This is a genomic window from Mesorhizobium sp. M0037 (assembly GCF_040323635.1).
Classification (GTDB): Bacteria; Pseudomonadota; Alphaproteobacteria; order Rhizobiales; family Rhizobiaceae; genus Mesorhizobium.
The window spans coordinates 168,045-222,399 of record NZ_JAMYVB010000010.1; the positions used below are offsets into that span (position 1 = coordinate 168,045).

General features: G+C 61.0%; 59 protein-coding genes and 3 pseudogenes (1 of these 62 running past the window's edge). 41 read left to right on the plus strand and 21 right to left on the minus strand.

Translation table 11 applies throughout. The features are described 5' to 3' along the window. The first annotated feature begins 327 nt into the window (after positions 1-327). The 3 genes from NKJ78_RS17155 to NKJ78_RS17165 all read left to right on the plus strand — a co-directional run bounded on the left by NKJ78_RS17155 (position 328) and on the right by NKJ78_RS17165 (position 1,969). Positions 328-585, plus strand: coding sequence for a PepSY domain-containing protein (locus NKJ78_RS17155; RefSeq protein WP_023668990.1), 258 nt, complete (start codon positions 328-330; stop codon positions 583-585). A gap of 207 nt (positions 586-792) precedes the next feature. Further along, complete coding sequence (locus tag NKJ78_RS17160) at positions 793-1,407, plus strand: lysozyme inhibitor LprI family protein (protein WP_352459001.1); 615 nt, start codon at positions 793-795, stop codon at positions 1,405-1,407. 91 nt (positions 1,408-1,498) lie between these two features. Beyond that, complete coding sequence (locus NKJ78_RS17165) at positions 1,499-1,969, plus strand: hypothetical protein (protein WP_023668992.1); 471 nt, start codon at positions 1,499-1,501, stop codon at positions 1,967-1,969. Positions 1,970-2,066: 97 nt separating this feature from the next. Here NKJ78_RS17165 and NKJ78_RS17170 read toward each other — a convergent pair whose 3' ends face one another. Then, positions 2,067-3,947 (minus strand): L,D-transpeptidase family protein, encoded by a 1,881-nt coding sequence (locus NKJ78_RS17170; RefSeq protein ID WP_352459000.1) that lies wholly within the window; start codon positions 3,945-3,947, stop codon positions 2,067-2,069. Positions 3,948-4,159: 212 nt separating this feature from the next. After that, complete coding sequence (locus NKJ78_RS17175) at positions 4,160-4,906, minus strand: 3-oxoacyl-ACP reductase family protein (RefSeq protein ID WP_352458999.1); 747 nt, start codon at positions 4,904-4,906, stop codon at positions 4,160-4,162. Between the two features lie 100 nt (positions 4,907-5,006). Here NKJ78_RS17175 and NKJ78_RS17180 point away from each other — a divergent pair, with 100 nt between their 5' ends. Together NKJ78_RS17180 and NKJ78_RS17185 are read left to right on the plus strand one after the other, a co-directional pair. Continuing rightward, positions 5,007-5,615, plus strand: coding sequence for a TetR/AcrR family transcriptional regulator (locus NKJ78_RS17180; protein WP_023738828.1), 609 nt, complete (start codon positions 5,007-5,009; stop codon positions 5,613-5,615). A gap of 62 nt (positions 5,616-5,677) precedes the next feature. Continuing rightward, positions 5,678-6,076 (plus strand): rhodanese-like domain-containing protein, encoded by a 399-nt coding sequence (locus NKJ78_RS17185; RefSeq protein ID WP_023682502.1) that lies wholly within the window; start codon positions 5,678-5,680, stop codon positions 6,074-6,076. A gap of 45 nt (positions 6,077-6,121) precedes the next feature. On the opposite strand, the gene NKJ78_RS17190 is transcribed toward NKJ78_RS17185, so the two are convergent. Next, entirely contained in the window at positions 6,122-7,030 is a 909-nt protein-coding gene (locus NKJ78_RS17190; protein WP_023738827.1) for an alpha/beta hydrolase, read from the minus strand. A gap of 48 nt (positions 7,031-7,078) precedes the next feature. On the opposite strand from NKJ78_RS17190, the gene NKJ78_RS17195 reads away from it, so the two are divergent. Continuing rightward, positions 7,079-7,531: a MarR family winged helix-turn-helix transcriptional regulator gene (locus tag NKJ78_RS17195; protein WP_023668997.1), complete on the plus strand. Its 453-nt coding sequence runs from the start codon at positions 7,079-7,081 to the stop codon at positions 7,529-7,531. Between the two features lie 26 nt (positions 7,532-7,557). On the opposite strand, the gene NKJ78_RS17200 is transcribed toward NKJ78_RS17195, so the two are convergent. Both NKJ78_RS17200 and NKJ78_RS17205 read right to left on the minus strand, forming a co-directional pair. Next, entirely contained in the window at positions 7,558-8,169 is a 612-nt protein-coding gene (locus tag NKJ78_RS17200; RefSeq protein WP_023738826.1) for a pyridoxamine 5'-phosphate oxidase family protein, read from the minus strand. Positions 8,170-8,234: 65 nt separating this feature from the next. Then, positions 8,235-8,588: a gamma-butyrobetaine hydroxylase family protein gene (locus NKJ78_RS17205; protein WP_023668999.1), complete on the minus strand. Its 354-nt coding sequence runs from the start codon at positions 8,586-8,588 to the stop codon at positions 8,235-8,237. 200 nt (positions 8,589-8,788) lie between these two features. Here NKJ78_RS17205 and moaA point away from each other — a divergent pair, with 200 nt between their 5' ends. The 3 genes from moaA (at position 8,789) to NKJ78_RS17220 (ending at position 10,882) form a co-directional block, all read left to right on the plus strand. Beyond that, a complete protein-coding gene (gene moaA / locus NKJ78_RS17210; RefSeq protein ID WP_031193366.1) occupies positions 8,789-9,784 on the plus strand; it encodes a GTP 3',8-cyclase MoaA in 996 nt (331 codons plus the stop codon). A 74-nt stretch (positions 9,785-9,858) separates the two neighbouring features. Next, positions 9,859-10,404, plus strand: a complete 546-nt coding sequence (locus NKJ78_RS17215; RefSeq protein WP_245260426.1) for a hypothetical protein — start codon at positions 9,859-9,861, stop codon at positions 10,402-10,404. 121 nt (positions 10,405-10,525) lie between these two features. Beyond that, the gene (locus NKJ78_RS17220; RefSeq protein WP_023682496.1) at positions 10,526-10,882 is read left to right on the plus strand and encodes a hypothetical protein; all 357 of its coding nucleotides are present in this window, start codon (positions 10,526-10,528) and stop codon (positions 10,880-10,882) included. A 145-nt stretch (positions 10,883-11,027) separates the two neighbouring features. On the opposite strand, the gene NKJ78_RS17225 is transcribed toward NKJ78_RS17220, so the two are convergent. Then, positions 11,028-11,159, minus strand: coding sequence for a hypothetical protein (locus NKJ78_RS17225; protein WP_280790909.1), 132 nt, complete (start codon positions 11,157-11,159; stop codon positions 11,028-11,030). On the opposite strand from NKJ78_RS17225, the gene NKJ78_RS17230 reads away from it, so the two are divergent. The 10 genes from NKJ78_RS17230 (at position 11,110) to NKJ78_RS17275 (ending at position 18,821) form a co-directional block, all read left to right on the plus strand. After that, positions 11,110-12,030 carry a DMT family transporter gene (locus NKJ78_RS17230; RefSeq protein WP_023738824.1) on the plus strand — a complete coding sequence of 307 codons (921 nt, stop codon included), beginning with the start codon at positions 11,110-11,112 and terminating at the stop codon, positions 12,028-12,030. The genes NKJ78_RS17225 and NKJ78_RS17230 overlap by 50 nt on opposite strands. Positions 12,031-12,037: 7 nt before the next feature. Next, positions 12,038-12,670 carry a molybdenum cofactor guanylyltransferase MobA gene (mobA, locus tag NKJ78_RS17235; protein WP_352458998.1) on the plus strand — a complete coding sequence of 211 codons (633 nt, stop codon included), beginning with the start codon at positions 12,038-12,040 and terminating at the stop codon, positions 12,668-12,670. Next, entirely contained in the window at positions 12,667-13,170 is a 504-nt protein-coding gene (gene mobB / locus NKJ78_RS17240; RefSeq protein ID WP_352458997.1) for a molybdopterin-guanine dinucleotide biosynthesis protein B, read from the plus strand. The genes mobA and mobB overlap by 4 nt, the downstream gene beginning before the upstream one ends. Before the next feature lie 318 nt (positions 13,171-13,488). Further along, complete coding sequence (locus NKJ78_RS17245) at positions 13,489-14,274, plus strand: ABC transporter substrate-binding protein (protein ID WP_023688509.1); 786 nt, start codon at positions 13,489-13,491, stop codon at positions 14,272-14,274. 75 nt (positions 14,275-14,349) lie between these two features. After that, positions 14,350-15,066: an ABC transporter permease gene (locus NKJ78_RS17250; protein WP_023669007.1), complete on the plus strand. Its 717-nt coding sequence runs from the start codon at positions 14,350-14,352 to the stop codon at positions 15,064-15,066. Then, positions 15,063-15,977: an ABC transporter permease gene (locus tag NKJ78_RS17255; RefSeq protein WP_352458996.1), complete on the plus strand. Its 915-nt coding sequence runs from the start codon at positions 15,063-15,065 to the stop codon at positions 15,975-15,977. Before NKJ78_RS17250 ends, NKJ78_RS17255 begins: the two co-directional genes overlap by 4 nt. Before the next feature lie 103 nt (positions 15,978-16,080). Then, a complete protein-coding gene (locus NKJ78_RS17260) occupies positions 16,081-16,950 on the plus strand; it encodes an NAD(P)-dependent oxidoreductase (protein WP_352458995.1) in 870 nt (289 codons plus the stop codon). A gap of 7 nt (positions 16,951-16,957) precedes the next feature. Beyond that, positions 16,958-17,662, plus strand: coding sequence for a DNA alkylation repair protein (locus NKJ78_RS17265; protein ID WP_023710489.1), 705 nt, complete (start codon positions 16,958-16,960; stop codon positions 17,660-17,662). Beyond that, the gene (locus NKJ78_RS17270) at positions 17,622-18,188 is read left to right on the plus strand and encodes a GNAT family N-acetyltransferase (protein ID WP_352562512.1); all 567 of its coding nucleotides are present in this window, start codon (positions 17,622-17,624) and stop codon (positions 18,186-18,188) included. Before NKJ78_RS17265 ends, NKJ78_RS17270 begins: the two co-directional genes overlap by 41 nt. A 63-nt stretch (positions 18,189-18,251) precedes the next feature. Continuing rightward, positions 18,252-18,821 (plus strand): DUF3299 domain-containing protein, encoded by a 570-nt coding sequence (locus NKJ78_RS17275; RefSeq protein ID WP_352458993.1) that lies wholly within the window; start codon positions 18,252-18,254, stop codon positions 18,819-18,821. A 48-nt stretch (positions 18,822-18,869) separates the two neighbouring features. Here NKJ78_RS17275 and NKJ78_RS17280 read toward each other — a convergent pair whose 3' ends face one another. The 4 genes from NKJ78_RS17280 to NKJ78_RS17295 all read right to left on the minus strand — a co-directional run bounded on the left by NKJ78_RS17280 (position 18,870) and on the right by NKJ78_RS17295 (position 21,396). Next, positions 18,870-19,361, minus strand: a complete 492-nt coding sequence (locus tag NKJ78_RS17280) for an Lrp/AsnC family transcriptional regulator (RefSeq protein ID WP_023669013.1) — start codon at positions 19,359-19,361, stop codon at positions 18,870-18,872. Positions 19,362-19,504: 143 nt separating this feature from the next. Further along, a complete protein-coding gene (locus NKJ78_RS17285; protein ID WP_023688514.1) occupies positions 19,505-20,122 on the minus strand; it encodes a uracil-DNA glycosylase family protein in 618 nt (205 codons plus the stop codon). Then, positions 20,122-20,733, minus strand: coding sequence for a glutathione S-transferase (locus tag NKJ78_RS17290; protein ID WP_023688515.1), 612 nt, complete (start codon positions 20,731-20,733; stop codon positions 20,122-20,124). Before NKJ78_RS17290 ends, NKJ78_RS17285 begins: the two co-directional genes overlap by 1 nt. A gap of 39 nt (positions 20,734-20,772) precedes the next feature. Next, a complete protein-coding gene (locus tag NKJ78_RS17295) occupies positions 20,773-21,396 on the minus strand; it encodes a thermonuclease family protein (RefSeq protein WP_023688516.1) in 624 nt (207 codons plus the stop codon). Between the two features lie 75 nt (positions 21,397-21,471). On the opposite strand from NKJ78_RS17295, the gene NKJ78_RS17300 reads away from it, so the two are divergent. After that, positions 21,472-22,995: a sensor histidine kinase gene (locus NKJ78_RS17300; protein ID WP_023706851.1), complete on the plus strand. Its 1,524-nt coding sequence runs from the start codon at positions 21,472-21,474 to the stop codon at positions 22,993-22,995. 9 nt (positions 22,996-23,004) lie between these two features. Here NKJ78_RS17300 and NKJ78_RS17305 read toward each other — a convergent pair. Further along, positions 23,005-24,003, minus strand: a pseudogene (locus NKJ78_RS17305) (nicotinate-nucleotide--dimethylbenzimidazole phosphoribosyltransferase). A 187-nt stretch (positions 24,004-24,190) separates the two neighbouring features. On the opposite strand from NKJ78_RS17305, the gene NKJ78_RS17310 reads away from it, so the two are divergent. After that, a complete protein-coding gene (locus NKJ78_RS17310) occupies positions 24,191-24,424 on the plus strand; it encodes a DUF1289 domain-containing protein (protein ID WP_023824914.1) in 234 nt (77 codons plus the stop codon). A 13-nt stretch (positions 24,425-24,437) separates the two neighbouring features. Next, positions 24,438-25,142, plus strand: a complete 705-nt coding sequence (locus NKJ78_RS17315) for a TIGR02281 family clan AA aspartic protease (protein WP_023738817.1) — start codon at positions 24,438-24,440, stop codon at positions 25,140-25,142. 5 nt (positions 25,143-25,147) lie between these two features. On the opposite strand, the gene dusA is transcribed toward NKJ78_RS17315, so the two are convergent. After that, the gene (dusA, locus tag NKJ78_RS17320; protein WP_352458991.1) at positions 25,148-26,140 is read right to left on the minus strand and encodes a tRNA dihydrouridine(20/20a) synthase DusA; all 993 of its coding nucleotides are present in this window, start codon (positions 26,138-26,140) and stop codon (positions 25,148-25,150) included. Positions 26,141-26,268: 128 nt separating this feature from the next. On the opposite strand from dusA, the gene NKJ78_RS17325 reads away from it, so the two are divergent. Then, on the plus strand, positions 26,269-27,420 hold the full coding sequence (locus NKJ78_RS17325) for a site-specific integrase (protein ID WP_352458990.1): 1,152 nt from the start codon (positions 26,269-26,271) through the stop codon (positions 27,418-27,420). 96 nt (positions 27,421-27,516) lie between these two features. On the opposite strand, the gene NKJ78_RS17330 is transcribed toward NKJ78_RS17325, so the two are convergent. Then, positions 27,517-28,464, minus strand: a complete 948-nt coding sequence (locus NKJ78_RS17330) for a LysR family transcriptional regulator (RefSeq protein ID WP_352458989.1) — start codon at positions 28,462-28,464, stop codon at positions 27,517-27,519. Between the two features lie 270 nt (positions 28,465-28,734). On the opposite strand from NKJ78_RS17330, the gene NKJ78_RS17335 reads away from it, so the two are divergent. From NKJ78_RS17335 to NKJ78_RS17350, 4 genes are all read left to right on the plus strand, one after another. Next, positions 28,735-29,394 (plus strand): ABC transporter permease, encoded by a 660-nt coding sequence (locus NKJ78_RS17335; protein WP_352458988.1) that lies wholly within the window; start codon positions 28,735-28,737, stop codon positions 29,392-29,394. A 13-nt stretch (positions 29,395-29,407) separates the two neighbouring features. Beyond that, on the plus strand, positions 29,408-30,157 hold the full coding sequence (locus NKJ78_RS17340) for an ABC transporter permease (protein ID WP_352458987.1): 750 nt from the start codon (positions 29,408-29,410) through the stop codon (positions 30,155-30,157). A 51-nt stretch (positions 30,158-30,208) separates the two neighbouring features. Beyond that, positions 30,209-31,057, plus strand: coding sequence for a transporter substrate-binding domain-containing protein (locus NKJ78_RS17345; protein WP_352458986.1), 849 nt, complete (start codon positions 30,209-30,211; stop codon positions 31,055-31,057). Positions 31,058-31,129: 72 nt separating this feature from the next. Continuing rightward, complete coding sequence (locus NKJ78_RS17350; RefSeq protein WP_352458985.1) at positions 31,130-32,383, plus strand: CapA family protein; 1,254 nt, start codon at positions 31,130-31,132, stop codon at positions 32,381-32,383. Between the two features lie 16 nt (positions 32,384-32,399). Here NKJ78_RS17350 and NKJ78_RS17355 read toward each other — a convergent pair whose 3' ends face one another. Beyond that, positions 32,400-32,912, minus strand: a complete 513-nt coding sequence (locus NKJ78_RS17355) for a helix-turn-helix domain-containing protein (protein WP_352458984.1) — start codon at positions 32,910-32,912, stop codon at positions 32,400-32,402. Between the two features lie 142 nt (positions 32,913-33,054). On the opposite strand from NKJ78_RS17355, the gene NKJ78_RS17360 reads away from it, so the two are divergent. From NKJ78_RS17360 to NKJ78_RS17385, 6 genes and pseudogenes are all read left to right on the plus strand, one after another. Further along, positions 33,055-33,291: a helix-turn-helix domain-containing protein gene (locus NKJ78_RS17360; protein WP_023694075.1), complete on the plus strand. Its 237-nt coding sequence runs from the start codon at positions 33,055-33,057 to the stop codon at positions 33,289-33,291. A 1,151-nt stretch (positions 33,292-34,442) separates the two neighbouring features. Beyond that, positions 34,443-35,117, plus strand: coding sequence for a hypothetical protein (locus NKJ78_RS17365; RefSeq protein ID WP_352458983.1), 675 nt, complete (start codon positions 34,443-34,445; stop codon positions 35,115-35,117). A gap of 7 nt (positions 35,118-35,124) precedes the next feature. Then, a complete protein-coding gene (locus NKJ78_RS17370) occupies positions 35,125-35,787 on the plus strand; it encodes a tetratricopeptide repeat protein (RefSeq protein ID WP_352458982.1) in 663 nt (220 codons plus the stop codon). Positions 35,788-35,974: 187 nt separating this feature from the next. Then, positions 35,975-36,808: a thermonuclease family protein gene (locus NKJ78_RS17375; protein WP_352458981.1), complete on the plus strand. Its 834-nt coding sequence runs from the start codon at positions 35,975-35,977 to the stop codon at positions 36,806-36,808. A gap of 240 nt (positions 36,809-37,048) precedes the next feature. Beyond that, a pseudogene (locus tag NKJ78_RS17380) lies at positions 37,049-37,534 on the plus strand (SOS response-associated peptidase). Positions 37,535-37,577: 43 nt separating this feature from the next. Continuing rightward, positions 37,578-37,739, plus strand: a complete 162-nt coding sequence (locus NKJ78_RS17385; RefSeq protein ID WP_352562515.1) for an SOS response-associated peptidase family protein — start codon at positions 37,578-37,580, stop codon at positions 37,737-37,739. 201 nt (positions 37,740-37,940) lie between these two features. Here the strand turns inward: NKJ78_RS17385 and NKJ78_RS17390 are convergent, their stop codons facing one another. Next, positions 37,941-38,783: a plasmid partitioning protein RepB C-terminal domain-containing protein gene (locus tag NKJ78_RS17390; RefSeq protein ID WP_352458980.1), complete on the minus strand. Its 843-nt coding sequence runs from the start codon at positions 38,781-38,783 to the stop codon at positions 37,941-37,943. Continuing rightward, complete coding sequence (locus tag NKJ78_RS17395; RefSeq protein ID WP_502901611.1) at positions 38,777-40,381, minus strand: recombinase family protein; 1,605 nt, start codon at positions 40,379-40,381, stop codon at positions 38,777-38,779. The genes NKJ78_RS17390 and NKJ78_RS17395 overlap by 7 nt, the downstream gene beginning before the upstream one ends. A 114-nt stretch (positions 40,382-40,495) precedes the next feature. On the opposite strand from NKJ78_RS17395, the gene NKJ78_RS17400 reads away from it, so the two are divergent. The 3 genes from NKJ78_RS17400 to NKJ78_RS17410 all read left to right on the plus strand — a co-directional run bounded on the left by NKJ78_RS17400 (position 40,496) and on the right by NKJ78_RS17410 (position 42,111). Next, on the plus strand, positions 40,496-40,897 hold the full coding sequence (locus NKJ78_RS17400) for a type II toxin-antitoxin system HicB family antitoxin (RefSeq protein ID WP_352458979.1): 402 nt from the start codon (positions 40,496-40,498) through the stop codon (positions 40,895-40,897). 198 nt (positions 40,898-41,095) lie between these two features. Further along, positions 41,096-41,413: a YMGG-like glycine zipper-containing protein gene (locus NKJ78_RS17405; RefSeq protein WP_023690487.1), complete on the plus strand. Its 318-nt coding sequence runs from the start codon at positions 41,096-41,098 to the stop codon at positions 41,411-41,413. 530 nt (positions 41,414-41,943) lie between these two features. Continuing rightward, the gene (locus NKJ78_RS17410) at positions 41,944-42,111 is read left to right on the plus strand and encodes a hypothetical protein (RefSeq protein WP_352458978.1); all 168 of its coding nucleotides are present in this window, start codon (positions 41,944-41,946) and stop codon (positions 42,109-42,111) included. 222 nt (positions 42,112-42,333) lie between these two features. Here NKJ78_RS17410 and NKJ78_RS17415 read toward each other — a convergent pair whose 3' ends face one another. Continuing rightward, positions 42,334-42,852: a YihY/virulence factor BrkB family protein gene (locus NKJ78_RS17415; protein WP_352458977.1), complete on the minus strand. Its 519-nt coding sequence runs from the start codon at positions 42,850-42,852 to the stop codon at positions 42,334-42,336. Positions 42,853-42,874: 22 nt separating this feature from the next. Between NKJ78_RS17415 and NKJ78_RS17420 the strand changes: the two are divergent. Then, positions 42,875-43,013: pseudogene (locus tag NKJ78_RS17420) on the plus strand (cation diffusion facilitator family transporter); the annotation flags it as partial. A gap of 35 nt (positions 43,014-43,048) precedes the next feature. On the opposite strand, the gene NKJ78_RS17425 reads toward NKJ78_RS17420, so the two are convergent. Continuing rightward, positions 43,049-43,276, minus strand: a complete 228-nt coding sequence (locus tag NKJ78_RS17425; RefSeq protein ID WP_352562513.1) for a DUF1127 domain-containing protein — start codon at positions 43,274-43,276, stop codon at positions 43,049-43,051. A gap of 119 nt (positions 43,277-43,395) precedes the next feature. On the opposite strand from NKJ78_RS17425, the gene NKJ78_RS17430 reads away from it, so the two are divergent. The 3 genes from NKJ78_RS17430 (at position 43,396) to galE (ending at position 47,540) form a co-directional block, all read left to right on the plus strand. Beyond that, positions 43,396-44,301 carry a transcriptional regulator GcvA gene (locus tag NKJ78_RS17430; RefSeq protein ID WP_352458976.1) on the plus strand — a complete coding sequence of 302 codons (906 nt, stop codon included), beginning with the start codon at positions 43,396-43,398 and terminating at the stop codon, positions 44,299-44,301. A 1,122-nt stretch (positions 44,302-45,423) separates the two neighbouring features. Then, positions 45,424-46,461 (plus strand): UDP-glucuronic acid decarboxylase family protein, encoded by a 1,038-nt coding sequence (locus NKJ78_RS17435; protein ID WP_027049395.1) that lies wholly within the window; start codon positions 45,424-45,426, stop codon positions 46,459-46,461. Continuing rightward, positions 46,461-47,540 (plus strand): UDP-glucose 4-epimerase GalE, encoded by a 1,080-nt coding sequence (galE, locus tag NKJ78_RS17440; protein ID WP_352458975.1) that lies wholly within the window; start codon positions 46,461-46,463, stop codon positions 47,538-47,540. Before NKJ78_RS17435 ends, galE begins: the two co-directional genes overlap by 1 nt. 66 nt (positions 47,541-47,606) lie before the next feature. Here the strand turns inward: galE and NKJ78_RS17445 are convergent, their stop codons facing one another. The 3 genes from NKJ78_RS17445 to NKJ78_RS17455 all read right to left on the minus strand — a co-directional run bounded on the left by NKJ78_RS17445 (position 47,607) and on the right by NKJ78_RS17455 (position 51,683). Then, a complete protein-coding gene (locus tag NKJ78_RS17445; RefSeq protein ID WP_352458974.1) occupies positions 47,607-48,176 on the minus strand; it encodes a DUF995 domain-containing protein in 570 nt (189 codons plus the stop codon). Positions 48,177-48,405: 229 nt separating this feature from the next. Continuing rightward, on the minus strand, positions 48,406-50,892 hold the full coding sequence (locus NKJ78_RS17450) for a sulfatase-like hydrolase/transferase (protein ID WP_352458973.1): 2,487 nt from the start codon (positions 50,890-50,892) through the stop codon (positions 48,406-48,408). A 272-nt stretch (positions 50,893-51,164) separates the two neighbouring features. Beyond that, positions 51,165-51,683: a hypothetical protein gene (locus NKJ78_RS17455; RefSeq protein ID WP_352562514.1), complete on the minus strand. Its 519-nt coding sequence runs from the start codon at positions 51,681-51,683 to the stop codon at positions 51,165-51,167. Positions 51,684-52,020: 337 nt separating this feature from the next. Between NKJ78_RS17455 and NKJ78_RS17460 the strand changes: the two genes are divergently transcribed. Next, on the plus strand, positions 52,021-54,355 hold the 5' portion of the coding sequence (locus NKJ78_RS17460) for a DUF6212 domain-containing protein (protein ID WP_352458971.1). 236 nt of this gene lie beyond the right edge of the window; 2,335 of the gene's 2,571 nt are visible here — the first part of the coding sequence; its start codon is at positions 52,021-52,023; its stop codon lies off the right edge, out of view.

Below are 54,355 nucleotides of genomic sequence, written 5' to 3' on the forward strand. Positions count from 1 at the left end.
GTCCAGCACAGGCGACGACCCGTTCCTGAAACACTTCGCCGCGCGCTGAGAGATGAAGATTCCGGCGGGGTTGGCGCACCATGCCACCCCGCCAGGACCAGAAGTCTAGCAGGGTCTTGGGCAAAGCTCTACCACCATCGGGTTGTCCAGCGCGGGCCGTGGCAGCACTCATGGTTGGCCGGCGGTTGGCGCAAATATTGGCGTGCCGTCGCTCTGAGCGCGGAGATCTAGGGCTTCACGGAAGCTGCGCGATGTCAGCTCTCGGAACAAACTGTGCTGCCTGCGAGTTTCCGGTGCGGTTCATACCAACGTGAAATGAGGGTAATCATGCGAAATCTTGTTCTGGCGACCGGTGTCGTCGTTCTTCTGGCCGGCTCGACGGCCTTTGCCGCGGATGACAGCCCACTGCCGCCGACGAATGCCCAGAAACTGTCGGCAATCATCGCCAAGGTCGAGCAGCGCGATGGCTTTCGCTATGTGAAGGAGGTCGACTGGGACAAGGACGGCTACACCGTCACCTATTACACCGCCGACAAGGCGAAAGTCGAAATCACCTTCGATCCCGTGACCGCCGAACCGAAATAGCGCCGATACCGCACCGCTTCGGCAATTCCGTCCGCCGCGTTTTCGCCTAGAATGGTGGCAGTTGTCGGACAACGGGGCGACCATGCTTTCTTCCAATCGAATTGCCAACGCGCTTGCGCTTGTCGTCGCACTGGCTGGCGGGGCGTCTACCTTGGTCCAGCGCGTGCCGACGGACCATCCTTCGACTGCCGCAAAGCCCGCCTGCCGGTGGAAAAGGCGATCTGTGCCGACCCGCAACTGTCGGCAATTGATGCCTTGGTGGCCGAGGCCTTTACGGGTTTCGAGCCAGCCTTTGGCGGCGACAAGCGCAAGATCGCCCGTGCGCTCATCGCCGACAGGAACGCCTGTGGGCAGGATGCCGCCTGCATCGTCAGCGCCCAGAACAATGCGCTGCAGACCTACGGCAATGCGCCGTCCTGGGTGCAGGACTACAACATCGCCCTGATCGGCAAGAAGGCGCTCGACACCGCGGCCCGCCATCCGGGCAGCCTCGACCAGCCCCTGCCCTCGTCGATCGGCCAATGCGCCTTGACCCACATCACCGCGCTGACGACGCGGCTCGGCGACGACCCGCTGGAAACCGCCGGCCCTGAAGCCGGCAGCCTGGCGCGGTTCAGCAATGGCGGCGCCGGGGTTTCCTACGAGCGGGAGCCTGGCCTTGCCAGTTCGAAAGCCGGCGATCCTGTCGTCATGTGCCTGATATCGATCCCGAGGGATTGTCCGCAGGGCGACGAGCGCGGGCGGGTCTATTACGCCGTCGACCTCACGATAAAAGGCACATGGGTTTTGCCGGATTCACAACATCTATGCGGCGGCGCCTGAAGATTTGCCGCAAAGCACTGCTGGATGCACTCTTGCGCCGATCCGCCTTTGATGGCTGAGTGCGCGTAACAGTTGCAGGGCACGGGGGTGCATGGCCATGGTTAAGCATGTTTTGAAGCGCATCCTGATGATGCTTGCCGGCTATTTCGTTTCGGTGCTGATCGGATTGTTCGCGGTCGTGGCGATATATTGCGCACTCGCCGTATTGCCCAACGCGCCGGACTATTTCGGCGCCATGCAATTTTCGCCCATTGTCGTGCTGCTGTGGCCGCCGCTCGGCATGGTCGTCTATTTCCTGACGATCGTGCTGACCGGCCTGCAGACGCTGATCTTCGCGCTGCTCGCCGAATTCTTTGCCCTGCGCAATTTCCTGGTGCACATGCTGTTTGGCGCCGCTGCCGCTGCAGCCGGCTTCTTCCTGGTCTGGCCGGCCGCGGAAGAGGATGCCGGACGCTGGGCCGATATCGGCATCATCGCCGCCGCCGGCCTCGTAGCCGGCCTGGTCTATTGGCTGATCGCGGGCCGCGACGCCGGCTTCCGGCGTCCGCTCATCCAGCGCTGATCGCAGGAAACGGGCGACCGTCTATCGGCCAAAAATCTAATAAAACCAGAGAGTCAAAGTGAGTTCCTCGTTTCGTTGAACGAGGAACTCCGCTGGTTCAGCTCGTCGGCGAACGCACCGCTTCGGTCGCGTCCAGCGCCTGCATCAGCCGCGTGTCGCGGTCGTAGACGTCGTTGAAATATTCGACTTTGCCGGACAGGTCCGGCCAGGCAGTGAAGTAGGAGACATAGACGGGAATCGTGCGTGTCACGTCTTCGCTGGCATGGCCGTGCTTGAGCTTTTCGGCGATGTCGTCGACCGAGACGCCGAGCACCGCCGCCGCCATCCCACGTGGATCCTGAAGGCGAATACAGCCATGGCTGAGCGCCCGCATATCGCGCTGGAAGAAGGATTTTTGCGGCGTGTCGTGCATGTAGATGGCGTGCTTGTTGGGGAACAGGATCTTCAGTTCGCCCAGCGCATTGGCTTCGCTCGGCTGCTGGCGCACGCTGTAGGGAATGTTGGCGCCGTAGGCGCCCCAATTGACCGAGGAAGAGGGAACCCGCCTGCCGCGCGAATCGGTCACCTCGTAGCCGGCACGGTCGAGATAGCCCGGATCGCTACGCAGCCTTGGCAGCATCTCGTTGACGATGATCGACTGCGGCACGCCCCAATAGGGATGGAAATCGACCTGCTTGATCTCCTTGAAGAAGAAGGCGGTCTGGTTGGTGGTCCGGCCTATGACGACGCGGGTCTTCAGCTTCTCCTCGCCATTGTCGATATAGCTGGCGGTGAAGGCGGGCTGGTTGATGAACACCCGCGGGCTGCCGAGATCGGACGGCAGCCAGCGCAATTCTTCCAGCGCGACCTGCACCTTCTGCAGCCTGTCTGCCTTGGATGCGCCGGCGAGCGAGGCGACGGTGCGCGGGCCGATGACCCCATCGCCCTTCATGCCGGCCTTCACCTGCACGGCCTTGATGATCGGAACCAGTTCGGGAACATAGACATCGCTGGTGCCGAGACGAGACAGGATCTCGCCATAGGCGCCGCCCATCTCGTCGTCGAGATTGCGCGCGATCAGCGTCAGCAGCTTCGGCAGTTCGGCGCTGGTCTCGCCGGGCTTCAGCAACAGCTTGGGATCGACGACGATTTCGTTTTCGGCGCTCGCCTGCAGCGATTCAAGTTCGACGCGCAGCGCCTGATATTCCGCGTTCTGCGGGTGCCGCGATTCGAGGTAGGTGCGCACTTCCTGGGTGTGGGCCAGCGTCTTGAGCGCGCCTTCCATGTCGACCGGCTTCGGCGGAAATTCATAGTAGCCGGTGATGCGATTGGGATCGACGCGCCCGCTCTGGGCGTCACGGGCATAGCGCAGCACGCGCGCCGACAGCGCCATCTCGAAGCGCACGAGTTCCTTCAGATGGGCATCGGCATTGACCGCCGATGCGTTGGCTGCCGGCACCTCGACCGTGTAGTCGGCCGATGCGAGGCCATAGCTCGCGGCCTCGCCAAGCACCCTCACCGCGTCCTGGGCGCGGGCATTGGGATTGCCATCATTCACCCAGATGAAATCAGGATTGGCAGAGTAATAGGCAATCAGTGCCTTGGCGATATCGGGCTCGGCATAGAGTTCATAGTCGCTGAGGCCTGCAACGGCTTCACGGAAGGCAGTGCTGGTTGCCGACGGCACAAAGGCGGCGTCTTCAGCTGTTGCCACCTGGGGAGGTGCTGCCACCAATGCGGCAAAGTCGACGCGCACCAGCCGGTCGGCCTTGTAGGTGTAGTAGGACGGGCTGCTGATTCTGGTGCCGCCACCGCCCGATACGGCGGGCTTCGGCTTGCGCTTTGGCGGCGGCGGGAATTCGCCTTGCGGACTGTGCTTGACGCCACCGCCGAACAGCATGTCGAACAGGCCTTGCGCGCTTGCCTGCGGCACACCGAAGGCCAGTGCTGCCGCCACTGCAAGCGGCATCACGGTGGCTTTATTTCCGAGGAATTTCATTAATCACCCGCTCCGGCTGCAAGCCGGCTCCCGTTCCGCGCCGCTAGACGATCTTGCCAACCGCATGGCGGATGTAAGGCGCTACCATACCGATTCATACCGATTTCGTTAAGCTTCCATAAATTTCCGCAGGCCTGTTGCAGAACGGTTTCACAACATCGTGACGTCTGGAGCGGCGTTGCCGCTCCAGACCGGTCAAAGCGGCTGCTGCTTCAGGCGTTGGCGCCACCGTCGATGGTGAGCGCGGCGCCGGTGACGAAGCGCCCTTCCGGACCGGCGAGCCAGGCAACCATGCCGGCGATCTCGTCAGCCTTGCCGAAGCGGGGCGTCGCCATCTTCCGCCGCTGGTGTTCGGCATGCGGGCCTTCGGCCGGGTTCATGTCGGTGTCGGTCGAACCGGGATGAACGACGTTGGCGGTGATGCCGCGCGGACCGAGGTCTCGCGCCAGCGCCTTGGTCAGGCCGACCAGCGCAGCCTTGCTGGTCGAATAGGCGCTGAGGCTGGTGTCGGTGACGCGCTCGGCCAGATTGCTGCCGATCGAAATGATGCGGCCGCCCTCGCCCATGTGAGCCGCTGCCGCCTTCGAGGCCACGAACGGCGCTCTCAGATTGACCTCAATGGTCTCGTCAAAGTCGGCCAGCGACATCTGTTCGATGGGCGCCGCGCGCCAGATGCCGGCGCTGTTGACCAGGATGTCGAGCCGGCCGAAGGCATTCACCGCCTCGGTGACCGAGCCTTCGATGGCGGCGGCGTCGCGATTGTCGGCTTGGATGGCGATCGCGCGACCACCTGCCGCTATAATCTCGGCGACGACAGCTTGGGCCGGCGCCGCACTGTTGACATAGGTGATGGCAACGTCGGCGCCATCGGCCGCAAGCCGTTTTGCTATCGCAGCACCTATGCCGCGGCTGCCGCCGGTGACCAGTGCTGCCTTGCCGTTCAATCCGTTCGCTGACATGTCATTTCTCCGTTATGTAACGATCGATACATAAATATCTGGCAACCTTGCCTGGCGACGTCAAGTGAATTATGTATCGATCAACACAGAAAAGATCGTCATGCCGGAAAGAGGCCGTCCCCGCACCTTCGATCGAACCGCCGCCTTGCGGCAGGCGATGGAGCTGTTCTGGGCCAAAGGCTATGAGGGCACCTCGATCGCCGACCTGACCGCGGCGATGGGGATCAGCTCGCCCAGCCTCTATGCCGCCTTCGGCAGCAAGGAGGCGCTGTTTCTGGAAGCGACCGAGTATTACACCCGCAACGAAGGCACCGAGATCTGGAGCGCGCTGGACGAAGCGCCGACGGCATGCCAGGCGATCGAGAATTTCCTGCGCCAGACGGCAAAAGCGTACTCTCAGGACGACCGCCCGCAGGGCTGTCTCATCGCGCTGGGCGCACTGCACCAGGATTCAAGCAGCGGCGCGATCTGCGATGATTTGCGCCGCCGCCGCACCGAAAACCACACCCTCTTGCTGAGACGGCTGGAACGCGGTGTGGCGGAAGGCGAATTGCCGGCGGGCTTCGACAGCAACGCGGCGGCGACCTTCTATGCGACGGTCCAGCACGGCATGTCGATCCAGGCCCGCGACGGCGCCTCGTGCGACGCGCTGATGGCCACAGTGGCCGGAGCGATGGCGGCGTGGCAGGGCCTGGTCGGAACAGCGTGACAAAGCGCGGAGCTTGTGCTGGAAATCCAGTCGGCGGCGAAATGCGCCGGGAGGGATCATCCGTGAAAAAAGGGTATCGCGAGTTGCTCGACGAGGCCAATGCCGAGATCGAGGTGGTCTCGCCCGAGGAAGCGGCCGGGCTGCTCGACGACGAGGACACCATCTTCGTCGACCTGCGCGATCCACGCGAGATCGAGCGGGACGGCCAGATCCCCGGCGCCAAACATGTCACTCGCGGCATGCTGGAATTCTGGATCGATCCCGAAAGCCCTTACCACAAGCCGTTCTTTGCCTCGGGCAAGAGCTTCGTCTTCTTTTGCGCCGGCGGCTGGCGCTCGGCGCTGGCCACCAAGACGGCGCAGGATATGGGGCTGTCGCCGGTCAAGCACATCCTTGGCGGCTATACCGCCTGGAAGGCGGCCGGATTGCCGGTCGAGCCGGGCGGCAAGAAGAAGGGCTAGCTCACCGCTCCGGCGTTGTCGGAGTCGACAATACACCCATTGGAATCAATGCAGTATCGGCTCGCGCTCGTTTTTGACAAAAGTCACAGCGCGTTCGACAACACCTTTGTCGGCGAGAATGCGACGGTGGCCGAGCCCATCGGCCCAGTGCAGCCGCACATGGCTGCCGGCGCCGGCATAACGTGTGGCATGATCGGCGGGGACTTCGCGGTCGTCCGGCGCGTGGATGACCAGCGTCGGCACCGGCGCCTCAGCCAACTGGCGGTCGCCGGTGAATTCATGCAGCGGCCGGCCCGACAGCCTTTTCACCTGATCGGCCATGGAAACCTGCGAACGCGGACCGACATTGAGCATGCGGCTGAAGTCGGCGAAGATCGCCGGCAGGGAACTTGGCGCGGCGACCAGCACCAGCCGCTCGGCCGCGACGGGCTGGATACCCTTGATCGAACCGGCAATGGCATTGGCGGCGACGGCGCCACCGAAGGAATGGCCGACGATCGCCTTGAACGGACCGAACCATTCGCCGGCGACCCTGACCGCCTCGACCGCATTGACCATATTGAGATGACGGCCCAGCGACTGGCCATGGCCCGGCAGGTCGAGCGAGGCGACCCGGTAGCCCGCATCGCGAAAGCCTTCGATCAGCGCCCGCATATATTCCGTGCGCGAACGCCAGCCATGGACCACCAGCACCGTGCCGGCGGACGCCCTGCGCGGCTCGGGCCGGAATTCGTGCACCATGACGCAGCCGGCCTTGGTCGTCAGCCGATGATGGCGCGCCTCGGCCATGAAGCCGGCGGCGCGGTCGACCGCACGCCGCTCGCCGTCGCTGAGCGCCTTCACGCTCGGCGTGCGGCAGAACAGTTCGAAGGCCGCGCGCCCGCTCAGACGCGGCGCCACAAGCTCGGCCGCGCCGAACACGCCCCGGATGACCTTCAGTCCAAATGATGCCATAGTGGCGATCCATCCATTCCGTTCACGCATGAACATAATAGTTCAAACATGAACATTAAACAAGAGCTGCCCTGGGACAACCCGCGCTTTCGCAACTGGGTCGCGGTGGCGCGCGCCTGCCATGTGCTGGAGCGTGCGCTGGCGGTAAAGCTGGCGCCGCTGGATCTCAAGCCGGCGCAGCTCGACGTGCTGATGAACCTCTATCGCCATCCCGGCATGTCGCAGCACGATCTCGCCCGCAAACTGCTGGTCGGCCGCTCCAACATCACCATGCTGTTGCCGCAGCTCGAGGCGCGCGGCCTGCTGCGCCGCGAAGGCGATGAGAAGGACAAGCGCGTGCTGCGGCTGACGCTTACCGAGGCCGGCACGGAGCTCCTGATGAAAGCGCTGAAGGTGCATATGGCGCTGATCGAAAAGGCGATGAGCCAGTCGACAGCGGAACAGTGCGACATGATCGGCGAACAGATGCGCAAGATCTATGACGTGCTGAAGGATACCTGAGCCGTTCGATCCACGCGCCTCCCACCTCACCACATCGTCTTCTTCGCCCGCTCCGGCCATTCCTTGTCGTAAGTACCGGCATCGATATTCTTGCGGCTGGTGACTTCCAGGATTGTTCCGGGTGTCGGCAGCGATTTCGGGTCGACGTGCTTTGCCGGGTTCCACAGCTCCGAGCGAACGATGGCGCGGGCGCACTGGAAATAGACCGAATCGACATCGACCACGGTGACCGAGCGCGCCGGCTTGCCTTCGACGGCGAAGGAGGCGCAAAGCGCGGCGTCGGTGGTGATGCGGGCGCGGCCGTTGACGCGCAGCGTCGTGCCCGAACCCGGCACAAGAAACAGCAGCCCGACGCGAGGATCGCGGATGATGTTCTTAAGCGAATCGGCGCGGTTGTTGCCGCGCCTGTCCGGCATCATCAGCGTTTTCGGGTCATGCATGCGCACAAAGCCGGCGAGATCGCCGCGCGGCGAACAGTCCAGCCCTTCCGGCCCGCTCGTCGCCAGGGCGACAAAAGGCGAGGCTTCGATGAAGGCGGCATATTCGGGAATGACGTGGTCGAGTTCCTTGACCGTCGACGCTTCGCCGGGCAGGCCGTAGAGGGCTTCGAGCTGTTCGACCGTGGCGATGTCAGACATTTTCCCGTCTCCGAACTGTTGCCAGCGTTACCCCCAATCAATGACGTTTTGCCGACAGTGCCGAACTAGCGGTCGCGGCTCAGTCCCTTCTCCTGGAGCTCGGCGAGATAGGCATTCCAGCGCGCGTCCTTTTCGTGGCCAAGCGTGTGAAGATAGTTCCAGGTGAAGATGCCGGTGTCGTGGAAATCGTCGAAGGTGATGCGCACTGCGTAGTTGCCGACCGGCTCGATCTTCAGGATGGCAACGTTGCGCTTGCCGGGAACCGTCACCCGCTGGTCCGGCGAATGGCCCTGCACCTCGGCCGAGGGTGAAGCGACGCGCAGCAGTTCGGCCGGCAGTTCGAACGGCCGATGATCGGGAAAGGTGACGGACAGCAGTTTTCTGTCCTTCGAGACCCTGAGTTCCTTCGGCGCCGTCATTGTTCTGCATCCCGCATCAATCCGCCCTTCCCTACGCTGCTTCGCGCGAGCGGAAAAGGCCATTTGGACCCGGCCGACATCGGATGTCGGCCAGGGAATGTCACCAAAGATCGAGAGCGGCTATCTTGAATGGCGGGTTGGATCGTATCACATAGCCGTATATAACGGCGCCACTCGCAGCATTGGAAACGCTTGAACGCATGGACATGATCGATCCCTTCGGTCGCACGATCAGCTACTTGCGCGTGTCGGTCACCGACCGCTGCGATTTCCGCTGCACCTATTGCATGGCCGAGGACATGGCGTTCCTGCCCAAGAAGGACCTGCTGTCGCTCGAGGAACTCGACCGGCTCTGCACCGTCTTCATCGAAAAGGGCGTGCGCAAACTGCGCCTCACCGGCGGCGAGCCGCTGGTGCGCAAGAACATCATGCATCTGGTGCGCCAGCTGTCGCGGCACCTGAAGAGCGGCGCGCTGGAAGAGTTGACGCTGACCACCAATGGCTCGCAGCTGTCGCGCTTTGCCGCCGAGCTTGCCGATTGCGGTGTCGAGCGCATCAATGTCTCGCTGGATACGCTCGATGCCGACAAGTTCCACGCCATCACCCGCTGGGGCCATCTCGGCAAGGTCATGCAAGGCATCGATGCCGCGCAGGCGGCGGGGCTGAAGGTGAAGCTCAACGCCGTTGCGCTGAAGGACTTCAACGACGTCGAGCTGCCGGAGATGATGCGCTGGGCGCATGGCCGCGGCATGGACTTGACCGTCATCGAAACCATGCCGATGGGCGAGATCGACGCCGACCGGACCGACCAGTATCTGCCGCTATCGCTGCTGCGCGCTTCGCTCGAGCGCCAGTTCACGCTGAGCGACATCCCCTACAAGACCGGCGGTCCGGCCCGCTACGTCCATGTCGCAGAGACCGGCGGCAGGCTGGGCTTCATCACGCCGATGACGCATAATTTCTGCGAAAGCTGCAACCGCGTGCGGCTGACCTGCACCGGCACGCTCTATATGTGCCTGGGTCAGGAGGATGCCGCCGACCTGCGCGCGCCGTTGCGTGCCTCAGAAGGCAACGAGCTGGTCGCTGCTGCCATCGACGAAGCGATCGGCCGCAAGCCGAAAGGCCATGATTTCATCATCGACCGCCGCACCAGCCGCCCCTCGGTATCCAGGCATATGAGCGTCACCGGCGGCTGATTTTTTCCGAGATTTGGTGCAAGGAGTGTCTCCATAGAGCAGTTCACCGTTTCACGGCGAACCGCTCTATGTCTTTGTTTTTTGCGCAATTCCGGACGGAAAACCGATCACACTTTTCCTGGAATTGCTCTAGTTCACTGGAGACATCGAATGAAGCGTCTTTCCATTGGATTGGCAGTTGCACTGATAGCGGCAGGCAGCGCCAATGCAGCGCCGTTCACCTACACCAATGCGCGCTTCGGCACGGTCTGCACCTTTCCCGACGACTCTTCACCGATCGCCAGCCCGAGCCGTACAATGGCGACGGACAGCAATGGCTCAGCGCCGACGGCGCCAGCCTGATCTGCTCCGGTATTTTCAACGTCAGTGACGACACCCCAAAGAGCTTCGTCGCCGAGGAGAAGGCAATCAAGGAAGCGGGCTACCAGATCAGCTACAGCAAGACCGGCAAGAACTGGGCGGTGCTGCCGGGACTGAAGGATGGCAAGATCTTTTACGAACGGCGCCTGTTCGGCAAGGACGGCGTCATCCGCACCGTGCGGATCGACTATCCGCCGGCCGTTAAAGCGAAATACGATCCGCTGGTCGGCGCCATTGCCGGCAGCCTCAAAGGACCGTGAGCTTTTCGGACACACACCAGAAAAAGTCTCATGCGCATATAGCTGGCGGATTTACCGCAAGCGCGTTCGAGCCTAGATTCCTGGACATAGCGGCTCGTCGCTCGGTTTGGGGGAATACGACATGCGCACATTCTTACTTTCTCTTGCACTGCTTGGGTTTGCCGCCGCGCCGGCAGCAGCACAGTCCATCGGTGGCAGCTACACCGTCGCGGGCACCAATTTCGACGGCTCGAAATATGGCGGCGAAGCCACCATCACACTGACCAGCGAGACCACCTGCACCATCCATTGGGAGACGGGCGGATCATCGTCGGACGGCATCTGCATGCGCAACGACGATGCCTTTTCCGCCGGCTATGTCATGGGCAAGGAAATCGGTCTCGTCGTCTACAAGGTAGAAGATGACGGCTCGCTGCACGGCCTGTGGACCATCGCCGGCAAGAACGGCAGCGGCACCGAGGTGCTGACGCCGAAATAAGGCTGCCGGTCATCCGGCCAGCCCTCTCAGGGATTTCTAGGGGCCACGGGAGAAAATCCGTGGCCTATTTCTTTGACGTTGCTGTCTTGCCGCCGGCTGCTACAGGCTTGAGCGGTTCACCGTTTCGCCGAAACGTCGAACCGCTTTATTCTTTGTTTTCACGCAATTCCGGACGGAAAACCGTTTCACACTTTTCCTGGAATTGCTCTTGCAAACCGGTAACGCCCTTGCCTCTTTCCCCAAACATTCGCGGCGCGCTGTGCATGATGGTGGCCATGATCGGCTTCACCCTCAACGACGCCATCACCAAGTTCTCGTCGGAATCGATGAACATGGCGCAAGTCATGCTGGTGCGCGGCGCCTTTGCGACGCTGCTCGTCGGCCTGCTCGCCTGGCAGCAAGGCGCGCTCGCGCGACCGAGGTCGATGCTGCAGCCGCTGGTGGCGCTTCGCGTGGTCGCCGAGGCCGGCGCCACCGTCGCCTTCCTTGTGGCATTAGCGCATCTGCCGATCGCCAATGTCTCGGCGGTGCTGCAGGCGCTGCCGCTGGCGGTGACGATGGGGGCCGCACTCGTATTCAACGAAGCGGTCGGCTGGCGGCGCTGGCTGGCGATCGCGGTCGGCTTCGGCGGCGTGCTGATCATCGTGCGGCCAGGCTTCGAAGGCTTCAGCGTCTATTCGCTGTACGCACTCGTCAGCGTCGCCTGTTGCGCAGTACGTGACCTCGCCACCAAGCGCATCCCAAGGGCTATCCCGACCTTGCTGGTGTCGACGGCAACGGCAATCGCCATGACCATCGTTGGCGCCGTGCTCCTGTCCCCGATGGGTGGCTGGACGCCGATGTCCGGCAAAGGCACGGCACTTTTGGCATTGGCGGCGGTGCTGGTGCTGATCGGCTACCAGTTCATCATCATGGCAATGCGGGCCGGCGACATCTCCTTCATTGCGCCATTCCGCTACACCGCCCTCTTTTGGTCGATGCTGCTTGGCCTCATCATCTTCGGCGATGTCCCCGACCTGCCGATGATCGTTGGCTCCGCCATCATCATCGGCTCCGGCCTCTACGCGCTCTATCGCGAACGGGTCGTCGGCCGGCAGAAGCCGGCGGCCGAAAGCGCTGGACCCGACATGGCGCCGGACGGCATATAGCTTGGCCATGAGCCAAGACATTGCAGGAATTATCCTGGCCGGAGGCCTGTCACGGCGCATGGGCGGCGGCGACAAGACTTTGCTGGCGCTTGGCGAGCGTCCGCTTCTCGACCATGTCGTTGCCCGCCTGGCGCCGCAGGTCGGATCGCTGGCGGTCAGCGCCAATAGTGACCCGGCGCGCTTCGCCGCGGCCGGTCTTCCGGTTCTCGCCGATGCGGTGGAAGGCTATGCCGGACCGCTGGCCGGAATTCTCACCGGCCTCGAATGGGCGGCAGCGAATACCGCTTTCAAGGCATTGGCGACGGCCGCCGGCGACACGCCGTTCCTGCCGGTGGACCTGGTCGAGAGGCTGGCTGCGGCTGTTGACGAGCGACCAGGCTCCATCGCTGTTGCCAGTTCCGGCGGCAGGCGGCATCCGACCTTCGCGCTGTGGCCGCTTGGGCTAGGCCAGGCACTCCGCCACTTTCTGAGCCACGAGGACAACAGGCGCGTCTCCGCCTTCATCGAGCGGCACGACTGTGTCGAAGTGGAATTTCCGTTGCTGACCCACGGCAGTGACGAGATCGACCCGTTCTTCAACATCAACACACCGCACGACCTTGCGGTGGCCGAGCGTCTGTTGCAGAGCATCGGCCCATGAACATCTTCGGCATCACCGGCTGGAAGAATTCCGGCAAGACCACACTGACCGAGAAGCTGGTCACAGAGTTCGTCCGGCGCGGCTGGACAGTGTCGACGGTCAAACATGCCCATCATGAGTTCGACATCGACAAGCCTGGCGCCGACAGCTTTCGCCACCGCCAGGCGGGCGCCACCGAAGTCGCGGTGGTGTCAGGCAAACGCTGGGCGCTGATGCATGAGTTGCGCGGTGAGGACGAGCCGACGCTGGAGACGGTCCTGTCGCGGCTGGCACCGTGCGATATCGTGCTGGTCGAAGGCTACAAGCGCGAGGTGCACAAAAAGATCGAAACCCGGCGGCAGGAGGCCAAGGACCGCTCGCCGCTGTCAGCGAACGACGGACATATCGTGGCGATTGCCGCCGACTTCGCGGTTACCGGCGAAAGCCTGCCTGTGTTCGATCTCGACGACACGGGAGGGATAGCCGACTTCATCGAGCGCATGACCGGCCTCAAACGTTGAGGCCCCTGCCCTGGCCCGGTTCAGCCGCCCTCTTCAGCCGTTGCATTGTCTAAGCGCGTCGCGCCTGAACGCCCTCATGCGACGCGCTTCAGGTTGTTTTATTTATGCATGTCGTTGTCCCAAAACCGCTGCACACTTCGGGCGACATGCATTAACCCGGCGTCAGCATTGGCTGGATCCGCAAATCCCGCAAGCAACGGTTTTACAGTTGCTTTTCTCCCGAAAACAGTGGGAGTATCGCGCCAGCGGGCGGTCAAAAGCACCGCCCCACAGAGCCGTTCCGGAACGACGGCCGGGAGCCATAAAGAGAGGACTATCATGCGTATTGCACTGCGTATCGCGCTCGCCGCATCGGCTGCGCTGCTGACGCTCGGCGTCGCCCAGGCTCAGGAAACGACCCTGAGAATCGGCACCGAAGGCGCCTACCCCCCATTCAACAACCTGACCTCGGACGGCCAGCTCGTGGGCTTCGACATCGACATCGCCAAGGCGCTCTGCGACGAGATGAAGGTCAAGTGCACCTTCGTCGCCCAGGATTGGGACGGCATCATTCCGGCCCTGCAGGCCGGCAAGTTCGACGCCATCGTCGCCTCGATGTCGATCACACCGGAGCGCGCCGAGAAGGTCGACTTCACCCACAAATACTACAACACGCCGTCGGCGATCGCGGTACCCAAGGATTCGACCCTCAAGGGCGTGACCAAGGAAGACCTGGCCGGCAAGACCATCGGCGTCGCAACCACCACGACGCATTTCAATTATGCCTCGAAAACCTATACGGACAGCACGGTCAAGGGCTATCCGAGCAGCCCCGAAGAGCAGGCCGATCTCGCCAATGGCCGTCTCGACGCGATCGAGGACGATATCGTCGTGTTGCAACAGTTCCTGGATTCGCCTGATGGCGCCTGCTGCAAGATTCTCGGCCAGCCTTCGCCGCAGCCGGTCGATATCTTTGGACCGGGCGCCGGCATCGCCGTGCGCAAGGGCGAGACGGATCTGGTCAACAAGTTGAACAGCGCCATCGACGCAATCCGCGCCAACGGAAAGTACAAGGAAATCAATGACAAGTACTTCAAGTTCGACGTCTTCGGCGCCGAGTCCTGATCGTCTGAAACAAGGCGGCAGGGGAAGTTTCCTGCTGCCGCCTTGGCCTGACAGAAGTGGAGACAAGACCCGTCAATGCCAAGCCAGAACATATGGATACTTCTCACTTGGGGACCCGATGGCTGGATTGACGATATTGCCTATGGCGCACTGGTCACCATTGCGCTTGCGCTGGCGACACTGCCGATCGGCCTGACGATCGGCTTTTTCGTCGCCTGGGCAAAACAATCCGAAGAGCCGTCGCTTCGCGTGGCCGCCAACATCTACACCACGGTGTTTCGCGGCCTGCCGGAACTGGTGACGCTTTTCCTGTTCTTCTTCGGCATGCCGATCCTCTTGCAGTATGTCATCCGTCTGTTCAGGCCGGAAGCGACGGTCGATGTCGACAGCTTCCTCGCCGGCATGATCGTGCTGTCGCTGATCTTTTCGTCCTATTCCAGCGAAGTCTTCCTGTCGGCCTTTCGCGCCATTCCGAAGGGCCAGTATGAGGGCGGCTATGCGATCGGTCTGTCGAAATGGCAGACGATGCGCAAGGTGATCCTGCCGCAGCTGCTGCGCATCGCCTTCCCCGGCCTTGAGAATTGCTGGCTGAGCCTGCTCAAGGACACGGCCCTGGTGTCGGTCGTCAACCTGGCTGAAACCCTGCGCAACGCCGGCGTGGCGGCCCGTGTCACCAAACATTCCTTCCTGTTCTACAGCGTCGCGGCGATGGTGTTCCTTATCCTTGCCATCCTGTCGTCGATCGCCACCGGCTTCATCCTGCGTTCGCTCGGGAGGAGGGAGGCACGATGAGCGTCGTGACGCGCGCCGCCGTCGACATCGAGAAGCCACCACCACGGGCGCGAGGCTGGCCGCGGGCCCGTATCGTCGGCTACGCGCTGGTCGGCTTCTGGATCCTGTTCGGCATCGGCATCGCCGTCTATCTGGTTTACGCTTGGAATGGCGAATTCTTCGCCAGATACGCGCCGGCCTATCTGCAGGGCTTGGGAACCACGCTTGCGCTGGTGGCCATCTCTATGGTGCTCGGCGCGCTTTTTTCGCTGCCCGTCACCTATGCCCGCATGTCGAAGAACCGCTATCTGTCCGTCCTGGCCTATTGCTACGTCTACTTCTTCCGCGGCACGCCGCTGCTGGTCCAGGTTTATCTCGTCTATTACGGCCTGGGCTCGTTCAGACCGGAACTTAGCGCTTTTGGACTTTACCTACCGGTCGTCAGCGATTGGTTCCAAATTCTGCCTTACGTGAGCATCCCATCGGGACTAGCGATCGAAAGATTCACGCTTTGGGATTTTTTTAAGGACGCCTTCAACTGCGGCGTGTTCGCCTTCGCGCTCAACACCGCCGCCTACCAGGCCGAAATCCTGCGCGGCGCCATAGAGAGTGTTCCGAGGGGTCAATGGGAGGGCGCTGCTTCGCTCGGCCTGCACAAATTGCAGACGCTGCGCAAGGTCATCCTGCCGCAGGCGTTTATCGTCGCGCTCCGGCCCTATGGCAACGAACTCGTCCTGATGATCAAGGCCTCTGCGATCGTTGCCATCATCACCGTCTATGATTTGATGGGCAACGCGAAGCTGGCCTACGCCAAGTCCTTCGACTTCCAGGCCTATGTCTGGGTCGCCATCGTCTATCTGGTGATGGTCGAGATCCTGCGCCACGGCGTCGAATGGATCGAGCGGCGGATCACCATTCATCTGATCCGCTGAGCGTTCGGCTGTACCAGTCGATCGGCTCATGCGCGTCTTGACGAATGGCGCGTAGAGCCTAGAGCTATCCAAGACAATTCCGTTCCGTCTGAAGGGCAAACCCATGGCATCTGTGGCATTTCTCGGTCTTGGCGTGATGGGCTATCCCATGGCCGGGCACCTCAGGAACAAAGGCGGCCACGACGTCACCGTCTACAACCGCACCGCGGCGAAGGCGGAACAATGGGTGGCCCAGCATGGCGGCAAGTCTGCCGCGACGCCGGCGGGCGCCGCAGAGGGCCAGGATTTCGTCTTCTCCTGCGTCGGCAATGACGACGATCTGCGCTCGGTGACGACCGGGGCCGATGGCGCCTTCGCCGCGATGAAAAAAGGCTCCGTCTTCATCGACAACACCACCGCTTCGGCCGAAGTCGCGCGCGAACTGGCTGACGCCGCTGAAAAAGCCGGCTTTTCCTTTCTCGATGCCCCGGTCTCCGGCGGCCAGGCGGGCGCTGAAAACGGCGTGCTGACGGTGATGGTCGGCGGCGAGCAGGCTGCCTTCGACAAGGCCAGGCCGGTCATCGACGCCTTTGCCCGCATGGTCGGGCTGATGGGTCCGTCGGGCGCCGGCCAGCTCACGAAGATGATCAATCAGATCACCATTGCCGGGCTGGTTCAGGGACTGGCCGAAGGCATCCACTTCGGCAAGAAGGCCGGGCTCGACATCGAGAAGGTCATCGAGGTGATTTCCAAGGGCGCTGCCGGGTCCTGGCAGATGGAGAACCGACACAAGACGATGAATGCCGGCAAATATGATTTCGGCTTTGCCGTCGACTGGATGCGCAAGGATCTCGGCATCTGCCTTGATGAAGCCGACCGCAATGGCGCGCGACTGCCGGTGACCGCCCTTGTCGACCAGTTCTACAAGGATGTGCAAGCGATGGGCGGCAAGCGCTGGGATACGTCGTCCTTGCTTGCGCGCCTGGAGAAGTAGCCTGGAGATGGCCGAGCTTTCGCCCCAATCGAGCGCCGATGAGATCGTCGCCCATTTGCGCTCGATCGGCTCGGAGGACAATCGCCGCGGCATGTTGCGCTACGGTATCAAGACCGAGCGCGCGCTCGGCATCTCGCATGGCATGCAGCGGCAGATCGCCAAAAAGATCAAGCGCAACCACGAGCGAGCTTTCGAACTTTGGCAGACCGGCATCATGGAGGCGCAGTTCATCGCTTCCGTCACGGCCGACCCGAAGCGCTTCTCAGCCGCGGATGCACGACAATGGGCCGCGTCCTTCGATTCCTGGGATATCGTCGACGGCGTCTCCGATCTCTTCGTCGACACGGACGCCTGGAAGGAGCTGATTGAAGAGTTCGCGGCGGACGAGCGCGAGTTCGTTCGACGCACGGCCTTTGCCATGATGGCGTGGTCCGTCGTGCACCGGAAGCAGGAGCCGGTGGCGACTTTCCTCGGCTTCCTGCCGATCATCGAAGCGCATGCCGCCGACAGCCGCAATTTCGTGAAGAAGGCGGCAAACTGGGCGCTTCGTTCGATCGGCAAGCGATCGTTGGAGATGCACGGCGCTGCCCTTGCCGTGGCCGAACGACTGGCCCAGTCGGCCGACAAGACGGCGCGCTGGATTGGCAAGGACGCCGTACGGGAACTCACCAATGCCAAGATCGTCGAGCGGATCGCCGCCAGAAAAGGCTGACCTAGCCAACGTCCGGTTCACCGAGGTGACGCGGCAGACGCGCGCCGATTTCGAAGGCCTCTTCGAAGCGCAAGGCGGTCCGAAGTATTGCTGGTGCATGGCCTGGCGGCCCCTGCCCGGCCGCCGCGAGCATGTCCAGCACGCCGAGTTGAAACGGGCCATGATGGCGCTTGTCGAGGCCGGTACGCCGGTGGGAATCTTGGCCCAGATTGACGGCAAGACCGTCGGCTGGTGCTCGGTCGCGCCGCGCCAGACCTATCGGAAGCTGACGTCGCAACAGGACGATGACGAGACCGGCATCTGGTCGATCGTCTGCTTCTATGTGCCAAGGGCGCTGCGCGGCGGCGGGCTGGCGGCAGCGCTGCTTGACGCTGCCATAGATCACGCCTTTGCCAAGGGCGCCGGCGTGATCGAGGCCTACCCGGCGACGAGGCATCGCCGAGCTACCGTTTCATGGGGTTTCGCGGCGTGTTCATCGCTCGCGGGTTCCATGAGGTCGGCATGGCCGGCTCTCGCAGACATGTGATGCGGCTCGAGCGTTGACGCGATCGGCCGCGGCGTCTTTACTCCTGCACAAAGGAAGCGGCCGATGAGCAGTCCTCTCAAATCGACCTTGGCGCTTGCAGCCGCGTTGTTGGTGTTCACCGCTACCAACGCCTCAGGCCAAACCGCGCACATCTTCTGGAAAGATCTGCGTCCTGCGACGCAGGCGGTGGCCGAAGATGCCGGCCTGCCGATGATTGCGGCAAAACTGCCCGATCGTGGCGAGACATTGTCGCTCAACCTGCAGGACAAGACGGTACAATTAGCCGGCTATGCATTGCCGGTCGACCGTGATGGCGATCTCGTCTACCAGTTCCTGCTGGTGCCGTGGACAGGCGCTTGCAGCCACATGCCGACGCCGCCGCCCAACCAGATCGTGCTGGTGACGCCGGCCCGTCCCTACAAGATGTCGCACGCCTATGAGTCGGTTGCCGTGACCGGCGCCTTGCGGCCCGGCTTGGAGAAGAGCCAGTTGTTCATTCTCGACGGCGTCAGCATCATCCAGTCCGGCTACACCGTACGCAAAGCCGATGTGGTGGCAGTCGACACGGTGCCGGACACGATCACGCTGCCGGTCAACTCGCCCTGGAGTTTCCTCAACAAAAAGAAAAACTAAGCGCCGCCTGCTTGTGCAGCGTCACCGCCCAGTCACGGACAACCGCGCTCAGGCCGCGTTGGCGCCGGATTCCTTGTCCAGCAGCATGTAGTCGAGCGGCATTTCGGTCGTGTACTTGATCTGCTCCATGGCGAAGGACGACGATACGTCGCGGATCTCGATCTTGGCGATCAGCCGCTTGTAGAAGGCGTCATAGGCGGCGATGTCGGGCACCACGACGCGCAGGAGATAGTCGACGTCGCCGCTCATGCGGTAGAATTCGACAACTTCGGGAAATTCCTGGATGACTTCCGAGAAACGCCGCAGCCATTCATGGCTGTGCGAATTGGTGCGGATCGACACGAAGACGGTGACGCGCACATTGACCTTTTCGTGGTCGAGGATGGCGACCCGCCGCTTGATGACTCCCTCTTCCTCCAGCTTCTGGATGCGGCGCCAGCACGGCGTCGTCGACAGGCCGACTTTCTTGGCGACATCGGCAACCGCGAGCGTCGCGTCCTCCTGCAGGAGGCGGAGAATTTTTCTGTCGAGGCGATCCATTAAGGTGCTCCTGGTGCAGGCCGCGTTCCCTCGGGCGCGACGCGCTTTGGGAATAGATTGGCTATACTCCCTCTTATTTCGACCTTTCACAAGAAAGAAATTCTGTCGGATGGCACAAAAGCGAGTGATATCTTGCTTAAAGTCTAATCTATGCGATAGCGGATTTCCGATCTCAGAAACGGCAGCAAATCCATTTCAAACCATGGATTCTGCTTCAGCCATCCTGAGTTGCGCCATGACGGGTGTGGCAGCGGCAGCACTTTCAGGCTGGCCGGCGCATCCCAGATGGTGCGCCAGTCCTTCACGGTTTCGGTCAGCGACGGCCGGCGCGTGGCGCCCATATGCCAGGATTGCGCGTAGGAGCCGATTGTCAAAACGAGGTCGATCTGCGGCATCAGCGCCATCAGCGGCGCGCGCCAGGCCAGCGCGCATTCTCGGCGCGGCGGCAGGTCGCCGCCCTTTGCGTCCTGGCCGGGGAAGCAGAACCCCATCGGCACGATGGCGAATTTATCCGTGTCGTAGAATTCCTCGCTGGTTACGCCCAGCCAGCTTCGCAGCCGGTCGCCGGACGGGTCGGTGAACGGCATGCCGGACGAATGCACCTTTGTGCCTGGCGCCTGGCCGGCGAGCAGGATGCGGGCGCTGGATGATGGCAGCAGCACCGGGCGCGGCTCGTGCGGCAGTGGCCTGCCGACCGGAGTGTCGACGCAGATGCGGCAGGCGCGGACCTTTGCCGTCAAGCGTTCGAGTTCCGCCTCCATCAGGCGGAAGCGCTCGGACGGCTGGAGACGGCGCTGTACCAGCGCAGCACGTTTGTGCACTCGTCCGGCACTTTGATGCGCGCCGGTTTCATGAAATCCATGGCGATCATGCCGGTGATATCGGCGATCGAATAGGCGTCACCGGCGGCGAATTCGCGGTTTGCCAGTTCGGGGTCGAGCAGTTTCAGGAATTCGACCGCTTTCGCCTTGTTGGCCTCGCCCCATTCGGGGATCTGCGGAATTTCCCATTCCTTCATCGCCGGATGGATGTGGCGAAAAGCCTGGGCGACGCAGCTGAGCAGATTGAACTCCATGCGCCTTTGCCACATCTCGACCTTGGCCTTGCCGAGCGCGCCTTGCCCGAACAGCGCCGGTTCGGGATGCAGTTCCTCGAAATAGCGGCAGATGGCGACGGATTCGGTGAGGATGGTACCGCCGTCGAGCTCGAGCACGGGCAGCCGCTGCAGCGGGTTGCGCGACCTGACCGGCTCCTGCTTGTGCCCCATCGCACCCATGTCGACCGGCACCAGCGGCACTGCGATGCCCTTTTCGGCGAGGAAAACCCGCACGCGCCGCGGATTGGGGGCGCGGCCGCCGTCGAACAGTTTCATGCTTATCCTCCCGATCTGGTCCTTCAACTATAGTGCTCGTCACCAGAAGCGAAACATCTCTCGCAAGGCGTCACCGACCGAAGCCAGGGTGCCGTGCTTTCTTTCGAGCGGGCCGCCGTGGTGGCTTTCGCGCCAGTCTTGCGGCCGATCGAACGTGCCGGCCCAGATGCCAACCTTGCCGGCGCGGGCAATGGCCTGCTCGGTGTCGAAATCGCCATAGGCAATTGCCCAGCCGGCCTCAACCTGGGCCCGGTTGAGATCCTTTCCACCGGCCTTGCAATCGCCGAGCAGGCGGCCGTAGCGGTCGCGCTGCCAGCCGCTGCAGGTCACCGGATTGCCTGATATCAGCCGCACCAGCGCCTGGCGTGCCAGCCTGCCGCAAGCGTAGTCTGCGCCATGCCTACGGCAGATCTGCTGGTATTCCGGAGCGTCGATGCCGCGCATGCGGATACGTTCGGTGCCAAGGGTGAGTGAATCGCCATCGTTGACGATCGCCGCCCCTTGCGCCTTGCGCGTCTCGAAACGGTCGAGGCGTGCGGCGAGCAGGATCAGCAGGCCGAGCAGAATGACCGTCAGCGCGTAATCCAGCAGCTTGCGCCACAGGCTTCGCGGCGGCGGCGGATAGTATCGCCGGCGCGGCCTTGGCGACCACGAACGGCTCATATGGCAAACAGTCTCTTAATCATTCGAACGTAGCTTAACGAATTGAGATCGCTGCGCGCATAAATCGAAGTTTCCATGCCTCTGCTACGCTCGAACACAGCGGATAAATTCATTGTGGACCGCCGGAAACCGCACCGCAACAGCGATGTGGCGCGCGCGGTGCGCAAGACGCGCGACCGTCTTTCGCAGCAGGTCGGCAATCTCGACTTCGACCGCGAGCTGCTGAAGCTGCACGCCGGGACCATGGTGGGCGGCGCAGCCGTCATCCCACTGCTGGTGTTGGCGGTCGCGGCGGCCGGGCTGCTGGCCGGTGTGGACAAACAGATCAGCGTCTGGGCGCTGTTCACCCTGATCTGCTATTCGATCGTCGCCTTCATGGCGCGGCGCGTCGGCCGCACCGAAGCTGCCGAGCTCAACCCTGTTCGCACCCGCAGGGATTTTCTGATCGGCCACTCGCTGTGCGGCCTCGGCTGGGCGTGGTTCGCCTGGCTCGGCTGCGCTACCTGCCAGATCGACCAGTTCCAGGTGGCCAAGGCGGTGGTGCTGCTGCTGGCCATGGCGACGACCGCTATCATGGCGTCGTCCTTGCGCGGCTCGCTGCTTGCCACCTTCGTCGTTCCGGTGGCGGTCTATGCCTATGCTGAAACGAAATTTTGGGTGCCGGTCGGGACGATCATGGTCGCCCTGCTGGTCGCGGCATTGCCGTTCTTTGCCTATATCGCGCGCCATCTCAACCGCTCGTCGCTGATACTTCTGTCCTTCCGCTCCGAAAAGGATGCGCTGCTCGCCGAGGTGGAGACCGCGAAATCGATGTCGGACGAAGCTCGTCGGCGGGCCGAAGACGCCAATCTGGCGAAGTCGCGCTTCCTTGCTTCTATGAGCCATGAGCTCAGGACGCCCCTCAACGCCATTCTCGGTTTTTCCGAGGTGATGGCCAATGAGGTGCTCGGGCCGATGAGCAACCCGACCTATCGCGACTACGCCCGCGACGTGCACGATTCCGGCCAGCATCTGCTCGACCTGATCAACGAAATCCTTGATCTGTCGCGCATCGAGGCCGGCCGCTATCAGCTCAACGAAGAGCCGGTGATGCTGCTCAACATCGCCGAAGATTGCTGCCACATGATGGAATTGAAGGCGCGCAACAAGGACATCCGCATCGTCCAGGATTTCGAAAGTGCCCTGCCGCGGCTGTTCGCCGACGAGCGCGCGGTGCGGCAGATAACGCTCAACCTCCTGTCCAACGCCATCAAATTCACCGCCACCGGCGGCGAAGTTCGCGTGCGCGTCGGCTGGACGGCGGGCGGCGGCCAGTACATTTCGGTCAAGGATAACGGGCCGGGCATACCGGAAGACGAAATCCCGATCGTGCTGTCCGCCTTCGGCCAGGGCTCGATCGCCATCAAGAGCGCCGAACAGGGCACCGGGCTCGGACTGCCGATCGTGCAGGGCCTGCTCGCCATGCATGGCGGCGAATTCGAACTTCAGTCGAAATTGCGCGAAGGCACCGAGGCAATCGCCATTTTCCCGCTCGCCCGAGTGATGGAGGAACTGCCGGCGCTGCCAACCAAGACCGTGGCGGCGGCCCGCCGACGTTGACAGCTTGTTCTAGGCTTTGACCGCCGCCGCCATGCCCGAACTGGTAAGCGCCGCCGCCTTGACCAGACCGGCGGCAAGGGCGGCCCCTACCCCTTCGCCGTGGCTGATGCCGAGATCGAACAGCGGCCTGAGGCCGAGCCGCTCGGCGGCAAGCCTTTGGCCGGGTTCGGGCGACTGGCTGGCCAGCAGGCAATGGTCGAGCGCACCCGGGTTGGCGGCATGCAGCACGGCAGCGGCAGCGGTCGCGGCGAAGCCGTCGAGCAGCACCGGGATTTTTTGCATCCGGGCGGCGAGGATGGCGCCGGCAATGGCCGCAAATTCGCGGCCACCGACCCGGCGCAGTGCTTCCAACGGGTCCTTCAGAGCCGCACCATGGAAGGCGACGGCTTTATCGACTACATCAGCCTTGCGCGCCTGCATGGCCGCGTCCGCGCCCGAGGCGGGGCCGACCCAGTCGGCGCCGCTGCCACCGAACAGGACGGCGCACAAGGCCGCCGCAACGGTGGAGTTGCCGACGCCGAGATCGCCGAGGCAAATCAGATCGGAGCCACCGGCAATGGCTTCCATGCCGAAGGCCATGGTGGCGGCGCAGCCGCGTTCGTCGAGGGCGGCGTCCTCGGTGATGTCGGCGGTCGCAATGTGCAGCGCCAGATCGAACACCTTGAGGCCAAGATTGTTGGCGACGCAAATCTGGTTGATTGCCGCACCGCCGGCGGCGCACAGCTCAACGGCGTTTGCGGTCGCAGCGACAGGGCGCGGCGAGATGCCGTGGCGGGTCACGCCATGGTTACCGGCGAAGATCGCCACCAGGGGCCGGTTCACCGCCGGCGGGGCGCGCCCGCTCCAGACAGCAAGCCAGGCGGCGATGTCCTCGATACGTCCAAGCGAGGCTTTCGGCTTGTCGGCCTTGGAAAAAAGGGTGCGCCCCCAGTTTTACGCGACTGTATCGGCAGGCGGCAGGCTCGCCAGCAGATTGCGAAAGTCGTCGAAGGGCAGCGCGCTGGTCATGTCGGTCCTGATCATCCCCTGTGGTTGATCAGCGGCATAACCGCCTTGCCCGGCCGGCACAACTCCCCTCGACATTGGCGCGAAAGCGGTTGCCCGCGCCGCATTCCGAAGGGCTTGCATTGGCTTTGCCGTTGCACCATGTGGAGATGGAACGAGGGATTCCGGACGGAACCTTCAAGAGAAAGTCATGACGGCCATCGAATCCCCGTGCATCCTGGTCTGTTCGATCGACATGAAAACCGGCTTCTGCTTCGGCTGTGGCCGCACGCGCGATGAAATCGGCGCCTGGATGGGGATGACGCCGGAGGTACGCCGCAGCGTCATGGCCGAGTTGCCGGCCCGATTGGAAACGGTCGAGCGCCGGCCGCGCCGGGAAACACGCCGCAGCCGCATGGCGCGCGAGCGCGACGTCCTCTCTTGAAACGGCAGGTCCAATGAACCGACTGTTCTGGATGGTGATGGCGGCAATCGGCCTCGGGCTGGTGCTGCTTATGATCAACAACGACGCCGGCAGCACGTTCGGCATCGAGAATTACGATTTCAGCCGTCTGGTCTGGCTGGGGGCGATCGGCTTGCTGGTCAGCGCCGGCCTTGTCCGGTCCGGCAGGCCGCTCGGCGTCATGGCCCGCAATCTCGGCACGTGGGCCCTGATCGTGCTGGCGCTCGTCGCCGGCTACCAGTACCGCTACGAGTTGCAGGATTTCGCCAGCCGGGTGACGGCGGGCCTCGTTCCCGGCAGCCCGCTGGCGCTCGGCGTCGAGGACGGCCATGCCACCGTGACCCTGGACAAGGCCGACAGCGGCCATTTCGAGGCCCGCATCACGATCAACGGCGCGCCGATCCGCACCGTCGTCGATACCGGCGCGACCAGTACAGTGCTCACCGCCGAAGACGCGCAGGCGGCCGGCTTCAATCCGGCAGCGCTGAGCTTCACCGTCCCGGTCTCGACCGCCAATGGCATGGCACGCGCCGCTTCGGTGCGCACCGACGAACTGGCGATCGGCGGCATCGTGCGCAAGAACATGCAGGTGATGGTCGCCGCGCCCGGCGCGCTCAGCCAGAGCCTGCTCGGCATGAACTTCATCGGTTCCCTGTCGGGTTTCGACGTGCGCGGCGACCGGATGATTCTGCGCGACTGAACTGCTTAAGCGGCCTTTTCAACACGGTCGAAATCGACGGCAGCGAACGCTGCCTTCAGCACATCCGGTCCGGCGCCGGGTTTCGTCGCGTCGGTGGACAGTATCTGCCGGAAGCGGCGCGCGCCGGGCAGGCCGTGGAACAGCCCGACCATGTGGCGAGTGACGTGGCCGAGCCGCCCGCCCTGCTCGATATGCCGCGCCGCATAGTCGGCCTCCGCGTCGATCAGCGCGGCAAAATCGTAGGTGCCGGCCTTGCCGCCGTAGAATGCCGCGTCGATGCCGGCCAGGATGCCTGGCGTGTGGTAGGCGGCGCGGCCAAGCATGGCGCCATCGACATGATCGAGGTGGCGAGCCGCCTCTTCGAGCGATTGAACGCCGCCATTGATGCCGATGAATTTGTTCGATTTTCCCGCCTTGAGGCGATAGACCCTGTCATAGTCGAGCGGCGGGATGTCGCGATTTTCCTTCGGGCTCAGCCCCTCCAGCCAGGCCTTGCGCGCATGCACCCACAGCGCGTCGGCGCCGGCCGCGAAGACGCCGTCGGCCAGCGCGTCGAGCGCGGGCTCCGGATCCTGCTCGTCGACGCCGATGCGGCATTTAACCGTCACCGGGATTTTCACCGCCGCCTTCATCGCCGCCACACAATTGGCGACGAGGTCAGGCACTTTCATCAGGCAGGCGCCGAACGTGCCGGACTGGACGCGGTCGGACGGACAGCCGACATTGAGATTGATTTCGTCGTAACCGAACGCCTCGCCGATGCGCGCCGCCTCGGCCAGCTTTTGCGCATCGGAGCCACCGAGCTGCAGTGCCACCGGATGTTCGGTCTCGTCAAAACCAAGCAGCCGCTCGCGGGCACCATGGATGACAGCGTCCGCCACCACCATTTCGGTGTAGAGCAGCGCACGCTGCGTCAACTGGCGGTGGAAGAACCGGCAATGCCGGTCTGTCCAATCCATCATAGGCGCAACGGAAATCCTATGGGCTTGATTTATCACGCTTTTTCTCGTATTTTCAGGGCCTTAAAACGTGCACACGTTCGCCGTTTGTACGACACGATATCCGTCAGTTTTCGCATTTTGTACCCCTCCCTGTGCACACAGCGTGCACGAAAAAGAGACCACCCATGGCATCCATCAACAAGTTGGCTTCCGGCAAGTGGCGTGTGCAGGTTCGCTGCAAGGGCCACTCCCTCAGCACCAGCTTCTCGCTCCGCAAGGACGCCGAGATGTGGGCGCGCCGAATTGAGCGAGAAATCGACCTGGGTCAGAAGCCTGCTCCCAAGCACAAGGACGGGATCAAAACGGTCTCCGACCTGATCGACCTGCATATCGCCGATATGACGGAAGTTGGCAAGTTGATCGGGCGTTCGAAGGCATTCAGCCTGGACCTGCTACGAGCCAGGCTCGGAAGGATCAACATCGCGGATCTCAGTCGCGAACAGGTCATAAAGTTCGGCAAGGAACGAGCCGAGGAAGGCGCCGGACCTGTCACCGTTGGAATAGACATCGGATACATCCGGACATTGCTGGTGCACGGCGCGGCTGTGCATGGACTGCCTTATTCAGCGGACCCGGTGGAACTTGGTCGTGTCGCCCTCGCCCGCTTGGGTCTTGTTGGCAAGGGCAACGAACGCGATCGGCGGCCGACACTTGGCGAGATAGAGGCCCTGATCAGGTACTTCAGAGAAAACAACTTCCAGATTATCCCCGTCGACAAGATCATCCGCTTTGCGATCGCCACCGCCATGCGGCTCGGGGAAATCTGCAACGCCACGTGGGAGGACCTGAACGACCGCAACAACACCCTGCTGATACGAGATCGCAAGGACCCACGCCACAAAAAGGGCAATCACATGCGTATCCCGCTCCTCGATGTGAGTGGTTACGACGCCCGCGCGATCCTCGAAGAGCAGCGTTTCTCCACTGAGGGAAAGGGACGCATCTTCCCCTACAATGGGAAGTCGGCCGGAACCGCCTTCCGACGTGCCTGTCATGAACTTAAGGTCGAGGACCTGCACTTCCACGACCTGCGTCACGAAGGCACAAGCCGCCTGTTTGAAGCTGGCTTCAGCATCGAGCAGGTCGCCATGGTCACCGGGCACAAGGATTGGAAGATGCTCCGCCGCTATACCCACTTGAGGCCGGAGCAACTTCATGTGATCGCGGCGAGGCTTCAACAGACACCGCCACATACGGAGTTGCGGCAATCGGCTAATACCACTTTGCCAGACATCCGCCGTTGCTGGGAGGACAACGACGAATCCAGGATGGATTGAGCGATGTTGTCACGGGTCGCAAGGATTGGAAGAAGTTGCGTTGATATACGCATCTCAGCCGGAAACCCTGCACACGATCCGAACTGCGAGGGCAGCCTAGCCGACCGCCGATAAATTGGCGCTTCCTAAGGAAACCGCAGGCGGCTCCGTGGAAAACGCAGCGATAATCGCCTCGAGCGAGACATTCAATGCGCTGGAAAAAGTCCGGCCCTTCTGCCAAATAGCGACGTAGTGATAGAGCGCGGACGGTTCCACCGGTTTTGCTTCGAGGTTAAACGCTGCGTACTCACGCGCGATGATCTCATTGGTTATCGAAATGCCCAGGCCAGCTGAGACGTATCCGGCTTCGTGACCGTTGCAATCGAATTCCACCAGTATGTCCGGCTCAACGCCAGCGAAGCGCAAGGCATTGAAGTTCATTTGGTGGGCGGCGAACTGGGGATCGATATCGACGATCGTTTCGCCTGCCAGGTCTTGCGCCTCGACACAGGTCTGTTTTGAAAAACGGTGGTCGGGATGAAAGATGCATACGTTTCGTGCCGACCCGAGCGGCGCCCATTCAAACAGACTTGCGTCCAGCGGCAGTCTCGAGATTCCAAGATCCGCCCGACCTGCCAGGATGTGCTCACCGATCTGCTCGTAGCTTCCCGAAATTGACCGGACATTCGAAGCGGTCTTTGAGTGGATGATCGCCACAACCTTGGGCAAGGTCACGAAACCGAAAACAGAAGGCGCGGCAATCGCGATCCGTTGCTTTTCCTCGTTCTTCATTGCGAAGATGGACGCTTCCAGCCGATCCAGGGACGTCAGGGCAAGTTCTACGTTTCGCAGGAGTTCCCAGGCTTCCTGCAAGGGGACGATGCGGTTGGCTGATCGCTTGAACAGTGTGATGCCGAGCGTGGTCTCGAGCTGCTTCACATGTTGACTGACGGCCGGCTGGCTTATCCCGAGCGCAACCGCTGCTCGCCGTGTCGAACCGGCCCGCAACACTTCCCGGAAGACCTTCAACTGACGGAGCTTGAGGTCGCTCTGCAGAAGCTCCATCCCCGCGCACCTTTCCCTGACAACGCTCCCCGAGAAGCGGATCACGCCAACCTAGGAGCAACGAACCGCCTTAGTATATAACGGTTGGTTATAGATGAAATAATAAATATTATAGATTGAGTGTGTAATTTCAAGCGCTAGAATTAGCAAGTACCCTAAATTAACTCCAAATTACAAATATAACATTCCGCAACCTTGGGTTATACGACGTGGTCTGAGTGACAAAGGCCGGCGTAACCTTCGGTAATTGCGAGTCGAGGAAAGCGCCCCATGGGTGGTTTTACTACTCAGTTTGTTGTCGCGCTCACCGTGACCATAAGCCTGGCCCTTATCAGCGGCTGCGTGGGTACGGCATTCGGATTGTTTTTGGCCATTTCGAAGGGCACGGGACAAACGCGTCTCAACGGTGTCGTGACAGCCTACACCACGGTTGTCCGTGGGGTACCAGAACTTCTCATTATCCTGCTGATCTACTTCGGCGGAACGACGCTCGCCAGCAAGATCGCCGGCCGGTACGTGGAGGTGAACGCATTCACCGCAGGCGTTATCGCGCTCTCGGTCGTCTTTAGCGGCTACGCAACCGAAGTGTTTCGCGGCGCGATTGCGGCAGTGCCAGCGGGTCAAACCGAAGCGGCAAAGTCGCTTGGGCTGAACGCCTGGCTGCGCTGGATCTTCGTCATCGGACCGCAGATGCTGCGGCTGGCGCTGCCGGCCTATGGCAATCTCTGGATTTCGCTCTTCAAGGATACCGCGCTGGTTTCGATCGTCGGCCTGACCGACATCATGCGCGTTGCGTATGTGGGGGCCGGATCCTTGCGCGCACCGTTGACCTTCTACCTTGCAGCCTCCGCTCTCTATCTCTCGCTGACAACCGTCACGCTGCTGTCGATCCGGCTGGCTGAGCGGCGCTATCCGGCACTCGGCCGGTAGGAGGGAGCGACCCATGAACCTCGGCTTGATGTTTGACGCAATGGTTGTCCTGCCTTCGGGCGTGGGTCTCACATTGACCGTGACGGTCTTGTCGCTGACGGCCGGATTTCTTCTGTCCGTGCCGCTGGCCTTCATTCGCGCGTTTGGACGTCCTGGCCTCTCGCTCGCGGTGCTCGCATACACCTATGTGATCCGCGGGACGCCGATGCTCGTTCAGCTCTTCCTGCTCTACTACGGCCTCGCTCAGATCGAGGCGGTGCGAACCAGCGTCTTCTGGGTGATCCTGAGGGATCCTTTCTGGTGCGCCCTTCTGACATTTTCGCTGAACAGCGCGGCGCACACCACCGAGATCCTGTGCCGCGGTCTCCAGTCCGTGCCGAAGGGTGTCACCGAGGCGGCCACGTCTCTCGGCTTGAAACGCTTCCAGATCGCTCGCCTGGTCATCTTCCCGATCGCTTTCAGGATATCGCTTCCGGCCTACGGCAACGAGGTCGTGGGGATGATCAAGGGCTCGTCGCTGGCGAGCACCGTGACGCTGCTTGAGATCACCGGCATGGCGAGACAGATGGTTTCGACCACGTTCGCGCCGTACGAAATCTTCATCGTCGCCGGAGCGATCTATCTATCGCTCACCTCGATCGCGGTGAAAGCGATCCAGTTGCTGGAGCGATGGCTTTCGACCGACGGCCATCCGGTGTGTCGACGAAAGGCGCGAGTGCGCTCAGCTCTAGCTGACCCCGAGATCACGACGCCCCTGCCCTGACGCCGCAGGTTCTGGGCTCCCTTTCCATCCAAACCAACGAAGAGGTGCATCATGCGCATACCCCTGGCTATTGCTGTTTCTATCGCATCCCTGATGTCGGCATTCCCCGCCGGCGCCGAAAGCGAGCGCGTCATATCGATTGCCACTGAAGGCGCCTCGCCGCCCTGGGACGGCACCGACGCGAACGGTCAACTCTACGGCTACGATATCGATGTTGGACAGGAGTTGTGCCGTCGCATTGAGATCAAATGTACCTTCGTCCCGCAGGATTGGGATGGGATCATCCCGGCACTGCTTGTCGGCAAGTTCGACGTGATCATGTCCGGCATGGCGATCACGGAAAAACGCAAGCAGTCAATCGCGTTCTCGATCCCGTACGCCACCGGCTTCAACCAGTTCGTGGTGCGCAAGGACCTGGGTCTCGACGCCGGCGACACCAAGGAAAAGGTGAACCTTTCGACCATCGGCGACAAGGAGAAGGCGATCATTGAACGCCTCAGATCGACACTCGCCGGCAAGGCGATCGGAGCCCTGCGCTCGTCGAATTCGGAAGCAGTCGTGAAGGAAATGCTGGGCGATGTCGTGACCATCCGCAGTTATGACAGCCAGGACAACATGAAGCTCGATCTTGCGGCGGGTCGCATCGACGGAGGTCTCGCCGACTATTTCACCTGGCGGGATTTTCTGGAGACGCCTGCCGGCTCGGATGTGGTGTTTTTCGGCCCTGAACTGAAGGGTGGGCTCTGGGGGCCGGGCGTCGGCACCGGCATGCGCAAGGACGATACCGAGTTGCTCGCCAAGTTCAACGCGGCCATCGACGCGGCCACCAAGGATGGGACGATCAAAGCGCTGAGCCTGAAATGGTTCAAGAGCGATATCTCACCCGCCGTCTCCCAATAGGCGGCAACCGACTTCGACATTTGACGTGGCGCTGGCCGGAACGCCAGCGTCCCCTCCTTTAAGGCGAGCACCATGAAAGATTTCTGCGCGGTCGTTACCGGCCAATGCCTGATCAAGCACGACATCCGTGACGTAGTCAAAGACGAACGCTTCATCGCGGTTACAAACTTCCTGCGCCAAGGCGACATCGTCTTCACCAACTTCGAGTCGACGATCCTGGGCAAGCACGGCGGGTGGCCGACCAAGGGCAAATACTTCGGATATTCCAGGGCTGAAGTGCTCGACGCATTGCAGGCCATCGGTTTCAACGCGCTTGCGCTCGCAAACAACCACGCCTTCGATCTCGGCGCTGGCGGCATCCTGTCGACGCTGGAGGAGGTGGAAGCGCGCGGTTTCCTGCACGCCGGCATCGGGGCCAACGAGACGGACGCGAGGAAACCGGGCCGCCGCCAGCTGGGCGCGCCCAAGGTCGCGCTTCTTGCGATGGATGCGGGCCCTGGTCCCACCAACATGTATGCCGAAGACCGCACGGCCTTCCGACCGGCTCGGCCCGGCGTCAATCGTCTGAACACCGTCCGCAAGATAGGGGTGCCGGACGGACATTTCGGCAGACTGGCAAGGCTCGGCGCGCATTTGCAAAGCTCCCCCTTTGAACTGGCCAACTATGCGCAACCGGAGGACCCGGTAGAGGTGTCGGCCGGCAAGGAGATCAATTTCTACGGTACCGTATTCGCGCAGGCCGCCGATTTCGGCCGTCTGATCGAAGTCGATCAGCGGAGCGCGAGTGTCCATCTGTCCGCCATCCGGCACGCGGCGGCACAAGGCGATTTCGTCATTGCCTATCTGCACCACCATCATTGGGAACCAGGCTGGCAGGACGTGCCGCGCTGGGTGCAGACCTTTGCCAGGATGTGCATCGACGCCGGCGCCAACCTGTTCGTCAGCCACGGCGCTCCGGTGCTCCAGGCCGTGGAAATCTACAATGGCTCCCCAATCTTTTACGGCCTCGGAAACTTCCTGTTCCACGTCCACCCCGACGAAACCGAATGGGACCCACCGGAAGTCTGGCAAAGCATCGTCGCCGCGTGCTGCTATGATGCGAGCGGAAACCTCGCAGAAATAGATCTCCTCCCCGTCATGATCGGGGCCGAAACTCAGTCTCCCGGATCAGCAACGGACAGGCTGGTGCCCGTCGCCGTCACGGGAAGCGCGGCGCAAGACATCCTCGAGGGATTCGCGACCCGCTCGCGGGCGTTCGGCGTCGAAATCGAAGTGTCCTCGGCTTGCGGCCGCATCGCCCTGCCCGCTACCCGAAAATTTGGCTGACAGGCCCGACCGACTGTCAGACGGTCTTGCATTCGGCCGGCGCAGACTCGCCGGGTGTCTCGCGTTCCGCCTTCGTGTCTAGCAGGGCCAGTTCTTCTCCTAACGCTGAGATCAGGGACGAGACGCGACCGCGCACACGGGGCGGAAGTTTCACTAGCCCTTCAATCAGGCGCCGACCCTCCGCGCTGGCAATAAAATCCAGGCGCTCATCGACCGGGAGGGGCCGCGCCTCGACGCGGGCCTCATCGTTTCCCGGCAGCCCTTCGAAGAAGCGGCCGACAGGAACGCCGAGCGAGCTGGCGATCTCGTAGAGCATCGACGCGCTCACGCGATTCCGCGCGTTCTCGTATTTCTGGAGCTGCTGGAAACTGATGCCTATCGATCGGGCAAGCTGGGCTTGCGATACGTCCGATTGGACCCGAACCGTCGCAATCTGCCTGCCGACATGCTGATCGGCGGGATGAGGATCACTGTCGATCTTTGGCTTCTGCCCTGTCCGAAGGAGGACGAAGCGCTGCGGTTTCAACAAGGCTTTTCGATGCTCCATTAGCCAGCCGACAGAGAGTCTGTCGGTACGTTATCTGAAAGCCGAATCGCCATTTCGTATACCTTATAGGGTGTAAAAGAACCCTATCGGTAGCAAAGAAAATCTGCCTGCCAATTGTGGACCCATGGTCAGTCCACGACAGATTCGAGCCGCACGAGCTTTGCTGGGTTGGTCTCAGCAGGAACTCGCTGACAAGGCTATTGTTTCGCTTAACGCGCTGGTCCGGTTGGAAAACGGCAAGGTGGATTCCCGGATTAGCACTTTGCAGGCCATTGAAGCGGCCCTGACAAAAGCGGGGGTCGAATTCTTGTCTGTAGGGCAGAGAGGTGAAGGTGTCCGGCTCTTAAATCCTCGGGCTTGATAGTGAGTTTGGCGGTCTGGTTTCTGTTCAGGTCCTGCTGCTGAAGGCACACCCATCCAGTCTGTTCATGAGCCTGCCGACATCCGCACCGCGCGCTACTGCAGGACTAATTGATCGGCTCGCGCCCGGATCGCTGTAAGCAAATGCGCTTAGGCTGAGTCTCGCAGCTGCATTTGTCGTTCCCACAATTGCTCTCCTGCGGGTGACGAGAGACAAAGTCATGGTATTGTCGGAATCAGCCACGATCCGAACTCCACACAGCTTGGGTTGTGGCTAGGCCGAACGACGTGTTGTTGCACGACGTTCGGTCACGAAGAGTGAACCACATTACGTACATACCGTACATTACGGACACCGCTATTGTCAAACGTTCCTGATCCTGTCGACAACAAAACTGAACGCTTCGAGTTGCGGCTCTCGACCGACCTACTTGCTCGCGTAGACGAATGGCGTCGCACTCAGCCAGATCTTCCCACCAGATCGGAAGCGTTCCGGCGATTGGTGGAGGCTGGTCTAGCTTTGAAATAGGTTGCGGCCTGGTAGAAATCATCTCGCGTGCGCTTGGCGAGCAGAATATAACTCGCCTGGCCATTTTGCTAAGCTAGTACCCGTTGAACCGGGTGCGGTGGCCAAACGGCACCTGCGACGAGTGAAACTACCGAAAACGGGAGTCATGACCGAACCAGGTCGCGATATTTCGTCGTCCAGTCGCTTCGCCGGCCGCTGTCCTGGCCCTCTCGCGTACTGGCGCCTGGCACCCAGCCGCATGCATTGCTCGGCCATGCTGGTGAAAAGGCACCCTTGCTTCTCCACCCATGGCCCGAAATGGCCGCGCGGCAATGCCGCCTTGTTGCGCAGCGGCCAGCGCCCGATCGCTATCTTCTGATCGATGGACAGGTGGCCGCGTTCTGGGCATAGGCCTCGAAAGCGCCCCGGGGATTAAAGCGGTGCCGACACTGTTCCGAAAACTTCCGAAACGTCTAGTATGCCCACATGCAGTGGACTCGCATCGCTTTTGGTCCGTTCGTACTCGATCCCGACATCGGGACGCTCCTTAAAGAGCAGATTCCGATCGCTGTTGGGCATCGTGGGCTGACGCTGCTTGCTGCGCTTACGGCACGGCCGGCGAGATTCTGACCAAGGCCGAGCTGATGGACGCTGCCTGGCCGGGCACCGCCGTTGAGGAAGGCAATCTCACCGCCCAAATCGCGACACTAAGAAAGGCACTCGTTCCGGCTGACAACGGCGGCGAGTGGATCGCCACGGTGCCTCGCGTCGGCTACCGCTTCACCGGGACTGTCGAGCCGGTGGCGAGCGCATCCCGCAGAGCGATACCGCCGTCAGGCAAGCCGTCGATTGCGGTGCTGCCGTTTGCCAATTTGAGCGGCGATCAGGACCAGCAGTATCTCAGCGACGGCATAACCGAGGACATAATTACGGAGCTGGCCAGGTTCCGCTCCCTCCTTGTCATCGCGCGCAATTCATCTTTTCAGTTTCGCTATCCGGCATTGGACATTGCCGAAGTCCATCGCAAACTCGGAGTTCGCTACCTCGTCGAAGGCAGCATACGAAGGCTCGGTGATCGCATTCGGATCACCACACAGTTGATTGACGCTACCACCGGTACCCACCTGTGGGCCCCAACGGTACGACAGGGCCCTCGACGACATCTTCGCATTGCAAGACGAGGTTGCGGCTCTCATCGCCTCGATGGTCGAAGGCCAGGCGGACGCCGATTCGACGAGCAGGACCAGACGCAAGCCTCCGGCCGATTGGGATGCATACGAGTGCTACCTGCAGGGGCGCGCACAGTTCTACCGGTATGAACTGGACATGGCCGAGCCCCTATTCGTCCGGTGTGTCGAGCTCGATGCGACGTTCGCTCAAGGCCACGCCTTCCTCGCGCAGGCGCTCGTCGACAGATTTTGGTACGACAACGATCCGCGGACGCTACAGAACGCCTGGGACTCGGCACGAACGGCGCTCGCTCTCGACAGGAGCGATGGCGTCTGTCACCAGAGCATGGGCCTGGTGCTTACGCACATGCGCCAGCACAGCGACGCGGGAGTGCATTTCGAGCAAGCGCGCTCATTAAACCCGTTGGACGTGAACATAGCGGGGCACTACGCAAGCTGGCTTAACTACGGCGGCCGGGCCGAGAGCGCGCTGAACGTGCTTGAATCTGCGCTGCTGCGCGACCCGTTACCTCCAATATGGTTCTGGGAGGTGAAGGGCAGCTCCCTCTTCCTGCTAAGAAGGTACTCGGAGGCCGTCGGTTCGTATCAGAAGGCCGGCGACCAATTCTTCATTCATGCCTTTCTCGCAGCGGCGTACGCTCATTTGGGCGAGACGCAGAAGGCGCGTGCTGAAGTTCAGGAAGCACTGATGAGGAAACACGACCTGACTATCCGGCTGATTTCACGTCTCCCGTTCGCCGACCAAGTCGACCTCGAGCTTTTCACGTCAGGCTTCAGAAAGGCCGGATTTCCCGCGTGAACGCACCTTCGGGAGCGCGCCGGTCAGGCCCGACAGCCGAATGCACCCCAACAGGTCATCGAACCCCCTTAACCGAGATCGAAGTCGAGGGCGTCGGCACGCATCGGCTTCCGGGCTAGCATTCCGCGCGTCTCGTCTTCTGGACTCTTCGTTGAAACAGTCGCATCCTCTCTGCGGGGAAGAGGGCGTGGACAAATACCGATACGACAATCGATCTGATCGCTGGCGAAAGCGAACCGGTGCCAAGCATAGCCGTGCGCACCGATGGGCGAATGTGCCGCGGCGCCTGATTTTGGTGACTGCGGTAGCGGCTGGCGCTCTGGTCGCGCAAACCGCCATCCAGCACAGCGAAAGTTTGCCAGAGATCAATGCATCGAATTGGTTCGGCTCGAAGCCGGCGCCGATCGCCGGTGTCGCGTCTGTGATCGACGGCGACACGATCGAGATCCACGGACAGCGCATCCGCTTCAACGGCATCGATGCGCCCGAGAGTAAGCAATATTGCGAAGACGCTAAGGGCTTCGAATACGCCTGCGGGCGCCATGCTGCCCAAGCCTTGGACGAGTTCCTGGCTGCATCGCGTCCGTTGCATTGCAGCTTTGTTAACCGAGACCGGTACGGCCGGCTTGTTGGGGATTGCGATCGCGCCGACGGTCGCAACGTCCAGAGCTGGCTTGTCGAGCGGGGCTTGGCACTAGATTGGCCGCGCTACAGCCACGGAGCCCACGCAAGACAGCAGGCGAAGGCCCAGGCGGCGAAGGTCGGTCTGTGGGCTGGAGCGTTTCAGGCGCCATGGGATTGGCGCGCAGAGCATGCGAACGGCACCACCAGGCCGTCAGCAAAACAACCAGTCGGCATCATGCGTAATGGGCAGGTGGCGCAGAGCTATTTTTGTCAGCCACGGCGAACCTGTCCCCAGATCAGCTCATGCAACGAGGCGAACTGGTATTTGGCCAACTGCTCTTGGGGCGGCAAGCTCGACCGCGACAAGGACGGCATTCCTTGCGAGAGCCTTTGCTAGGTCCGCAGTGAGAGGGGACATGGCATGATCGTCGTCGACTTTGCCCTTTTTGCCTCCACAGCGCACACCAAGGGGAACTCTGTGGTCGCCCAGAGCCTTCCGCAAGGCTACTGGCGAAGGCAATCAATCGGTCACCGCCGCCAAGATACGCGGCGTCTGGCGCCGCAGCGACGAGTATAGGAGAATTCCGACCTTGGCCCGCTCAGCGTGCCTGAACTCCTGCGCAACTGAGGCAGAGCGATGTGCGGACGTTACACCAAATATCTGTCGTGGTCGGAAATCCACCGGCTCTACCGCCTGACTGCGCCGGCGGAGACGGGCCGCAACGACGAGCCCCGGTACAACATCGCGCCGACTCAGGATGTCCCATTCGTCACTGCCGGTGAGGATGGCAACCACAGGCTCCGTGAAGGGCGCTGGTGGCTGGTCCCTTTCTGGGCAAAGGAAATGCCCAAGGCGGCTATGTTCAATGCGAGGATTGAGGGCATCGATACAGCGCCCGCCTTCCGCGACGCCTACAAGTCCAAGCGCTGCCTGATCCCTGCCGATGGCTTCTAAGAGTGGACGATATCGCCAGCCGACGGCAAGAAAGACCCTTGGCACATCTACCAGCCAGGCCACGCGCCTTTCTCGTTCGCCGGGCTTTGGGCTTACAATTCCAATTTCGACATAACCAGCTGCACCATCATCACCGAGCCTGCCGCAGAACCGATGAAGCAAGCATGATCGGCAGCCTCTCATTCTCGACCCGGCCTACTATGACGCCTGGCTGGACCCGGCGACGCCCAAGGACAGCCTCAAGGACATTCTCAGCCACGACATCGACGGTCAGCTGCAGTTCAACCGCGTTGGACGTGAGGTGAACACGAGCGCCGTCAACAAGTTGCCCAACGACCATCCCGGCCTGGTCGGGCCGATCAACCCGTTATGAGCGACGAACCGAGCCGGCTTGCCGAAGGGATGACAGCGATTCCGCGCGGCCGAGAGCCGATCGAAAATCGCTTTGCGAGCATTCTGGCTGCGGCAGCTCGGCGGGTTTGGCTTTTCGAGGCCTGGACAGAAGTCACATTGGTTCTGTTGTTTGCATCCCGGCGACGGCGATCGGTTTCTATAGGAGTTGACGTCCGACCATCTAGCGCCCCTGTTCGAGGCATGGCATCGAGAAGCTGTGAAACTCTTCAAAATGCCCCGGAAAGGTCCGGGCGAGATACCGCACCACTCTGGAATTATCCATCAACCGGTCGAAAAAGCGGTTGGCTGCGACAAGCTCCAGGCCCACCTGGCCATGACGTTCCGCGGCGCTGAGAACCGCAAGGCTTACCGCGCCGACATCGAGCACCATCGCGCCGCGCTGGTCTTCCGCCTGTGTGGTGATCGTTGAGAGATTAAAACCCTCGACCAGCAGGGCTTGCGGTGTCAGAGCGACGAGTAGTCTCGCGTAGGTGATCCTGACCCGGTCCATCGCCACCATCAGCCGGGCAATCTCCAATTGCCTGGCTGGCAGCACCTTCTGGAGCAACCCGAAGATTTTTGTTTTCACCGGCGCGTCCCGAAGCAGCTCGAGGACATCAGGGCAAATTCCGTTAACGGCTTTCCGGTTCTCGCCTGTCTCGGAAGCGGGTTTTCCGGGAGAGCAGAACATTTGCGGCTCGCGGGTCGCGCCACGCAACCTATGTGCCAGTAGGCTTGGCATTGTCCTGAAGCCCTCGGACACCAGCGTGGCGCAGAATTGCTTGTCGCGCATCATCAGGTGGAGCGCCGCTACTATCCGGTCTAGGCTCTGTTCAGACTTTGCCGCTTGCGTGACGAAATCGCGCATGCGTTTGCATTCCGTATCGTAGGTCGCCAAAAATTCGTGTGAACGAAGCCTCTTCTTGGACCCTAATGCGCCAGCAACAATATTGCTCGCATGTCTGTCGCCACCCTTTTCCAACGCACGGTAGGCGGCGTCCTTGGCTAAGCGCTTGACTACCAAGCCACGCCTCCGACAGGCTCTCGCTCTGCCAACCTGATAATGGGGTCGAGCGTGGGAAAAATATAGCTGTCCAGCGGTATCCCATTGATGGCATGCAGTTCCGATTTACCCGCGATCTCGTGGGCAGGCGCAATCAAATAGTCCCGAATGGTGAGGTCGCCGGGATTCATACGGATCAGGACGAAAATGTCGGGTAGTGGCCGTTTATCGGCCTTGGAAAACCAGCGTGGATAGCCGAAGCCGGAAACCCTGCATCGTCCCATTGTAATCGCCACCGTGATCTCCTCGTTTATCCGCAGGAGGTCCATCGCCATGTCATGGGCAGCAACCCCGCCCTGCTTATCAATCGCGCCCACAAGATCCCGGATAATCTCCTGCCTCATTGATTCCAGGTGCCGGTTCACGCCGATGAAGCGGTAGTTTTTGGATGGCTCGTATCCGATCAGTTCATAGGCTTTGACAATGGTTCCAAAACGCCACTGGTAGCGTTGGGCCGGCGGGCACCTGGGATCCGCGTCGATCATGGCCAACGACAAGGCGCCACGGCGAGCCAGAAGTGCCCTAAGAGCAGCCAGCATCTCGTCGTTGGTCATGTGGCGATAGATGGTCTTGAGCACGATCTGCGCCCGGTCGAACAGTTTGCGGTCGACGATCGGCTGCAGGACGTTTTCCACCCGCACCCACTGTTCCGGGGGATTTCGGACTTGATGGCTTCTCAGCCGGGCCGAATGCTTGTTCCAGACGCTGTTGCCAATGTAGTTTTCGTTGGTCAGCACCGAGTGGAGGGATTCCCGCGTCCATGGTCGCCGCAAATCGCTGAGCACGCCGCGCTTGTTGAGCAGTCTTGCCATCTCCAGCTCTGTCTTGCGTGTTCTGACAAAGTGACTGAAGATCCACTTCACTGTCGCAACCTCGTCAGGCGGGCCGAGCACCAGAACTATTCGATCCGTCTGCTGGCTCTTGTATTCGTGGGATGAAAGGATGCCTTTTGAACGGCCGTGTTGATCGACAAGCAGGCGCCGCAGGCCAAAGGCGGCCTTCCCGCCCTGCCGGAAGCCCAGCCGGATCAACCTAGCCTGGCCGATGAAGACTTTTTGCGAGAGCATTCTGCTCTGCTCGGCAGCCATGCTCCGTTTGATTGCTTTGAGGACGTCTGACCCGATGCTGCCGTCGTTTGCGAATTGCTCGGCACAAAATTCGATACGGACGCCGGCCATCTGGCATCGGTATTCGTAGGCTGCGCTTTCATCAATGTTCTGAAAACGCCCCCAACGGCTTACATCATAGACCACAACCGTCTCAAAATCGGCTCGCCCACTTTCGACATCGGCCAACAGCTTCTGAAGACCGGGGCGCCCTCCAAGGTTTAAACCGCTGCGACCGAGGTCCTCGTAAGTGGCGACAATGTCGTAAGCCATGATATCGGCATAGTCGCGAATGGCATCCGCTTGGTTGTCGATCGAGTAGGTCTGGTGTTCCGTCGACATGCGCACGTACTGCGCGGCGCGAACTCTAGGCACAGTCTGGTTCCCGCCATCTAACTTTGGCACTTTCCCCACACTCTCGACTGTTGCCCAGGCAATGTCTGCCTGGGGCATGCCCAACCTACTAGGCAGCTTCCTACGGTCCCATTAGGAATACCTCGACAGTTTGTGTCGAATGGCTCGATAGTCTGATCGAGCCTCGAAGCCGCTCCTTGGGGGAACCGACCCGTGCGTCACTATATCGGACTGATCCACAAGCAAGCGGACAGCGACTTCGGCGTATCCTTTCCCGATTTTCCGGGCGTGGTCACCGCCGGCACCAGCCTGGACGACGCCCGCGCCATGGCCGAAGAGGCCCTGGCCTTCCATCTCGAAGGCCTTGTCGAGGATGGCGAAGGCATTCCCGAGCCATCATCCCTGGAAGATGTCGTGTCGAACAATGACAATTTCAGCCGGGTCGCCGTCCTGGTAGCGCTCAAAGCCGAGACCACAAAGGTGGTGCGCGTCAACGTCACCATTCCCGAAGCTGTCCTCGACCAGATAGATCGATATGCGGAACGCCATGGCTATAGCCGGTCCGGATTCCTGACCGCCGCCGCGAAAAAGGCGATACGCGACGAGCCAGCCTAGCTGCTCCTCAACGGATTCAAACCGAGGCGCTACCGACCTGTTCGCGAAAGCCGTTTCCGCTTTGGCAACCATTGTCTTCAAGGCCCGAGAAACCACGTCTCATTTCGTGAGCGGGCGTGCCGCCGTTTGGCCGCAATGCGCCAGCAACTGGCAACCATTCGCCCCGATCCGCGTTTGGGGCTCCAAAGGAGTTCCAAGATGATCATCAGACAAACCATTGCCGCCGTGCTCATGACTGCAGCACTTGCAGGCTGCGCGACCCAGACCGAACAGCAGCAGAGGGCAACCACAGGCGCACTCATTGGCGGCGGTGTCGGCGCCCTCGCCGGCCAGGCACTGGGCGGCAACACCGAAAGCACGGTCGTGGGTGCCGCCGGCGGCGCCTTGCTCGGCGCCGTCATCGGCCAGTCGACCACGCCGCAGCGCCGCGGCGAACAGCTTTGCCGTTACCAGGACCGCCGCGGCCGGATCTACACGGCGCCTTGCGATGATCGCTATTACAACAACGACTATTGATCCAGCCTCCCTGGAAGTGCGGCTCTCTGACGTTTGCTGCCGCTCTTCCAGGGACCCGGGATCCGTTCGGCGTTTCACAATATGAGAACGCCCGCTCAGTCCATTACACCCTCTGGCTGATGAGCTTGCGCTTGGTGCTTGCAAGGATCCCATTTCGCGGAGGCGACGTGAAGCGCTGGTTTCATGGCGCCAACAATGACATCGCATTGCCGCAGCTGAAAGTGCCGACAGCGACCATCGGCTGCGGCTGAAGAGCGGGGGTGACGGTCACGGTGCCAAGCATCAAGGCGCCAAGCGCGCCTTGGCCAAGCCGAATGGCTTGCGCTGCATGCATAAAATGTGGGATAATTTGTTTGGTGGAGATTCTCGCTCACACCATCCAAAGGCCTCCTTCGGAGGCCCTTTTCATGTCATGTTGCTTGGCAACTGAGTGCCACAACGAATGGGTGGCAGTCCTCGCCTAGGCGAAGGGGCACTGCCGCCCAGGTCCTTAGACAGCTTTCACGTCGTAAGCTTGGAGAACAATCCCGATGCTCAAAAGCATTGCGGGCTGGCTCGATGCTGCAACTGCAATTGCCATTGTTCGGCTCCTGATTGACCTCATGAACCTGTACCGCTCCGCTGCCGCCAAGAAGGCGCCGGACGGCAGGCGCGCGAGATCAAAGCCGATACGCAAGCGCCGTCCGCGTCGCCGCTGAACCGCGTCTTCCCAACCAACTCAAACTGTGACGGCGATGGTTTGACCCACCAGCGACCCGTGCACTCATCATATGGCGTCGACCGTATCCAGCTCGCGTGCCCTGCTCGGTGATGCGGTCGGCGCCGACGGGGTGATGATGCGGGTACGTCGCAAAGGCAGCCAGCCGGTGCGCCGCGCGCCTAAACTAGTCGATTCGGTCATTAGTGGCGTGTGTTGCAAGTCAAGCGCTGTGAAGCACAGCATCCAGATCGGACCTGCTGCCGTGTCGAGTGGAATAGGCGCGAGTGATTTCCGCACCAAAAAGAAAAATTTCCGCCGAGTAGTAAGCCCACAGCAGGATGACGAGCAGCCCACCGGCGGCCCCATATGAGGCCGCGACCGCGCTGGAGCCTATATACCAACCGATAAGCGATTTCCCGAGCGTGAACAGGGCAGCAGTCACAACAGCGCCAATCCAGACATCCCGCCATTCCAGGGTTCGATCAGGCAAGATCTTGAAGATGGCAGCGAAAATAGCTGCGAGGAGGACAAAAGAAACGACCGCGTTGATAACGGCCAGGACAATTGTCCCGAACGGCAACTGTGCGTTGATGAGGTTGCCTAGGGCCGAAATCGCCGTGCTCGCGACTAGAGAGACGAGCAACATGAAGCCAAGTGCGGTGACCAGTCCCAGACTTACCGCACGTGCGCGCACCAGGCGAGACAACGAACTGCCCTGCGCTTCGACCTTCCATATCATGTTCAAAGACAACCATGGCCGTTTTCGGATCCGTGCCAGCCGCGAGACAAGCAGCACTGCGCTGATCGCCGACGGCTACCAGCACGGATGGCTGTACCAGTCTGGCGGTTGTGCTGGGCGCCATCGGCGTCTCGTTAGGTTTTCCGCTTGCCGATCCGATCGCGCGAGGTCAGCGAGGGTCGAGCCCAGTCGAGATTTAGGCCTGCCACGGCCATTTTGCGCGTTCCTTCCGCACCTGGGCAGGTCTCAGACCCAAGTCTGCCAGCTGATGTTCTTCGAGTTCGGCCAGCTGTTCCCGTTGGCGGTGTATTTCGATCCAGCGCGCCACCGAGCCCATCGAGCGCAACAAGTTGTCCATGACACGGTGGGCATTTGCCTGTGGCGGTGAACGCCTCGGCGTCTCAATCACTAAGGGGTCCAACATTTCTCATCCTTCCGCAGTCCGATGGTTGACGTGTGGTGCGGAAATGCTCCAATCTGTCCAGGGACGCAAAGCATGGTTTCTCGTGCTGGACCCAATTTTTCTCATGACATGGTGCGAAGTTGGCCCGCCGACTGCCATCACTCAACGCTCTCAAAGCCTTCGAGGCGGCGGCGCGCCACGAAAGCTTCACCAGGGCCGCGGACGAACTTTCCGTGACGCAGGGCGCGGTGAGCCATCAGGTGAAGGCCCTCGAACTCGAATTGGGCGTTAGGCTGTTCGATCGCGAGCGTCAAAAGCTGAAAATTACACGGGCCGGCCTCTCTTATCTGGAGGTGGTTCGCGATGCCTTTGACCGCATTGCTCTCGGCACGGAACGCATCCAACATCTATCTCGAGCGGGAGCGCTGACGGTCAGCACATCGCCCGACTTTGCCGCCAAGTGGTTGGTAAACCGGCTTGGCAGGTTTTCCGAAACGCACCTCGATATCGACCTTAGGATTTCCGCAACCATGCATCATGTCGATTTTGCCAGAGAGGACGTCGATCTTGCCGTGCGGCATGGAGATGGCAATTGGGCGGGGCATGATGTTGTTCGCCTGTGCTCCGAGCAACTGTTCGCAGTCTGCTGTCCAAAACTTCACCAACGGATCCGCGAGCCGTCCGATGTGCTGAAATTTCCGTTGCTGCATCTCGATGACCGAAAGGATTGGTCAAAATGGCTCGAGGCCGCTGGCGTGGTCGATGCCGAACTCTCATACGGACCGGTGTTGAACCGCGCAAGCATGGTCATAGACGCCGCTGTCGACGGCCAGGGTGTCGCACTTGCCCGCACCACGCTCGCGGCTTGGGACCTGATCAACGGGCGCCTCGTAAGACCATTTGCCACAGCTCTGCGATTATCTAAGAGCTATTGGATAGTCTGCCCCAAGGCCACGTCGATGCTCCCCAAAATCATGACATTCCGCGACTGGCTGTTGGCCGAGGCCGCCGATGACGTACGTCACCTTAACACGCTAGCTCAATAGGCCCAGCGCCTCCGAACGCGACCTCCAGTGCGTCGTCGCTAACGTCCACGTTTAGGCACTGGCGCAGCTAATTTGGACAACCGAGATTGGCGCATTCCCGCCAGACAGCTTTTGGTGCCGCAAGCTGTCGCGATCAACAGGGATCAGCCGCGGTAAGCTCGGCAGAGCACATATCCTGGGCATCTCCTCGCTCGCTGCCGGCCACAGTCATCCTGAGACAGCCGTTCGACAGAAGGGACGACGACCGTTTTCGCGCGGCTTCGACTGGATCTCTGCTTCCGACATCCGCAAACCATACGCGGATCGCTTCAGAATGGACCGGGTTATTGGGGTATGCTGCATCTGCCAATGAAGGCGCTGCGGCTGCGGAGAGCGGTTGTGTGCGTCAAGCCCGGGTCGCCGGTGAAAGAGATAGGCGTCCCGGGCGATCGGTCGCGATTACGCCCGCCTCGTAGCGCAAGATCTCGTCGGGCAGTTGAGGGCTGACCTGGCGGGGGTTCGGCACGCTTTGGGAACCAACCGCATTGGCTTGTAAGATTTTATTGACAAGGTCCCATGTACGAATATTTTCGATATTTTCAAATGCGACACATCTGTTAGTATAAGTTTTGCTAATGTAAGTATTGCTCTTAGATCTGCCTATTTTTTGCGGAGGTGAGAATGTCTTGATGGTCAAATTTCCGGCGATTGGCTGTCGAAGGATCAGAAAAATGGACTTTATATTACTGTGGTACATTCAAATTTGTAGCCCAATCCTCAGCTTTATGCGGCTGCGCTGCCGCCCCGCGATTAACCACTCCCGAATGAACACGGTTAACGATTCGCTAATTTAGTTGACTATGTTTTGCACAGGTATATTTTCGATACGTTGGGATGTGCAATTTGGGCGAGCAATGGGCGATGGTGGCATCAGGCGCGTGACCGCGGTTTCGGGGCGTATCGGATGCTGAACGGCAGCTAATAGCCGCGTAGCACCGCCCAGCAACTCAAAAAGCAATCGACAGACATCAGGAGTGGACGATTCCGCGGGAGCGGAAGGTTTGTGACGTTCTCAGGAACGTCGCCCGGCAACGCTATGGCCGGCAGTAGTGTGCGCAGTGCGTAAGGGCGAAGGGGTGGAGTATGGGTAGAACTGTCAATGTTCTGAAACTCGGGGCCGGGAACACCCGAAGGGGCGCGAATTCCAATCGGGGTCGCGCGCTGGTTGCCGGTGGGGCAGGATTCCTGGGTTCGCATCTGTGCGAGCGTCTTTTGCGGGATGGTTACGACGTTGTCGTGTTGGACAATTTCCACACCGGCAAAAGATACAATCTCAACGCCCTCGTGCGCGATCCGCGATTTACGTGCATCGAGCACGACATTGTCGACCCACTGCCCTTGGATCTCCAGGTCGATGAAATCTACAATCTCGCCTGTCCGGCGTCCCCGCCGCATTACCAGGCAAATCCGATCCATACGTTCAAGACAAGCGTGCTTGGTTCGCTGAACCTGCTCGAACTCGCGCGGCGGAACAATGCGAAGATATTTCAAGCTTCGACGTCCGAAGTCTACGGCGACCCCCTGGTACATCCGCAGCCGGAAGGCTACTTCGGCAACGTCAACCCGCACGGTCCGCGATCCTGCTATGATGAGGGCAAGCGTTCGGCCGAGACGCTGTTCTTCGATTATTCGAGAACGTATAGCCTCGATGTCCGCGTCGCACGGATCTTCAACACCTATGGCCGCCGCATGCAACCAGACGATGGCCGCGTCGTGTCGAACTTCATCGTCCAGGCTTTGCGCGGTGACGACCTGACCGTCTACGGCAGCGGCCGGCAGACCCGTTCATTCTGCTACGCGGACGACCTCATCGAAGGTTTTATCCAGTTGATGAACGCCCCGAGCGCACCGCAGCACCCGGTCAATCTCGGCAACCCTGCCGAATTCACCATTCTGGAACTGGCGACACAGGTGCTCGAATACACCAACTCACGTTCGAAGATCGTGCATCGGCCGCTGCCGGTCGACGATCCCAAGCAGCGTCGGCCGGACATCTCATTTGCCCGGGAAAATCTTGGCTGGGAGCCAAAGATCAGCCTGAGCCAGGGGCTCGCGCACACCACGGCGTATTTTGACGCCCTTCTCTACCCGAACCGGCGCGTCAAAGAAGCTGCGATGTAATGAGCCGCCCGGCAATCCTGGTGACGGGTGGGGCCGGTTACATCGGCAGCCACACCTGCAAGCTGTTGTCAGCTGCCGGCTACCTGCCCGTCGTTTTTGACAATCTGAGCCGTGGCAATGAGAGATCCGTTGCCTGGGGGCCGCTTGTTGTCGGCGATATCCGGGACCGGGAGGCGCTACAGCAGGCGATCAGCACCTACCAGCCGCAAGCGATCATCCACTTTGCTGCGCTGGCTTATGTGGGCGAGTCTGTTCACGAGCCCGCAGAGTATTATTCGACCAATGTGTCGGGTACCATCGCGGTGCTTGATGCGGCACGCTCGAGTTCTATCGAAAACATTATCTTTTCAAGCAGCTGCGCGACATACGGCGTGCCCGAAACACTGCCCATTCGAGAGACCTCGGCGCAAAATCCAATCAGCCCCTATGGGCGAACCAAGCTGATGGGCGAGCAGATCATCAGCGACTACGCCAGCGCCTACGGAATGAAATATGCGATCCTGCGTTATTTCAATGCCTGCGGCGCCGATCCCGACGGCGAGCTCGGTGAGTGGCACTCGCCTGAAACGCACCTGATCCCGCGCGTGCTCATGGCCGCATCAGGCACGATCGACGAGATCGAGGTTTTCGGCACAGACTACGACACGGCGGATGGCACCTGTGTGCGCGACTACATCCATGTCAGCGATCTCGCCCGCGCGCATCTGAGGGCTCTCATGCATCTGGAGGCGGGTGGCGAAAACCTGTCCGTCAATCTCGGCACCGGACGCGGGGTATCGATCAAGGAGATTCTCCAGGCGGTGACCCGGATAACGTCAAAATCGGTTCCGGCCGTCTTCAGGTCCGGGCGCCCGGGAGACCCGGCGGAGCTCTATGCCGACCCGATCAAAGCGCGCGAACACCTGGGCTTCGTGCCGGAACTTTCCGACATCGATACCATCGTCAGGACAGCCGCCCCGTTCTTCGGACTGGAGGCCACCGCGTTCACAATTCCGATGCCGACGGCGAGGCGCCGCCGGTCAACTGCGCCAGGAATACCAAATGCATCCGAAGACATCACCAGCTCTCAAAGCTGGTAGTCGTCCCTGTTTGTCGCTTATCGGGGACGTGGCTCATTGAGGTGGGTGACAGCTTCGCAGCGAGCCTCAACTTTTGGAATCGATCGAGGTACGGATCTTGTCGAACTGCGCGCCCTTTGTATCGCCTTCCTCGAATTTTCGTTGCTCGTCGGAAGGGTCTCCCGGAGAGTGCCGGAAACTGTACCAGACACCGTCCGGATCCTTGCGCTGTTCGAGGGTCCCACTCCGGAAGCGGTGGCTGAAACACGTGCGGATCGGCGCTGCGGCGTAGGTCTTGGACCGCCAGACGAGATCCATGCACATCTTGCCATCGTTGCTCAGATGCCATCTGCCTTCGCCGACAGAAGCCGTGTCTTGCTCGGACGTCCAGGCCCGGACCGGTCGATCCTTCTGTCCGAAATAGGCCGCTCCGTTATCCCATATCCACGTGCGGTCAGCATAAACAAGCTGAAGTTCGAAAGCCGTCGGAACAGCAACGGCATCTGCAGGGACGCTGTCTTTGGGACCAGCTGCGTGCGCGGCTCCGCAAAGCGCCATCTGGCACCAAATGGCCAGGACGGGCGCAAGCGAGATGGCAAGTCGATGGCGCCTCGCCCAGCTCGCTGACTCAAATGGCAATCCGGTCCTGTTCGTCATGCTGAGCGGTCGCATTCAATGTTCGCTTCCCAAGCGGGCGTCGACCAGCCGAGCATACCGCAAGAACGGGCCCGGTCCGTCCTGCGCTGACAAGTGGCTCCACGCTGCAACTGCCAGTATTTCGCATGCTAGTGAGTACCCCGCGAAGATGTCAACCGGTAGGACCGGCAGTGTCTGTCGCGGCGCGCACGGGCTGCAAATCGAGGACGACGGTCTGCCACGCGGCACGCTATAGACATCCCTCGACGAACGGGCCGCTAACCCATAGCGAGCCGTTGCTGTACATGGCGGTCCCGTTGTCGTCGGTGTAGCCATGCGATTGCTCGTCGACACGCAGCCTGGTGTTTGGCACCAACTGACCGTTCACCTTGACGCTCTTGATGAAGAGATTGCGATCACCTGCCTTGCCGTCTCCGCCCCACAGGTCGTTGGTGTAGCGAAGCTCGATCGTCTTCGGGTTAGGCACGCTGCTGAGATCGATGTGGTACGGCTTGGCCAGGGTTGACGCCTGCATCAGCTCCGCCATGGCGGCTTCGGGCGTCGATGCGACGCTTTCCTTGCCCGGGACGTCGATCTCGGCTGTGGTCTTTCCGTCGACCACGACGTCGAACCGAGGCGCGCCCCGGAGATTAATGCCGGCAGCGTCGACCTCCAGACTGGTGATGGCGCAACGTCCTGTCTCTTTCGCCGCGGCAGCCACCAGGTCGGCCACGCGCGCTCTCTGCGATTGCACCCATCCAGCGATGGGCTGCAGCAGCGCGTTTCGATCGCCGGTATCAGTGAAGAGGTTGGTTCGCTCATCGGAATCGGCCTTGAGGTCGTATTCCTCCACCTTGCCGGTGGTCGCGTTGAAGATGACCTTTCGATCGTTCTCGCGATAGCCGAACAGGAATCCGGCCCAGGGATTGAAGAAGAAGGTCTTGTGTGGCCGTTGCTCGCTGAACAAGCTGCGCCCCTGCCACTGCTTGGGCAGCGCAAGTCCGAGTATGTCGAAGATCGTCGGGGCGATATCGACGATGCCACCGACTGGGTGAGCAACTTCATCATGAAAGAGATGCTTGTTGATCATGATGAGCGGGATGTGGATGTTTTCCTCGTAAATCGCGCTGGCATGAATGTAGTCGCCATGCTCCCCGAACGCTTCGCCGTGATCGCCCAATATGACCACCAGCGTCGAATCGAGCTTGCCAGACTGCTTGAGCGATTCAAGGATCTCGCCAAGGGCCGTATCGCCGACCTTCAGGGCGTTGAGATAGGCATTGAATTTCTGGTCGTCCGAGTAGTGGACCAGCGTGTTGCCATCGGAGGAAGGCGCCATCTTCGAAAACATCGGGCTGTCGGTGATGTAGGGATAATGGGTCATCGCCGTGAACATGATGCCGAAGAAAGGTTTTGCCTCGTCCTTGTTCATCCAGTCGATGATCGACTGCGCCGTGCAAAGGTCACTGTTGTAGTCCATGTTTTTCCACTGCTCGGAGCTGAGCTTGAAGGTCGGGGTGCCGCATTTCTGCCCCCGGTAGTCCTGGATCACATCCAGTCCCTTGTTGAGGAAAAACTCATCGACCCGTTGAAATCGGGAATCCGCGCTCCAGAAAAACCCTGTGCGGAAATTGTTCTTGGACAAGGTGTTGGAGATCGAGTCCAGCGGCAAATAGGGATACCTTGCGGTCATGCCATAATATGAAATGTCGTTGTACATCGAGGTGAGCAGAGAAAATATCGAGTAATGCGTGGACGGTGCGTGCGCATATATGTTGTCGAATCGTATCGAGTCCTTTCCATAACTCTTGATATTCGGCGTGACCGGATACTTGCCGCCAAACGTCTCGACGTATTTGGATGGCACCGACTCCATCATGAAAATCAGCACGTTCTTGATTGGGTTCGGCGTCGGCGCCTTGAAGGTCGATGTTTCCGGCGGTCGCTCGCCGACGCTGGCTACATCAGGGTCATTGGTGCTGGCATGCATCGTCAGCACGACCGGCGTTGGATTGAGCAGGGCCGATTTAACAAAATACAGGATCGGATTGTCGATCTCAGCCGCCGGCAGCGCTTCCGCACGTACGTGGTGTCCACTACCGGCGATGGCAGCGCCGACACACACAACGAGCACGCCCAGAAAGGCCCCGTAGCCAGCGGCGCTTAGCCGCTGGCACAAACTGGCCGCGGCATAGCCAAGAATGAGCACCAGGATGACGGACCCGGAAAGGGTAGCGAAGTCCTTGATGTTGAGCGCATCGCCCATCGCGTTCCTGGCATCGGCATTCTGCAGGAAGTCGCCATAGACCAGCCACTGGAACGTGAACGGTTCGCCCAGCATTTTGACGAGATTGACGTTGGCAAATCCCCAGCCCAGAGAGACCACGACAGCAACATAGAAGAGCAAGACGACGATTGCTGAGCCGAGACGGCTGGCCTTTGCCAGGAACAGCAGGATCAGGGTCACCACGGTCAGGGACGCAACGACAATCAGGTCATAGTAGCTCGATGCCAATCCCTTGGGCACGGCCCCCAAAAGGCCTGAAACCGTGGTTTGCGGATCAATGATTGCGCCGCGGTAGACACCCAAAAGCAGCCAGGACAACAGGCCCGTGCAGATGACCCGCAGGCTCCTGCGCCGGAAGCGCACATCCTTCACCGAAGCGGTCCCCGCCTTCGACTGCGTAAGGCCGCTCTCAGGTCGGCTCGCCGACCCCCTACTGCCGCCGATGCTCATACAAATTACCCGCCGCCAGTTTGCGCTTCGGCCCGAACAATGGCCGACAGCTTTCAAACCTCCACCCGCAAAATCGGCTTGCGCTAAAAAAGAGTCAATGAAATCGAGCTTGCGTTAACCAAGTCTCTTGAGAACTGGTTAACCCACGCGATCATCGGCGGCGTTGTGCCCAGGTGAGCTGTTCCATCAACTGGGCACCCCGCCATATGAATCGACGAACGGCGGGCGCCGTCGACCACCCGCCGTCGTGACTTTCAGTACTGCGCAGGCAATCAGCCGCCACGCAGACGCGTCGGGCTCAGGCTCGCGACGGTCATGGCCGGCTCTTGGGCAGGACACGTCGGCAGAAAGCGGCTCGCATCCGCGTATGTCATGGTCGCGATGGAGCTGTTTAGCCCCCCACGCTTGGCGATCCAGCCGCGAACCCACCCAGGGTAGTTTTTCATCATGAAATTCGCGGCCACCTGATTGCCGCGCGCAGAAACGCCATACGGCAGGTGAAAGCCGAACGACGCGCTCTGCGTAATGCACACCTTGCTCTTGGGCATCGACAGATAAAGCGTGCAGGCCGAGTCGCACGAACCGTTGAACCGCACAAAAGTGCCACTGCGACGCATTTTTAGCGCACGAATGGCATAGTCGATCACATAGCCGCCGCGATCGCCACTGATGGTCTTGACGTTGGCCGTGCCAAGGCTGATGCGCGGACGCAGCAATTCTCCTGCGGAGCTTGCCGAGACCAGTGCGCCGATCAAACCGAGCGCACCGAGAAACTTCATTGTCGTTTTCATTTGCGCCTCCTGCTATTCCGTCAATGACTAGCTGGGAGGCGTAAAAATTGAATATTCCGTGTCACTAAATTTGAATCAGTCGATCGATTATGCAGTCGTTTTAGAACCTGATTGACGATTTGGTTTACCAATGACGCACAAGCATGATCACTGAAAAGTAAACCTGTCGCAGGCATCATTGCAGATTGACTGTGCTGCGTAGCGCAATCGGCGGATTTGGATCAGAGGAAGTCGGATGGCCGTTGGTGGCAAGGAGCGGAGGAGATCAAAGGAAGGCAAGTCTCGCCGCGTCTGCGTCGTGACGAATGCAATCGACCATGGCGGCGAAGATGGCGCCATGGTCGAGTTGGCCAGGCTTTTTGCCGAAGAGGGGGACGACGTCACCCTGCTATGGGTTTCAGGCAGGGATGCTCCAACGGAGGAGGCCGCGCGCCACCGCGAGCTGGAGGCGGCATCGGTGCGGCTGGTGATTCTCGACAAGTCCGATCAGCTGCTTCCTTCGCTGACGACACCCGAGAGCCGGTCCGCCGCTGTGCTGCATTATCTCGAACGGACCGGCCACGATTTGGTCTACGCGCCCCTTGAGGGCGGGCTGCTTTACTACACGCTGCTGGCTGTCGAGACTGCGGCTTTTGCCGCGCCGCCGATCGTGGTCGTCGCTCACGCTCCGGAAGAATGGGAACATGAAGCCGACAAGGCGTTCTTCGACAGCACCGAGGTGATTGCCGTCGCCTTTATGGAGAAATACTGCGCCGAGATGGCGAACCGGACGATCTGTGTGTCCGCAGCCTTGCGACACTGGATGTTGTCGAAGGGTTGGAAGGTGAAGAAGGCGATCGTGACGCCGATGTTGCCGTTGCAGGATCGTCTCGCTCCAGCCGGTGCGCGATCGTCGACGGGGGGCGCCGGAGAACTTGCCGTCTTGGCCGGATGGCGCTTCCGCGATGGCCTGACGCTGCTTTGCGACGCGCTCGACATCATAGCGCCAATGGCGCCAAAAGGGCTGACGGTCACCGCATTCGGTCCATTTGGAAAGATCATGGGCGAGCACAGCGGTGGACTGCTGCTGAGACGCGCCGAGCGGTGGCCGTTCAAGGTCAACCTGTTGGCGCACGCAAGCCCCGCCGCAAAGCTCGACTACGTCGCGCGGGCCGGCGCGATTGCCGTCATCCCCGCCCGCGCCGCATCGACGGGCGGCACCGTTGCCGCATGTATCAAGGCGGGATTGCCTTTCGTTGCGACCAATGTCGACGCGAACGCCGAGCGCTGGAGTGCGCAGGCAAGGCAGCCGCGGCTGGTCGATCCAGACGCCGCCGCGTTGGCGCAGGCCATTTCGGCGGCGCTCGACGACCCGCCTCGCCCACTGCCTGTCGACAGCCTGAGCCAATGTCGGCAGTCCTGGCTCGATACGCGCAACTTGCCGACGCCAACTAGGCGCTGGCGCGTCGACAAAAATGCCGGGTCGTCACCCCTGGTCTCTATCGTCATGGCCCATCGCAACCGGCCGCTCTATCTTAAACAGGCAATCGCTGCGATCGAAGCGCAAACCTATGATCACCTGGAATTGGTTCTGGTCGACGACGGAAGCGACCTGGATGAAGTCAGGCGATTGCTGGATACGCTGGAACCGACCTTCCGTCAGCGCGGGTGGAAGATTCTGCGCCGACCGCACAAGCACCTCGGCGCGGCGCGAAATGCCGGCATCCGCGCTTCGCGTGGCGAGCTGATCCTGTTCGTCGACGACGACAACGCGCTGTTTGCGGAGGCCGTCGATCATTTCGTGCGTGCGATGGCTACATCGGGTGCCGACATCTGCACTGCGTTCCAACTGATCTTCTACGAGGATTTCGTGCCCGAAGATCGCGCCGACGGGCTGATCCAGTACCTGCCTCTGGGTGGTCCCGACGCGCTCGGCCTGATCCATAACGTCTACGGTGACGCGAATGCGATGATGCGCCGGTCTGTCTTCTCGCGGATCGGGTTCTTGATCGAAAAGCCGGGCTACGCCATGCACGACTGGGAATTTTTTGCCCGAGCCTCTCTCGTCGGTCTCAAGATCAGGACGATTCCAAAGCCGCTATACTGGTATCGCTCGAAACCGGATGGCATGTTTCGGACGTCGAACTGGTACGACAACCGGCTTCCCATCCTGGAGGCTTTCAGGTCGAGCCTGTCCGACGACGTCCGCCTGCTGCATCATTTGGCCATTGCCCAGAACACGCACCGGTCCGAAATTGAAAGTGCCCGCGAAAACCTGAAATATACCCCCGGCAATCGGAAATATATGGAGCTTTGCGACATCGAGCCGAACAGCGATGCGGCCATAGAGAAGCTTGCCAGCATTGCTGGGTCGATCGGCCGCCCAGATACGGCTGCCACTTTGCTTGGGCGCCCCGCCACAGACCACAATGCCGCCGACCGTCCTGATGTCGGCGGCGGTTCTATCATTCTCGACTACGGCATGCTGAGGAGTGCGCGGTTGCTTACACCGCGCGTCTCGGCTCTCCCGCTGCTGCTGGTCGCACCGGACGACGGCGGGGTGTTCTTGCGTCCGCATGCGGACGGCCCGGTCGCTGCATCGCTTGATCATCATTTTCCAGCCTTCTTCCGGAAGGTTGAAGCATCCGTCGAAATCGCTCATGCCGATGCGCCGGCGATGGATTTTGCTCTCG

What these genes read in the sequence shown, in the direction of transcription:
- NKJ78_RS17330 (WP_352458989.1), bottom strand. Translation starts at nt 28,464, where the DNA reads ATGGAGCTTCTGCAGAGCGACCTCAAGCTCCGTCAGTTGAAGGTCTTC.
- NKJ78_RS17295 (WP_023688516.1), bottom strand. Translation starts at nt 21,396, where the DNA reads ATGAGCCGTTCGTGGTCGCCAAGGCCGCGCCGGCGATACTATCCGCCG.
- NKJ78_RS17315 (WP_023738817.1), top strand. Translation starts at nt 24,438, where the DNA reads ATGAACCGACTGTTCTGGATGGTGATGGCGGCAATCGGCCTCGGGCTG.
- NKJ78_RS17425 (WP_352562513.1), bottom strand. Translation starts at nt 43,276, where the DNA reads ATGTTGGACCCCTTAGTGATTGAGACGCCGAGGCGTTCACCGCCACAG.
- NKJ78_RS17455 (WP_352562514.1), bottom strand. Translation starts at nt 51,683, where the DNA reads ATGAAAACGACAATGAAGTTTCTCGGTGCGCTCGGTTTGATCGGCGCA.
- NKJ78_RS17175 (WP_352458999.1), bottom strand. Translation starts at nt 4,906, where the DNA reads ATGTCAGCGAACGGATTGAACGGCAAGGCAGCACTGGTCACCGGCGGC.
- NKJ78_RS17180 (WP_023738828.1), top strand. Translation starts at nt 5,007, where the DNA reads ATGCCGGAAAGAGGCCGTCCCCGCACCTTCGATCGAACCGCCGCCTTG.
- NKJ78_RS17415 (WP_352458977.1), bottom strand. Translation starts at nt 42,852, where the DNA reads ATGATATGGAAGGTCGAAGCGCAGGGCAGTTCGTTGTCTCGCCTGGTG.
- NKJ78_RS17265 (WP_023710489.1), top strand. Translation starts at nt 16,958, where the DNA reads ATGGCCGAGCTTTCGCCCCAATCGAGCGCCGATGAGATCGTCGCCCAT.
- NKJ78_RS17360 (WP_023694075.1), top strand. Translation starts at nt 33,055, where the DNA reads ATGGTCAGTCCACGACAGATTCGAGCCGCACGAGCTTTGCTGGGTTGG.
- NKJ78_RS17310 (WP_023824914.1), top strand. Translation starts at nt 24,191, where the DNA reads ATGACGGCCATCGAATCCCCGTGCATCCTGGTCTGTTCGATCGACATG.
- NKJ78_RS17275 (WP_352458993.1), top strand. Translation starts at nt 18,252, where the DNA reads ATGAGCAGTCCTCTCAAATCGACCTTGGCGCTTGCAGCCGCGTTGTTG.
- NKJ78_RS17435 (WP_027049395.1), top strand. Translation starts at nt 45,424, where the DNA reads ATGGGTAGAACTGTCAATGTTCTGAAACTCGGGGCCGGGAACACCCGA.
- NKJ78_RS17285 (WP_023688514.1), bottom strand. Translation starts at nt 20,122, where the DNA reads ATGGAGGCGGAACTCGAACGCTTGACGGCAAAGGTCCGCGCCTGCCGC.
- NKJ78_RS17350 (WP_352458985.1), top strand. Translation starts at nt 31,130, where the DNA reads ATGAAAGATTTCTGCGCGGTCGTTACCGGCCAATGCCTGATCAAGCAC.
- NKJ78_RS17245 (WP_023688509.1), top strand. Translation starts at nt 13,489, where the DNA reads ATGCGTATTGCACTGCGTATCGCGCTCGCCGCATCGGCTGCGCTGCTG.
- NKJ78_RS17290 (WP_023688515.1), bottom strand. Translation starts at nt 20,733, where the DNA reads ATGAAACTGTTCGACGGCGGCCGCGCCCCCAATCCGCGGCGCGTGCGG.
- NKJ78_RS17410 (WP_352458978.1), top strand. Translation starts at nt 41,944, where the DNA reads ATGCTCAAAAGCATTGCGGGCTGGCTCGATGCTGCAACTGCAATTGCC.
- NKJ78_RS17345 (WP_352458986.1), top strand. Translation starts at nt 30,209, where the DNA reads ATGCGCATACCCCTGGCTATTGCTGTTTCTATCGCATCCCTGATGTCG.
- NKJ78_RS17190 (WP_023738827.1), bottom strand. Translation starts at nt 7,030, where the DNA reads ATGGCATCATTTGGACTGAAGGTCATCCGGGGCGTGTTCGGCGCGGCC.
- NKJ78_RS17170 (WP_352459000.1), bottom strand. Translation starts at nt 3,947, where the DNA reads ATGAAATTCCTCGGAAATAAAGCCACCGTGATGCCGCTTGCAGTGGCG.
- NKJ78_RS17300 (WP_023706851.1), top strand. Translation starts at nt 21,472, where the DNA reads ATGCCTCTGCTACGCTCGAACACAGCGGATAAATTCATTGTGGACCGC.
- NKJ78_RS17365 (WP_352458983.1), top strand. Translation starts at nt 34,443, where the DNA reads ATGGACGCTGCCTGGCCGGGCACCGCCGTTGAGGAAGGCAATCTCACC.
- NKJ78_RS17450 (WP_352458973.1), bottom strand. Translation starts at nt 50,892, where the DNA reads ATGAGCATCGGCGGCAGTAGGGGGTCGGCGAGCCGACCTGAGAGCGGC.
- NKJ78_RS17225 (WP_280790909.1), bottom strand. Translation starts at nt 11,159, where the DNA reads ATGGCCACCATCATGCACAGCGCGCCGCGAATGTTTGGGGAAAGAGGC.
- moaA (WP_031193366.1), top strand. Translation starts at nt 8,789, where the DNA reads ATGGACATGATCGATCCCTTCGGTCGCACGATCAGCTACTTGCGCGTG.
- galE (WP_352458975.1), top strand. Translation starts at nt 46,461, where the DNA reads ATGAGCCGCCCGGCAATCCTGGTGACGGGTGGGGCCGGTTACATCGGC.
- NKJ78_RS17335 (WP_352458988.1), top strand. Translation starts at nt 28,735, where the DNA reads ATGGGTGGTTTTACTACTCAGTTTGTTGTCGCGCTCACCGTGACCATA.
- NKJ78_RS17340 (WP_352458987.1), top strand. Translation starts at nt 29,408, where the DNA reads ATGAACCTCGGCTTGATGTTTGACGCAATGGTTGTCCTGCCTTCGGGC.
- NKJ78_RS17255 (WP_352458996.1), top strand. Translation starts at nt 15,063, where the DNA reads ATGAGCGTCGTGACGCGCGCCGCCGTCGACATCGAGAAGCCACCACCA.
- mobB (WP_352458997.1), top strand. Translation starts at nt 12,667, where the DNA reads ATGAACATCTTCGGCATCACCGGCTGGAAGAATTCCGGCAAGACCACA.
- NKJ78_RS17270 (WP_352562512.1), top strand. Translation starts at nt 17,622, where the DNA reads ATGCCAAGATCGTCGAGCGGATCGCCGCCAGAAAAGGCTGACCTAGCC.
- NKJ78_RS17195 (WP_023668997.1), top strand. Translation starts at nt 7,079, where the DNA reads ATGAACATTAAACAAGAGCTGCCCTGGGACAACCCGCGCTTTCGCAAC.
- NKJ78_RS17405 (WP_023690487.1), top strand. Translation starts at nt 41,096, where the DNA reads ATGATCATCAGACAAACCATTGCCGCCGTGCTCATGACTGCAGCACTT.
- NKJ78_RS17250 (WP_023669007.1), top strand. Translation starts at nt 14,350, where the DNA reads ATGCCAAGCCAGAACATATGGATACTTCTCACTTGGGGACCCGATGGC.
- NKJ78_RS17370 (WP_352458982.1), top strand. Translation starts at nt 35,125, where the DNA reads ATGGCCGAGCCCCTATTCGTCCGGTGTGTCGAGCTCGATGCGACGTTC.
- NKJ78_RS17280 (WP_023669013.1), bottom strand. Translation starts at nt 19,361, where the DNA reads ATGGATCGCCTCGACAGAAAAATTCTCCGCCTCCTGCAGGAGGACGCG.
- NKJ78_RS17445 (WP_352458974.1), bottom strand. Translation starts at nt 48,176, where the DNA reads ATGACGAACAGGACCGGATTGCCATTTGAGTCAGCGAGCTGGGCGAGG.
- NKJ78_RS17260 (WP_352458995.1), top strand. Translation starts at nt 16,081, where the DNA reads ATGGCATCTGTGGCATTTCTCGGTCTTGGCGTGATGGGCTATCCCATG.
- NKJ78_RS17325 (WP_352458990.1), top strand. Translation starts at nt 26,269, where the DNA reads ATGGCATCCATCAACAAGTTGGCTTCCGGCAAGTGGCGTGTGCAGGTT.
- NKJ78_RS17205 (WP_023668999.1), bottom strand. Translation starts at nt 8,588, where the DNA reads ATGACGGCGCCGAAGGAACTCAGGGTCTCGAAGGACAGAAAACTGCTG.
- NKJ78_RS17155 (WP_023668990.1), top strand. Translation starts at nt 328, where the DNA reads ATGCGAAATCTTGTTCTGGCGACCGGTGTCGTCGTTCTTCTGGCCGGC.
- mobA (WP_352458998.1), top strand. Translation starts at nt 12,038, where the DNA reads ATGAGCCAAGACATTGCAGGAATTATCCTGGCCGGAGGCCTGTCACGG.
- NKJ78_RS17395 (WP_502901611.1), bottom strand. Translation starts at nt 40,381, where the DNA reads ATGCCCCAGGCAGACATTGCCTGGGCAACAGTCGAGAGTGTGGGGAAA.
- NKJ78_RS17200 (WP_023738826.1), bottom strand. Translation starts at nt 8,169, where the DNA reads ATGTCTGACATCGCCACGGTCGAACAGCTCGAAGCCCTCTACGGCCTG.
- NKJ78_RS17165 (WP_023668992.1), top strand. Translation starts at nt 1,499, where the DNA reads ATGGCCATGGTTAAGCATGTTTTGAAGCGCATCCTGATGATGCTTGCC.
- NKJ78_RS17220 (WP_023682496.1), top strand. Translation starts at nt 10,526, where the DNA reads ATGCGCACATTCTTACTTTCTCTTGCACTGCTTGGGTTTGCCGCCGCG.